We start from the raw sequence: 49,028 nt of genomic DNA on the forward strand, positions 1-49,028 counted from the left end.
GGGGACATTCGCGGAGCAAGGCACCCCGTCGGCGTGAGCGCACCCCGAAACGACACGAAGTGCGCGAAGCCTCCAGGAAGAGCTTACTTTCTATCGATGCTGAACCGACCAGCGCCGAAAGCAGCGATCGCAAGCAGGCCACCGGCAATCGCGATGTTCTTGTTGAAGTTGATCTGCTGCATCATTTTCATGGCGTCGGGCGCGGACCAGTACTTGTGGAAGAACAGCGCCGTGACCACAGAGAAGATCGCCATCACGATGGCGGTCCAGCGGGTCTTGAAGCCCAGCAGCAGCGCAATGCCGAGGCCCAGTTCGATGAGGATCGCGATGGCCGCCGCTACTTCGGGTAGCGGCAGGCTGGCCGAGGTGATGTAGCCGACCGTGCCGCCGAAGCCCATGAGCTTGCCGATGCCGGCGGGAATGAACAGGTAGGCGACCAGGATGCGGCCGATCAGAGCGAGCGTGTCTTGTGTGGAATTGGTGGTGGTTGCGGTTGCCATGGTTGAAAACTCCTCGGTTGTTGAAAAAGAAAAAAGAGAAAAGAAAAGAACCGGGCGCACCACGCGCCCGGCAAGGGGGATCAGGCGGCCAGGTCGAACACCAGCACTTCGGCGTCCTTGCCGGCGCCCAGCGTCAGTTGCGATTCGCCTTGCAGCATCGCGGCGTCGCCGCCGACGAGCTTCTGGCCGTTCACTTCGAGCTCGCCGCGCACCAGGTGCACATAGCTCTTGCGCTGCGGGTCGAGCGCCAGGCCGGCCTTTTCCTCGCCGTCGAGCAGGCCGGCGTACAGGCGGGCATCGGCATGCACCGTCACCGAGCCGTCGCTGCCGTCGGGCGAGGCCACGAGGCGCAGCTTGCCGCGCTTCTCGGCGTCGGTGAACTGCTTCTGTTCGTAGCCCGGCGCAATGCCGCGCACATTCGGCTCGATCCAGATCTGCAGGAAGTGCGTGGTCTCGTCGGCCTTGTGGTTGAACTCGCTGTGCATCACGCCGCGGCCCGCGCTCATGCGCTGCACGTCGCCCGGCGGAATGCTTTCCACGTTGCCCATGCTGTCCTTGTGCGCCAGTTCGCCCGAGAGCACGTAGCTGATGATCTCCATGTCCTTGTGGCCGTGGGTGCCGAAACCGGCGCCCGCCGCCACGCGGTCTTCGTTGATCACCCGCAGGTTGCCGAAACCCATGTAGGCAGGGTCGTAGTAACCGGCGAAGGAAAAGCTGTGGAACGAGCGCAGCCAGCCATGGTCGGCATAACCGCGTTCCTGAGATTTACGGACTTGCAACATCGTCGAACTCCTTTGGCGCTGCCCCGTTGGGGTGTGCGGGCCTTTTTCGTATGCCGCGCCGGATGCGCAGCGGATGTGAAGAACTTTAGGTCCGCACCCCATTCGGAAAGACGCCCCGGTTTGATGGCACCATTCAAATAATTTGATCAATGGAGCCCCTATGCCCAGCCCCCGAGACGTGCTGACCCCCGACGCCCTCGCCATGCTCCAGACCGTGGCCGGCACCGGCAGCTTTGCTGCCGCCGCCCGCTCGCTGAACCTCGTGCCGAGCGCGTTGAGCTACCGCGTGCGCCAGATCGAGGACGCGCTCGACGTGCTGCTGTTCGACCGCAGCGCCCGCCAGGCGCGGCTGACCGAGGCCGGCGCCGAACTGCTGCGCGAGGCCGACCGGCTGCTGGCCGAGATCGATGCGGTGGCCAACCGGGTGAAGCGCGTGGCCACGGGCTGGGAGCCGATGCTGACCATCGCGGTCGACAGCGTGATCGCGCGCGACCCGCTGCTCGACCTGGCCACCGCCTTCTTCGCCCTCGAGCCGCCGACGAGGCTCAAGCTGCGCGACGAGACGCTGCTGGGCACCATCGAGGCGCTGACCACCGGCGAGGCCGACCTGGCCATCGGCGCGGTGCTCGATGCGGCGAGCCTGACGTTCACCGCCACCGGCATCCGCAGCCGGCTGATCGGCGAGCTGCGTTTCGTCTACGCCGTGGCGCCGCAACATCCGCTGGCGCGCGTGTCCGAGCCGCTGAGCGACGCGGTGATGCGGCAGCACCGCGCGGTGGCCGCAGCCGACTCGGCGCGGCACGGCCCCAGCATGACGGTGAACCTCGTGAGCGGGCAGGACGTGCTCACCGTGCCGAGCATGCAGGCCAAGATCGCGGCGCAGCTGCACGGGCTGGGCGGTGGCTTCCTGCCGGAGCCGATGGCGCGGCCGTACATCGAGGCCGGGCACCTGGTCGAGCTGAAGACGGAGCGCAAGCCGCCACTTGGAACGATGCATTGCGCATGGCGCGTGCGCAGCGCGGGCAAGCCGGGGAAGGCGCTCGAATGGTGGCTGGCGCAGTTCGAGCACGAAGGCACGCGGCGCGCGTTGCTCGATCGGCATCGGGGCCGATAAGTATTGCCGAGGATCGCGCGGCTTCGCTAAGGGTGTGCCCTCAGGCGAAGCCCCTCTCGGACCGATGTAGAGTGCAGACACATCCAACCGCATTCCCACCCAGAAGAAAAGAGTCTGCAATGAGCACTCGCGCAACTGCCAAGCCCTCCGTCCGCCACCGAACCCCAGCCACCCCGCGCCATTACGCCGTCGTCGGCGCTGGCATTGCCGGGGTGGCCTGTGCGCGAACGCTGGTGCAAGCCGGCCACAAGGTCACGCTGTTCGAACGCGAGGCCACGGCCGGCGGACGCATGGCGAGCATCGACACCGCCTTCGGCCGCTTCGACAGCGGCGCGCAGTACTTCACCGTGCGCGACCCGCGCTTTGCGCTGGCGCTGGCAAGCACGCCCGGCCTGTGCAAGCGCTGGAGCGCCAACCTCGTGCGCGTGCTCGACGCCCACGGCCGCGTAGCCGAGGCGGCCCTGCCCTCGCTCGAGCCGCACTGGGTGGCGCAGCCCGGCATGGATGCGCTGGTGGCCCATTGGGCCAAGCCGCTCGGCGACAGCCTCGTCGCCGGCACGCAGGTCACGCAGATCGAGCCCGATGCACTTGCCCCCCAGCGCTGGCAGCTGCGCACCACGGGCACCGACGACTCCCGGCACGTGTATTCGGGCTTCGACGCCGTGCTGCTCGCCGTGCCGCCTTCGCGCGCCCGCGCGCTGCTGGGCGACGGCAAGCTCTCGGCCACGCTCAGCCGCAAGATCGAACCCGTGCGCATCGCGCCCTGCTGGACGCTGATGATTGCTTACCCGCAGGCCAACCAACCCACCATGTCGCACCTTGGCCCGCAATGGAATGCGGCGCGCAGCACCCACCACCGCGTGGCATGGCTGGCGCGCGAATCCTCCAAGCCCGGCCGCGAGCCCGTCGAACGCTGGACGCTGCAGGCCAGCGCCGCGTGGTCGCAGGAACACGTGCGCGACACGCCCACGCGCGTCGAGGCCAAGCTGCTGCGCGCCTTCGCCGAGATCACCGGCGTCCATGCCACCCCCGCGCACGCCCAGGCGCTGTGCTGGAGCGAAGCGCAGACACAGGTGCCGATGGGCACCACTCACCTCTGGGACGCCAAGGCGCGCATCGGCGTGGCTGGCGACTGGTGCACCGGCCACCGCGTGGAAGACGCGTTCCTCTCCGGCCTGTCGCTCGCACTCGAAGTCATCTGACCGGGAGATGATGAGGGAGACCGGCCGCTTCGCGCCCTCGCCCACCGGCCCGCTGCATGCGGGTTCTCTGGTGGCAGCGCTGGCAAGCTGGCTCGACGTGCGCGCCCGCGGTCCGCAGGCGCGCTGGCTGGTCCGTATCGAAGACGCCGATACCGAGCGCTGCCTGCCCGGCATGGGCGAGCACATCCTCCAGCAGTTGGCCGATTGCAGCCTTCTGCCCGACGCCCCCCCCGTGTGGCAGACCCAGCGCACCGCGCGCTACGAAGCCGCACTGGCCAGGCTGCAGGCCTGCGACCTGGCCTACCCCTGCGGCTGCTCGCGCAAGGACATCAACCAGGCGCTCGCGCGCCTCGGCCTGCGGCACGAGCGCCACGGCGAGCGGGTCTATCCCGGCACCTGCCGCAACGGACTGCACGGCAAGCCGGCGCGCGCCTGGCGCTTCGCCACCGCGAAGTTCGAAGCCGACCGGCCGCCCACACCGGGCGTGCCCTGGGAGGAAGAAGACGCCGACGCCCCGGATGCCGGCAGCGAACTCTGCTGGACCGACCGCCGCCTCGGCCGCCAGTGCCAGAACGTGAGCCGCGAAGTCGGCGACTTCGTGCTGCGCCGCGCCGATGGCCCGTGGGCCTATCAGCTCGCCGTGGTGGTCGACGATGCCGAACAGGGCGTGACCGACGTGGTCCGCGGCGAGGACCTCACCGACAACACGGCGCGCCAGATCCTGCTGCAGCGCGCGCTCGGTTTTCCCACACCCAGCTACCTGCACACACCGCTGGTGCGCGGCGCCGATGGCGACAAGTTGTCGAAGCAGAACGGCGCCACCTCGATCGACACGGGCACGCCCGAAGCTGCCTTGGCCGCACTGGACAGCGCCGCGCGCGTGCTCGGCCTGCGACCCGCCACGGCCACCGGCTGCGCGGACGCCCTGGCCGGCTGGGTGCCCGAATGGTGCGCTCTCTACAATTCGCAGCCGTAATGAATTCTCCCGACACCGTGTCCAACGACCTCCCGCGCAGCGACGATGCGCCCTCTTCCGAAGGCAGCGACGACGCGGCCAAGCCGCACCCGCTGCATCGCCGCCTCAAGAGCTTCGTGAAGCGCGCCGGCCGCACCACCGACGGCCAGGCACGCGCCTTTTCCGAACTGGGACCGCTGTTCCTGCTGCCCTACAAGCCCGAACCGCTCGACCTGACTGCCGCCTTCGGCGGCCGCGCCGGCCCTACGGTGCTGGAGATCGGCTTCGGCATGGGCGAGGCCACTGCGCACATCGCCACCGTGCTGCCCGAGACCAACTTCCTCTGCTGCGAAGTGCACGAGCCCGGCGTGGGCGCGCTGCTCAAGCGCATCGGCGAGCAGTCGCTGTCGAATATCCGCATCTGCGCCCACGACGCGGTCGACGTGCTCGACCACATGCTGCAGCCCGGCACCCTGGCCGGCGTGCACGTGTTCTTCCCCGACCCGTGGCACAAGAAGCGCCACAACAAGCGCCGCCTGATCCAGCCCGAGTTCGTGACCAAGCTCGCGCGGCACCTGCGCCCTGGCGGCTACATCCATTGCGCCACCGACTGGCAGCCCTATGCCGAGCAGATGCTCGAAGTGCTGTCGGCCGAGCCGCTGCTGCGCAACACGGCCGAAGGCTACGCACCCAAGCCCGGCTACCGCCCTCTCACCAAGTTCGAGAACCGCGGCATCAAGCTGGGGCATGGCGTGTGGGACCTGGTGTTCGAGCGGGTCGCATCGACCTGAGCACGCCCCGTCAGCGGGCTTGAGCGCCCCGGTGGGGCGTGGCACGATCCCGCGGATGACCAGCAAACCCGAAGCGGCACAGCATCTGCGCGACCTCGCACGGCTGCGCCGCGTTCGCGACCGCATCGACCGGGAATACGCACAGCCGCTGGACGTCGAGGCGCTCGCCTATGGCGTGCACATGTCGGCCGGACACCTCAGCCGCCAGTTCCGGCTCGCCTACGGCGAGTCGCCCTATTCCTATCTGATGACCCGGCGCATCGAACGCGCGATGGCACTGCTGCGCCGCGGCGACCTCAACGTCACCGAGGTCTGCTTCGAGGTCGGCTGCTCGTCGCTGGGCACCTTCAGCACGCGCTTCGCCGAACTGGTCGGCGTGCCGCCCAGCACCTACCGGCGCCAAGCCGCGCATGCGGCCGCGGGAATGCCGGCGTGCGTGGCGAAACAGGTCACCAGACCGATCAGGAATCGAGAAGCGCCACTCGAAGGTCCGAATCTAGACTGGCCGGCCTGACAACACCTGGACTGGACCGAGCACCATGAACATCACCATTCACGCGAGTTTTCTCCCCCACAACGACCCCGAAGCCTCCCTGGCCTTCTACCGCGACCTCCTCGGCTTCGAGGTCCGCAACGACGTCGGATACGGGGGCATGCGCTGGATCACGGTCGGCCCCGCCGGCCAGCCCGGCACGTCCATCGTGCTGGCGCCGCCGGCCGCCTACCCCGGCATCACCGACGACGAGCGCCGCACCATCGCCGAGATGATGGCCAAGGGCACCTATGCCGCCATCCTGCTGGCCACCCCCGATCTCGAGGGCACCTTCGCACGGCTGCAGGCCAGCGACACCGAGATCGTCCAGGAGCCGACCGACCAACCGTACGGCGTTCGCGACTGCGCCGTCCGCGATCCTGCAGGCAGCCTGATCCGCATCCAGCAGCTGTCCTGAGCCGGCTCCTCGCGACCAGGAGGCCGAGCTAACCCGCCTTCCCCCTTGGCCCCGAAATTGCTACACTTTTTTACTAATGTGAAAGAAGGTGTCCAATGAACGGATCACGCAGAGAGTGGTTGGGCAAGGCATGGGGCGCGGTGATGCTGGGCAGCGGCATCGGCATTGCCCACCCCGCCATGGCGCAGTCCGCGCGCGCGGCGGCCGGCGCACCGCGTGTCGTACTGCTCGGGCAATCGGTGCCGCTCACGGGCAGTGCCAACGAGATCGGCACCGCCTTCGCCGCCGGCAGCCGCCTCGCGGTAAGCGACTTCAACGAACGCAACGCCGCCAGCGGCCTGCAGCTGAAGCTGCTGCAGCTCGACGACGGCTACGACGCGGCCCGCGCCGCCGTCAACGCGCGCACCCTGCTCACCACCCAGAAGGCCGACATGCTCTTCGGCTTCGTCGGCACGGCCAGCAGCGAGGCCGGCGCCAACGTTGCGACGCAGCAGGGCAGCCTGCTGTTCGCGCCCTTCGCGGCCTCCGACACGCTGCGCGGCGCCGACCATCCCAACGTGTTCCACGTGCGGCCCGGCATGATCGACGAGGCCCTGAAGATCGTGAAGCAGTGCGCCACCGTGGGGCAGACCCGCGTGGCGCTGGTGGGCGACGACGACGCGATGGGCCGCGCCGGCCTCGCGGCCGTCGAGCAGGCCATCAGCGAACTCAAGCTCACGCCGCTGGTCGCAACCGCGCTGGTGCCGCCGACCGGCGACAAGCTCGACGCAGCCTTGAAGACGGTGCAGCAGCAGTCGCCCCAGGCCATTGTGCTGGTGTCGCTCTCGGGCACCACGGCCAACGCCATCCGCAAGCTGCGCAAGAGCGGCTATGCGGGCAACTTCATGGCCTTCTCCATCGTCGGCATCGACCCGCTCTACGCCACGCTCGGCAAGGACATCGGCGGCATCGTGATCTCCCAGGTGGTGCCCTCGCCGCGGCCATCGGCCATTCCCATCGTCAAGGAATACCTTGCGGCCGTCGACAACTCCGACCAGACCGCGTCGTACGAAGGCCTCGAAGGCTTCATCGCGGCCAAGGCGGCCGGCGAGGCCGTGCGCCGCGCGGGCCGCGGCTTCAACACGGCGAGCCTGCTGCGCGTGATGTCCGGCATGACCGACTACGACGTGGGCGGCTTCCGCATCAACCTGCGCCCGGGCCTGCGCGACAGCGTGCGCAGCATCGACCTCATCAGCATCTCCGCCGACGGCCGCGTATTGCGCTGACGCCGGCGCACGGGCTCAACCCGTGCTCACCAGCGCCTGCAGCGCATCGATCGACCGCAGCTCGATGCGCCCGTAGCCCAGTGCGACGACGCCCTCGCCTGCCAGCGCATTGAGCTCCTTCGACAGCGTCTGCCGCGTCACGCCCAGCATCATGGCAAGCGCCTCCTGCGGCAGCTGCAGTTGGTGCCGCAGGTGCACCGATTGCGTGGCATCGCCGCGCGCCAGCACCAGCAGCCGGTGCGCCACGCGGGCGCGCAGGCTGCGCAGCATGGCGTCTTCCGTCAGGCCGTAGAGCATGCGCACGCGTGCCGCCAGCATCGCGGCGATGGCGTTGGAGAAGACCACGTCGCGCATCAGCTGCACGAAAGCCGCGGGCGGCACCGCGAGCAGGTCGAGCGCTTCCAGCGCGGTGGCGTCGTGCGTGCGCGGCGAGCCGTCGATCAGCGTGATCTCGCCAAACCAGTTGCCGGGCTCCAGCACGGCGAGGATGGCCTCGCGCCCGTCCTGCCGCAGAGACGAGATCTTGATGGTGCCGGCCACCAGCCCATAGAAGCCGCCGCCAGCCGCGTGAATGGGATCGCCCTGGCGAAACACCATCGCGCCGCGCCGTGCATGGATGAGCTCGGCCGCGCCGAGCAGCGCCTCCCGCTGCGCGCGCGGAATGCTGGTGAACCATGGATTGCCCTCGAGGGCACCGCGATGCGCGGCAGAGAGGCGGGGTTTGGACGAAGCGGCCATGCGGGCGGGGGTTTACCAGAACCCCGCATTGTCAAATTCTTGACAGTTCCGCGTCAAGCGCAGGCATACAGTGACCGGCACCCACAAGAACGGAGACCTCACGATGAGCAACGCACGCGCAAGTTTCAGGAGCATGCAGGAAAGCACGCGCGAAGACTGGCAACTGATCGGCGGCGAGTTCATGCAGTTCGCGGGCGGCCTGCCCGCACGCGTGATCAAGCACCTGCAGATCCTCGAAGGCGACTACGGCGGCTTTCCGGTCGACCGCTACACGCACTCGCTGCAGACCGCCACCCGCGCGCTGCGCGACGGCCGCGACGAGGAGTACGTGGTGTGCGCGCTGCTGCACGACATCGGCGACACGCTCGGCAGCTTCAACCACCCCGACATCGCCGCCGCCATCCTCAAGCCCTTCGTGAGCGAAGCCAACCACTGGATGGTGCAGCACCACGGCATCTTCCAGGGCCACTACTTCTTCCATCACATCGGGCTGGACCGCGACATGCGCGACAACTTCAAGGACCATCCGCACTACGAGCGCACGGCCGAGTTCTGCGCGCTCTACGACAACCCCGCTTTCGACCCCAAGGCCGAGACCCTGCCGATCGGGGAATTCGAACCCATGCTGCGCCGCCTGATGGCACAGCCGAAGCAAAGCATCTACAAGGCGGCCTTGCAAGAGCCGGCTGCGGCCTGATGCCGAACTCCATAACCACCAAAGGACACCACGCCATGAACGCCACCACCCAACCCGAAATCCAGAAGCTCGTCTCCGCCGAGGAGTGGCAACTGCGCGTCGACCTTGCCGCCTGCTATCGCCTCGTGGCGCTGTACGGCTGGAGCGACCTGGTGTTCACGCACATCAGCGCACGCATCCCCGGCCCGGAGCACCACTTCCTGATCAACCCCTACGGCCTGATGTTCGACGAGATCACCGCGTCGAGCCTGGTGAAGGTCGACCAGCAGTGCAACAAGATCATCGACTCGCCCTACCCCGTGAACCCGGCCGGCTTCGTGATCCACAGCGCCGTGCATGCCGCGCGCGAAGACATCCAGTGCGTGCTGCACACCCACACCAAGGCCGGCATTGCCGTCAGCGCGCAGAAAAACGGCGTGCTGCCCATCAGCCAGCAGTCGACCTTCGTGCTGGCCTCGCTGGCCTACCACGACTACGAAGGCGTGGCCTTCCGCGACGACGAGAAGCCGCGCCTGCAGGCCGACATGGGGAGCGCCAACTTCCTCATGCTGCGCAACCACGGCCTGCTCACCTGCGGCAAGACCATCGCCGACGCCTTCCTCTCGATGTACACCTTCGAGAACACCTGCCAGATCCAGATTGCGGCGCAGTCGGGCGGCAGTGAACTCACGCAGGTGAACCCCAAGATCGTCGAGGGCGTGGGCCAGGCAATGAAGGTGCAGACCGGCGGCATGGGCGGCCAGTTCGTCTGGCCTTCGCTGATCCGCAAGCTCGACCGCATCGACGACAGCTACAAACAATAAGACGCGCGCCGCCCGCTGTTTTCGCGGCCGACGGCGCCTGCGCGATGATCGGGCGATGGAACTCCGGCAACTGCGCTACTTCGTCAAGGTCTGCGAGCTTCGCAGCATGGGCCGCGCGGCCGTGGAGTTGGGGGTGGTCACCTCGGCGCTGAGCCAGCAGATCAGCCGGCTCGAAAGCGAACTCTCGACGCGGCTGCTGCGCCGCCATTCGACCGGCGTCATGCCCACCGACGCGGGCCTGGCCTTCCTGCACCAGGCGCAGCTCACGTTGCGCCACGCCGACGACGCCGTGCGCGCCGCCCAGCAGGCGCGCCTGTCGGGCCATGTGAGCGTGGGCCTGGCTCCCACCACCGCCACCGTGCTGGGTGTGCCGCTGATGCAGGCCATGCAGGCGCGTTACCCCGAAGTGCGCCTGCACATGGTCGAGGCGCTGTCAGGTCACCTCACGACGATGCTGCACGCGCGCCAGCTCGACCTGGCCGTGCTGTTCCAGACCGACACGCCGCGGCGCTGGAGCGTGGCGCCGCTGCTGGCCGAAAAGCTCTTCGTGATCGCCTCGCCCACGCTGTCACCGCGCCCCACCGGTGCGAAGGTGCGGCTGTCGCAGCTGGCCGAAGTGCCGCTGATCCTGCCCAGCGGCAGCCACGGCCTGCGAGCCACGCTGATGGCCGCCTTTGCGCGGGCACGCGTGGCGCCGCGCATCGTGGCCGAGGTCGATGGCCTGGCATTGCTGATGGACGCGGTGCGCGCCGGCCACGGTGCGACCATCCAGCCCGGCGCCGCCACGGCGCGGCACGACCGCGACGATCTCGTGCTCACGCAGATTTCCGACGCGCACGTGGGCCGGCGCAACCTGCTCGTGAGCCTGTCGGACGACGAGCTCTCGCCCGCCGCGCTGGCCGCGCGCGTGGTGGTGGCCGAGACCGCGCGCACGCTGGTGCGCGAAGGCCGCTGGGCCGGCGCAAGTCTTCTCGATCACTGAACACCTGTTGCTTCTTTTGGCCTTTCGCGTGAAGGCTTCACTCCCTAAAGTCTCCTGCATTCCAAGGAAACCCACGAGTGATAGACGTACTGGTTGTCGGTGGCGGCAACGCTGCGCTGTGCGCCGCGCTGATGGCGCGCGAGGCCGGCGCTTCGGTGCTGCTGCTGGAGGCTTCGCCCAAAGAATGGCGTGGCGGCAATTCGCAGCACACCCGCAACCTGCGCTGCATGCACGACGCGCCGCAGGATGTGCTGGTCGATGCCTACCCTGAAGAGGAGTACTGGCAAGACCTGCTGAAAGTGACGGGAGGCCTCACCGACGAGCACCTCGCGCGGCTGGTGATCCGCGCCTCGTCGAACTGCCGCGACTGGATGCGCAGCCACGGCGTGCACTTCCAGCCGCCGCTGTCGGGCGCGCTGCACGTGGCGCGCACCAATGCCTTCTTCATGGGCGGCGGCAAGGCGCTCGTCAACGCCTACTACCGCAGCGCCGAAAGGCTGGGCGTGCAGATCCGCTACGACTCGCCCGTGGCCTCGGTCGAACTCGACGGCGACCGCTTCGTTGCCGTGCACACCGAAGCCGGCGGGCGCATCGCGGCAAAAAGCTGCGTGCTGGCCTCGGGCGGTTTCGAGTCGAACCGCGAGTGGCTGCGCGAAGCGTGGGGCCGAAACGAACGCGGCGAATGGCCGGCCGACAACTTCCTGATCCGCGGCACGCGCTTCAACCAGGGCGTGCTGCTCAAGCACATGATCGATGCGGGCGCCGACAGCATCGGCGATCCGTCGCAGGGCCACATGGTGGCCATCGACGCGCGCGCACCGCTGTACGACGGCGGCATCTGCACGCGCATCGACTGCGTGTCGCTCGGCGTGGTGGTCAACCGCGACGCGCAGCGCTTCTACGACGAGGGCGAAGACTTCTGGCCCAAGCGCTACGCGATCTGGGGCCGGCTCGTGGCCCAGCAGCCGGGGCAGATCGCCTGGTCGGTCATCGATCAGCAAGCGGTCGGGCGCTTCATGCCGCCGGTGTTCCCCGGCACGCAAGCCAACACGCTCGGCGAACTCGCGCAGAAGCTCGGCCTGGACGAAGCCGCCTTCGTTCGCACCGTGCAGGACTACAACGCCGCCTGCCGCGTCGGCCGCTTCGACCACACGGCGCTGGACGATTGCCACACCGAAGGCCTCGCGCCCGCCAAGACGCACTGGGCGCGGCCGATCGACACCGCGCCCTTCTACGGCTACCCCCTGCGCCCCGGCATCACCTTCACGTATCTCGGCCTGAAGGTGGACGAGGCCGCCGCCGTGCGCTTCGGCGGCCGGCCGAGCCCCAACCTCTTCGTGGCCGGCGAAATGATGGCCGGCAACGTGCTGGGCAAGGGCTACACGGCCGGCGTGGGCATGAGCATCGGCACGGCCTTCGGGCGCATCGCCGGCACGCAAGCGGCGAACGCAGCAAAGAACGTCTCAAAGCAATCTCCGGAGGCCGCCCTTGCAGCAGCTCACTGACCTCGTCGCGCGCGCCCGTGCCGATGCCGACGGCATCGGCGGCAATCCCACGTCGCGCGTGATCCCGATCCAGCCCGCCCTGCCGCTGACCGCGCCTGAAGGCGAGGTCGCACGCATCCTGCAGATCTGCAACGCCTGCCGCTACTGCGAAGGCTTCTGTGCCGTGTTCCCCGCGATGACGCGACGGCTCGAATTCGGCAAGGCCGATACGCATTACCTCGCAAACCTCTGCCACAACTGCGGTTCGTGCCTGCATGCCTGCCAGTACGCACCGCCGCACGAGTTCGCGGTGAACGTGCCACAAGCGATGGCGCAAGTGCGCCTGCAGACCTACCACGACTACGCATGGCCGCCCGTGATGGGCGCGCTCTACAAAAAGGCCGGGCTCACCGTCGCGCTCGCACTGGCGGGCGGGCTCGCGCTGTTCCTCGTGCTGGCCGTGGCGATGTCGGGCGCGCTGCTGCACGAACCGCTTGCGGGCAACTTCTACGCGATCTTTCCGCACAACTTCCTCGCCCTGGTGTTCGGCGCGGTGTTCCTGTTCGTGATGTTCGCGCTGGCGATGGGCACGCGCCGCTTCTGGCGCGAGGTGTCGCCCGCGAACGATCCAGGCAACGCCCCCGACCTGCCGGGCGTGCGCCGCGCGGCCGGCGCCGAAGCCGCGCACGACGCGCTGCGCCTGAAGTACCTCGACGGCGGCCACGGGGAGGGATGCAACAACGACGACGACCGCTTCACCCTCTGGCGTCGGCGCTTCCATCACTTCACCTTCTACGGCTTCATGCTGTGCTTCGCCTCGACCTGCGTGGCGACGCTCTATCACTACCTGTTCGACCTGCACGCGCCCTACGCGCTCACGAGCCTGCCGGTGCTGCTGGGCGCTGCAGGCGGCATCGGCCTCGCGATCGGTCCCGTCGGTCTGCTCCGGCTGAACCTGCGTCGCCACGCCGCGCACGGCGACGCGGCGCAGCGGCCGATGGACCGCGGCTTCATCGCGCTGCTGCTGCTCACCAGCCTCACCGGCCTGGCGCTGCTGGCCTGGCGCGACACCCGCTTCATGGCGCTGCTGCTCGCGGTGCACCTGGGCGTGGTGATGGCGCTCTTTCTCACGCTGCCCTACGGCAAGTTCGCGCACGGCATCTTCCGCTGCGCGGCGCTGCTGAAGTTCGCCATCGAGAAGCGCCTGCCGAGCCGGCTGCGGCTGGGCGCGGACTGAATGCGCGAGACCCTTCACCTCCACAACAACACCGAGACCTCAAGACCATGAACCGACACACCTTCCTTCGCACCACCATCGCCGCACTGATGCTCGCCAGCGGCGCGGCATCCGCCGCCGAATGGCCGACGAAACCCATCACGCTCGTCGTCCCCTTCGTGGCCGGGGGCACCACCGACATCGTCGCGCGCACCATCGGCCAGAAGCTCTCCGAATCGCTCAAGCAGCCGGTGATCGTCGACAACCGCGGCGGGGCAGGCGGCACCGTGGGCGCGACCATCGCGTCGAAGGCGCCGGCCGATGGCTACACGCTGTTCCTCGCCACCATCGCACACGCGATCGCGCCGGGCCTCTACAAGAAGCTCGCCTATGACTTCCAGCGCGACTTCGATCCCGTCGCGCTCGCGGCTTCCACGCCCAACGTGCTGATCGTCAACGAGAAGGTGCCTGCACGGACGGTGGCCGAACTCGTCGCGTACATCAAGGCCAACCCCGGCAAGGTCAACTTCGGCTCGGCCGGCAACGGCAGCACCGAGCACATCTCGGGCGAACTGTTCCGCTCGATGACGAAGACCGACATCGTGCACGTGCCCTACAAGGGCGGCGCGCCGATGATGGCCGACCTGATGGGCGGGCAGATCCAGATGGCCATCGAGACCAGCCCCTCGGCCTCGCCGCACATCAAGGCCGGCAAGGTGCACGCGCTGGCCGTGACCACGAAGGCGCGCTCGCCCGCCTATCCTGGTGTGCCGACGCTCGACGAAGCCGGCCTCAAGGGCTACGACATGACGACATGGTTCGCGCTCATGGCGCCGCACGGCACGCCGCCCGAGATCGTGCAGCGCCTGAACACCGAACTCGCCCGCGCGGTGCAACAGCCCGATGTGATCAAACGTTTCGAGGAACAGGGTGTAACGGCCGGGAACATGAAACCCACGGAACTGGCCAACTTCATCGGCACCGAGACGACCAAGTGGGTCAAAGTGGCGAAGGAAGCCGGCGCCACCGCCGAATAGGCGGGCCGGCTCGGACAAGCCCCTACGGCCAGGGCGGAAACCCGCTGGCCGGGGCCGGCGTGCATTGTCTGCAGAATAGAGGGCCATGCACGTTCGAAAAGCCGCGGTTCCCGCCCTCGTTTTCCTCCTTTCCGCACTCTCCTTCCCCGCCCTGCTTCCTCCCGCCACTGCGGCGTCCGTTTCCAAGGACCTTCAACCCTCCCGCTCGCCCGACGCCGCCGAGGCCCGCATCGAATCGCTCATCGCCCGCATGACGGTGCAGGAGAAGGCCGGCCAGCTGAGCCTCTACGGCCCGGCCGATATCGACACCCCCAACAACCCGCAGGCCGGCTCGCGCAACGTGCAGCAGGAAACCGCCGACGTGCGCGCCGGCCGCCTCACCGGCCTGTTCAACAACGCGGGCCTCGAAGGCAAGCGGCGGCTGCAGCAGATGGCGGTGAACGAGTCGCGCCTGGGCATTCCGCTGATCTTCGGTGCGGACGTGATCCACGGCTTTCGCACCATGTTCCCGATGCCGCTGGCCGAGGCGTCGAGCTGGGAGCCCGCGCTCGCCGAGCGCACCGCGCGCGCCGCGGCGATCGAAGCCACGGCCGACGGCTTCCGCTGGACCTTCGCGCCGATGGTCGACGTCGCGCGCGACGCGCGCTGGGGCCGCGGCCTCGAAGGCGCGGGCGAAGACGCGTACCTCTCCAGGCAGTTCGCCGCCGCGCGCGTGCGCGGCTTCCAGGGCCCCGACCTCTCGCGGCCCGACGCCATGCTGGCCACGCCCAAGCACTTCGCGGCCTATGGCGCGGCCGAGGGCGGACTCGACTACAGCGTGAGCGACATCTCCGAGCGCACGCTGCGCGAGGTGTACCTGCCGCCCTTCCGCGCGGCGCTGGACGCGGGCGCGCTGTCGATCATGAGCGCCTTCAACGAGATCGGCGGCGTGCCCTCCACCGCCAATCCCGCGCTGCTCACGGGCGTGCTGCGCGACGAGTGGAAGTTCAAGGGCTTCGTGGTGTCCGACTACACGGCCGACGAGGAACTGGTGGAGCACGGCTACGCCGCCAACCCGCGCGAAGCGGCCAGGCAGGCCTTCATGGCCGGCACCGACGTGAGCATGCAGAGCGGCCTGTACGCGCGCTACCTGCCCGACCTGGTAGCGTCGGGCGAAGTGCCGATGGCGCGGCTCGACGACGCGGTGCGGCGCGTGCTGCGCGTAAAGCAGAAGCTCGGCCTGTTCGACGACCCCATGCGCGGCCTCGACGGCCCGCCTGCCGCGCAACGCACAGAGAACCCCGAGTTCATCGCGCTGGCCCGCGAGAGCGCGCGCCGCTCCATCGTGATGCTGAAGAACGAGCGCGCACTGCTGCCGCTGTCCAAGGCCGGCACGAAGATCGCGCTGATCGGCCCCTTCGCCGAGGGCACTGTCGACCTGATGGGCGCCTGGAGCCTGTCCCCGGGCCAGTCGGCGCCGGTGGGCGTCGACCAGGGCCTGCGCGCGGCACTGGGGGCCGATTCGTCGGTGAACGTCGTGCGCGGCTCGGGCATCGAGTCGGCGTTGCCCGGTGGCATCGACGCCGCGGTGGCCGCCGCGCGCGATGCGGACGTGGTGCTGCTGGCCATCGGCGAGAGCCAGAAGATGTCGGGCGAGGCGCGCTCGCGCGCCGACATCGGCCTGCCGCAGGCGCAGCAGGACCTGGCCGAAGCCGTGGCCGCCACCGGCAAGCCGGTGGTCGTGCTGCTGAGCAACGGCCGCGCGATGGCGCTCAAGGGTGCGGTGCGCGACGCGCGCGCCATCCTCGTCACGTGGTTCCTGGGCGTGCAGACCGGCAACGCCATCGCCGACGTGGTGTTCGGCGACTTCAATCCGTCGGGCCGCCTGCCCGTGAGCTTTCCGCAGACGGCAGGACAGGTGCCCTACTACTACGGCCACAAGCGCACCGGCCGCCCCTCGCCCGAGAACGCACCGGGCACGGCCTTCAGGACCCGCTACCTGGACGCGACCAACGAGGCGCTCTACCCCTTCGGCTTCGGCATCGGCTATGCACCGGTGCACTACGACGGCGTGGAGCTGAGTTCGGAGCGCCTGCCGCTGTCGGGCACGCTGCGCGTGCGCGCCACCGTCAGCAACACCGGCCAGCGCGAGGCCGAGGAAGTGGTGCAGCTCTACATCGCCCAGCGCGCCGCCAGCGTGACCCGGCCCGTGCGCGAGCTCAAGGAATTCCGCAAGGTCGACATTGCGCCCGGCGCATCGACGGTCGTCGAGTTCGCGCTCACGGCCAACGACCTGGCGTTCGTCGGCCGCGACATGAAGCCGGCCGTGGAGCCCGGCGATTTCGATCTCTGGGTGGGGCCTTCGGCTGCGGGCGGCATTCGCAAGCAGTTCGCTCTCACGCGGGAATGAAGCCGTCGACGCCCGTCAGGGGTGGTGTGTCGTGCGGCAGTTTCAGTCGAGCCCGTGGAACACGCTGTCGTCCGGCCCGATGTGCGAGGGCGGCGTCCAGGCGGCGTCGCGCATCGAGCGGCTCACGAGCTTTTCCACGCCCAGCAGCGTGGCGAAGATCGCCATGCGCACGGGAATGCCGTTGTCGGTCTGGCGGAAGATGGCCAGGCGCGGGTCGTTGTTCAGGTCGACGCTGAGGTCGTGCGAACCCGGGCGGCCGTCGCGCGGCAGCGGGTGCATCACGACCACCTCGGGCCTGCAGGCCGATTCGACGAGTGCGCGGTTGATCTCGAAGGCGTTGTCGAAGCCCTCCAGCACTTCGTCGTGCGCGAAGCGCTCCTTCTGGATGCGCGTGGCGTAGATGATGTCGGCGCCGGCCAGCGCCTGCGCCGGCGCGGCCGCGGTCTCGACCACGTGGCCGTTGCGGCTCACGGCGTCCACGATTTCCGCCGGCATGGCGAGCGAGGGCGGCGAGATGAGCGTGAACTTCAGCCCCTTGTACAGCGCGAGCAGCTTGATGAGCGAGTGCACGGTGCGCCCGTATTTCAGGTCGCCGACCATGGCGATGTGCGCACCGTCCACCAGCTTCCCCAGGCGCGAGAACTCGCGCTGGATGGTGTACAGGTCGAGCAGTGCCTGGCTCGGATGCTCGCCCGGTCCGTCGCCACCGTTGATGACCGGCACGTTGGTGGCGCGCGCGAATTCGGCGACCGAGCCCTGCTCCGGATGCCGCACCACGATGGCGTCGACATAGCCGCTGATCACTCGGCTGGTGTCGTAGATCGATTCGCCCTTGGCCATCGACGAGAAGGTGAAGCCGGTGGTGTCGCACACCGAGCCGCCCAGCCGGCAAAACGCCGCGCCGAAGCTCACACGCGTGCGCGTGCTGGCCTCGAAGAAAAGATTGGCCAGCACGGCGCCTTCGAGCACGCGGCTGACCTTGCGCCGCCGCGCGATGGGCTGCATGACGTCGGCCAGCTGGAACAGTTCGTCGATGGCGTCGCGGTTGAACTGGTTGACAGAGAGCAGGTGGTGCGAGCCTTCAATGGCAAGCGACCTTCGCAAGGCGCTTTCATATGCGCTTTGCGTATATTCTGCGCGACGCCCATCCGAAGCCAGGATTTCGCTCACGAAGCGCCGGGCCACTTCGGGCATGGCCCGGAATTCATTGGACTCGTCGGGTAGCAGCCAGGCGTCGAGCGCCCGTCTGCGGCTGCCGATGCGCTCTGCGAAAGCATCGCGCGTCATGTTGAGTTGACGCATCGCGTCGCGGAGGAGCACCTGTTGCGGCATGTTCATGGGCCACAAGCATATACTCAATGCGTATATTTTCAAAGCCCAAAGAAGCGCCTGCCGTTTGGGCTACCTCCGGGTCTTCCTCGCGGGCTTCTTCGCCACCTGGCGCTGCGAGCGCTGCCGCAGCGTCGAACCCGAACCGCGCGGCGGGTTCGCCGGCGCCACGTCGTGCTGGCTCGCCCTCGAAGTGAAATCGCATGTCTTCACCGCCAGCTCGACGATGCGCGCCAGCGCGGGACTGGCGTTGTCGCGCCGGTAGACCGCGCTGTAGACCAGCGGCGGCGGCATCGGGTCGCTCCTGACGACGCGCAGCAGGCCGCTCCTGATGTCCGGGCGCACGTAATCGAGCGCCTGCTGGCTGATACCGAAGCCGCTGATCGTCAATTCGCGCAGGACAGTCGTGCTGTTCGTCAGCAGCACCTTGCCGAAGCGGAAGCCATGCTCTGCGCGCCAGGCCTCGTAGAACCTGTTCTTCGAGGCACCGGCTGGCTGCTCGATCACCGGATAGTCGGCGAATTCATGCGGCTTCAGCGCCCGCTGTGGAATGCCCAGCCTCGGGCTCGCGATCCAGGCCTGGTCGACCTGCCCCACCTTGACCGACTCGAAGGCCTGTCCCCAGAAGGTGCCGGGCATGATGGACAGGTCGAGCTTGTTGGCCTCCAGCCGGTCGAAGAGCGTCAGTCCCGCATCGACCACCGGCTCGAGCGTCACCTCGGGATGCAGCTTCTGCAGCAGCTGAATCAGCCGCGTGAGCCAGGTCATCGCGATCAGCTCCGTCACGCCCACCCGGAAGGTGCCGCGCAGTGTCTTGTCGAGGCTGATGTCGTGCTCGATGCGTTGCCACAGGCGCAGGGCCTCTTCCGCGAGCGGCAGCAGCTCGCGGCCGGAGTGGGCCAGCTCCAGGCCGTGCGAGGTGCGGTGCAGCAAGGGGCCACCCAGCGAATCCTCCAGCTCGGCCAGCCGCTTGGAGATGGCCGACTGCGTGGTGTGCAGCTTCACCGCCGCGGCGCTGAAGCTCTGGAGCTTGGCGCTGAAGAGAAAGGCCTCCAGCTGCTTGAAGGTGAAGTTCATGCCTGCGGAATGTACGCCCGCGACCCGCCAGGAAAAAAAGGAATACCGCGACGGTCCGATTTCTCGTTTGCCCCCCGGCGGGAGCACTTTGATACTGCGTGCATGCTTCACATCGCACCACGCCTGAATCGAATCAAGCCCTCTCCCAGCTCCATGGCCGGCCAGAGGGCGCGCGAGCTGCGCGCGATGGGCCGGGACATCCTCGGCCTCACCGCGGGCGAGCCCGACTTCGAGACGCCCGGCCACGTCAAGGACGCCGCCATCCGCGCCATGTCGGACGGCCAGACGCGCTACACCGACGTGGGCGGCACGCCAGCGCTGAAGGAAGCCATCGCGGGCAAGTTCCTGACCGAGAACGGGCTGGCCTACACGCCGGGCGAGATCATCGTCGGCACCGGCGCCAAGCAGGTGATCTTCAACGCGCTCATGTGCACGGTCGCGGCGGGCGACGAAGTCATCGTGCCGGCGCCCTACTGGGTGTCCTACCCCGACATCGCCCTGCTGGCCGGCGGAGTTCCGGTCTTCGTCGATTGCCCGGCGGCCGCGGGCTTCAAGCTCCAGCCCGCCGACCTCGAGCGCGCCATCACCCCCAGGACGCGCTGGCTGATGCTCAACTCGCCGAACAACCCGAGCGGGGCAACCTACACGCGCGTCGAGCTCCAGGCGCTGGCGGAGGTGCTGCGGCGCCACCCCCATGTCTGGATACTGACGGACGACATCTACGAGCACCTGATCTACGGCGGCGTCGAATTCGCCACCATGGCCGAGGCGGCGCCCGACCTCAAGGACCGCACGCTGACCGTGAACGGCGTGTCCAAGGCCTACGCGATGACGGGCTGGCGCATCGGCTACGGCGCAGGCCCCTCGGCGCTCGTCAAGGCGATGGTCAAGCTCCAGTCGCAAAGCACTTCCGGCCCGAACTCGATCGCGCAGGCGGCAGCCGTCGCGGCGCTCACGGGGCCGCAGGACACCATCGCCAGCAACCGGCACGAATACGAAACGCGGCGCGACATGGTGGTCGCCGCGCTCAATGCCATCGACGGCATCCGCTGCGAGGTGCCCGACGGTGCGTTCTACGTCTTCGCCTCGTGCAGCGCTCTCTTCGGCCTTCGCACCGGCAAGGGCACGGTGATCGACAGCAGCGACGACTGGGTGATGCACCTGCTCGATTCGCAGGACCTTGCCGCCCTGCAAGGCAGCGCCTACGGGGTGCCCACGCATTTCCGCATCTCCTTCGCCGCCAGCACCGAACAACTGCTGGAAGGCTGCCGACGCATCGCGCGGGCACGCGACGAACTCTCGGGCCAAGCCATCAACCAGGAACCGCAATGAAACTCCGCACCCTTCTGAAGCTGCTGCCGGCCCTTGCCATCGGCACCGCCTGGCTCGGCACCACCCAGGCATGGGCCGCCGATGCCTTTCCGTCGAAGCCGATCAAGGTCCTCGTGGGCTTCTCGCCCGGCGGGTCCAACGACATGGTGGCGCGCCTGATCGGACCGAAGCTGGCCGAAGGCCTCGGGCAGCAGGTGCTGATCGACAACCGGCCGGGCGCCGGCGGCAACATCGCCGCGTCGGCGATGCTTGCGGCGCCTGCCGACGGGCACACGCTGCTGATGTGCACCACAGGTACGCTGTCGATCCAGCCGCATGTGCTCAAGAGCATGCCCTTCGACTCCGAGAAGGACATCGTTCCGGTCACGCAGGTGGTCAATGCGCCCTACATGCTGCTGGTCAACTCGAATCTGCCGGTGAAGAGCGTGAAGGAACTCATCGCCTACGCCAGGCAGAAGCCCGGCGAGATCAACTTCGCCTCCTCGGGCACGGCAACGGGCGGACACCTTGCGGGCGAGATGCTGAAGAGCCGCGCGGGCATCGACATCGTCCACGTGGCCTACAAGGGCACCGGCCAGGCGATGACGGACCTCATCGCGGGCCAGGTCTCGATGATCTTCGACCAGCCCGTGAGCTCGATGCAGTACGCCCGCTCGGGCAAGCTGCGCGCGCTGGCGGTGGCCAGCCCGCGCCGGCTACCGGCCTTTCCGGACATCCCGACCGTGGCGGAAGCCGGCGTTCCCGACTTCGACCCCGTGACCTGGGCCGGCATCTGCGCTGCGAAGAACACGCCGCCGGCCGTGGTCGAACGCATCCAGCGCGAAGTCGCCAAGGTGCTCGCGATGCCCGAGATCGCCAAGCGGCTTATCGCCGACGGGCTGGAGCCCGTGGGAAGCACGCCAGAGCAGTTCCGTGCCTTCCTGGCTGCGGACAAGCGCAAGTGGGGCCGCGTGGTGAAGGACGCCGACATCAAGGCCGAATGAACGGAATCGAGAACATGAGCCAGCTTCCAGACATCGTCCGCGACTTCGAGCGCGTCTCCTCCGACCTGATTCGCCAGGCCTCGGCCTTCCAGCCCGCCATCCTCGCCGACGTGGCCGGCCGCCGGGGCGCCCTGCACGGCCGCATCCAGGCCTTGCGCCATCGGATGAAACTGGTGGGCAGCGCGCTCACGGTGGAAGTGCGGCCCGGCGACAACCTGATGATCCATGCCGCCATCGCGCTCGCGAAGCCCGGTGACGTGCTGGTGATCGACGGCAAGGGCGACCAGAGCGCCGCCCTCATGGGCACGATCATGATGAACGCCTGCCGCCAGGTCGGCATCGCCGGCGTGGTGATCGACGGCGCGGTGCGCGACAGCGTGGAAATCGACGAAATGGGCTTTCCGGTGTTCTCGGTCGGCACCAATCCCAACGGGCCGACCAAGCTGGCCTCGGGGCGCATCGGGCATCCGGTGTCGGTGGGCGGCGTGGCGGTACGCCCCGGTGACCTCGTCATCGGCGATGCGGATGGCGTGGTCGTCGTCGAGCGGGAGAAGGTGGAGACGCTTCTTCAGGCGGCGGCGAAGAAGGTCGAGGACGAGGCTGCGCGCATCGAGGCCATCAAGAATGGCAACACGGCTGCCAAATGGCTGAACTCCGCGCTGCGCAACGCGGGCGTTCTCAAGGAAAACGAGACCCTCTAGGGTCGGGCGTCATCAGCTGGTGACGCGGACACGAAGCGAATACGAAGAAAAGGCCCGAAGGCCCGTTCTTCATGCTTGCCGGTTCGGCTTACAGGCCTGCCTGGCGCGTGAACGACACGCTGGGCTTCTTGTAGGCTTGCGGCACTTCGTCGCGGTAGAACGCGCGGCGATCGAGGCTGGCGAGCGGGTCGTGAGCCTTGGCAACGGCTTCGGCTTGCACGGTCGCACGGTCGGCGGTCGACGTGAAGGCCTGTGCGCCAGCGCTGGAGGCATCGGCGTACTCGTTGCCGGCGCGTGCGGCGGCAGCGGCCTGCGGTGCGACTTCGGCGCGGGTGACAGAAGAGTTCACGACGTGCACGCCGTCGTAGGTTTCTGCATGGGCTCCGGCAGCGGCCAGGAGCGAGAGAGCAGCAGCAGCGAGGATCTTCGAGGCATTCATTTCAATCTCCTTCAGGTGGTTGGTTGGTGAGGAGAAGTTTGATCCTGAAAAGCCTCGAAAAACACCGGCAAAAGGAACCACGGCGTTCACAGGATTGAAACAATCGAACCCTTGAAAACAGCCGGTCGTCAATGGCTGATCATCCACGGTCGCCGCGACGGCGCAGACTTGGCCCCGCTCGGCGCCGTCACCGTCGCACTTCGTTTGCCCGAGCCGCAGCAGCCGCACCCCGCCGGATGCTTGAAGCGCGCGTAGTCGCGCGAGTTGCCCGGCTCGTGCCGCGCGCGCTCGTTGGTTTCCATGGCGCGGCGCGTGCCCGAGGCCATCAGTGCGAGCCGCGGCGCGGCCGACAGCACGCGCGGCGAAGCGCATCCGCAATCGGGGCACGCAGCCGCCTCGTCGCGCAGGCCTGAGGGCCGCAACGCCTCGAAGCCGCCGCACTGCCCGCAGGCGTAGTCGTAGGTCGGCATGGCTTGCTTCAGCGCAGGTCGCGCGACAGCGGCATGTCGATGCTGCCGTCGATGAACTTCACCGGGCCCGAGGCGTTCGGGTTGATGTCGAAGTCGAAGATGCCCGTGGGCAGCCACAGCGTGGCGCACGAGTTGGGCACGTCGACCACCCCGCTGATGTGGCCCTGAACCGGCGCCGTGCCCAGGATCGAATAGGCCTGCGCGCCCGAGTAGCCGAACTTCTTCAGGTACTCGATGGCGTTCAGGCAGGCCTGGCGGTAGGCCACGTTCACGTCGAGGTAGTGCTGCTTGCCGCTCTCGTCGACCGAGATGCCTTCGAAGATCAGGTAGTCGTTGTACTGCGGCGTGATCGGGCTGGGCTTGAAGATCGGGTTCTTGATGCCGTACTTGGCCATGCCGCCCTTGATGAGCGTGACCTTCATGTGGACCCAGCCAGCCATCTCGATGGCGCCGCAGAAGGTGATCTCGCCGTCGCCCTGGCTGAAGTGCAGGTCGCCCACGCTCAGGCCCGCGCCATCGACGTACACGGGGAAGAACACCTTCGAACCGCGCGACAAATCCTTGATGTCGCAGTTGCCGCCGTGCTCGCGCGGCGGCACGGTGCGCGCGCCTTCGGCGGCTGCCTTGGCGCGGGCTTCACCGGTCATCTTTCCCATGTGGGCAGTGCCCGCAAACGGCGGGTTCGCGAGGCCGGGCACACGTTCCGGATCGGTGGCGATAAGGGCCTTCTCGCGCTCGTTCCACATGTCGAGCATGGGCTTGTCGGGCAGGCAGCCGATCAGGCCGGGGTGGATCAGCCCCGCGAAGTTCACGCCCGGAACGTGGCGTGAACTGGTGAACATGCCCTTGAAGTCCCAGATCGATTTCTGCGCCTCGGGGAAGTGGTCGGTCAGGAAGCCGCCGCCGTTCTTCTTCGAGAAGAAACCGTTGAAGCCCCAGAGGCTGTCCTGCTTGGCGCCGATGTCGAGCAGATCAACCACCAGCAGGTCGCCGGGCTCCGCGCCCTTCACGCCCACGGGGCCCGAGAGGTAGTGGACGGTGCTCAGGTCGATGTCGCGCACGTCGTCGGCGCTGTCGTTGTTCTTGATGAAGCCGCCGGTCCAGTCGAAAGTCTCGAGGATGAAGTCGTCGCCCGGGTTGACCCAGCAGGCCATCGGAATGTCCGGATGCCAGCGATTGTGGATGTTCTCGTTCTCGACGGGCGACTTGGTCAGGTCGACCTTGATCAGCGTGTCAGTCATGTGCAGTGGCTCCTGGTTGGGTTGGTTGTGGTCAGATCAAACGGAGAGATAGGCCTTGATGTGGTCGACATCTGTCTTGTCGCGCGCGGTCTCGTGCACGAACCGGCCGCCTTCAATGACGAAGAGCCTGTCGGCCACGTCCATCGCGAAACTGAGCACCTGCTCGGACACGACGATGGTGATGCCGCGCAGCTTGCGGATCTCGTTGAGCGCCTTGGCGATGTCCTTGATGATCGAAGGCTGGATACCTTCGGTGGGCTCGTCGAGCAGCAGCACCTTGGGGTCGGTGACGAGGGCGCGCGCAATCGCAAGTTGCTGCTGCTGGCCGCCGGAGAGGTTGCCGCCCTTGCGGGTCTTCATGTCCCACAGCACGGGGAACAGCGCGTAGATTTCCTCGGGGATTCGGCGGGTCTTCGAGTTTTCCAAGCCGGTCTGGATGTTCTCTTCCACTGTCAGCGTCGGGAAGATCATGCGGCCTTGCGGCACGTAGGCGATGCCCTTGGCGACGCGGCGAAAGCTCTCGTCGCGCGACACGTCCTGGCCTGCCACCTCGATGCGCCCGCTCTTCAACGGCAACACGCCCATCAGGCCCTTGAACAGCGTGGTCTTGCCCATGCCGTTGCGGCCCATGATGGCGATGGTTTCGTTGGCATGGCCCTCGAACGAGATGCCGTGCAGCGCCTCGCTCTGGCCGTAGGCGACGTGCAGGTCTTCGACCTTCAGGTTGATGTTGCTCATGTCAGTGGCCCAGGTAGACGTCGATGACCTTCGGATCGGCCTGCACCTTCTCCATCGGCCCCTCGGCAAGGATCTTTCCCTGGTGCATCACGGTAACCTTGTGCGCGATCTGCTTCACGAAGGCCATGTCATGCTCGATGACGATCACTGCGCGGTTCTGGCAGATGCGCTTGAGCAGCTCGGCCGTGAGTTCGCGTTCGCGCGCGCTCATGCCGGCGATGGGCTCGTCGAGCATCAACAGCTCCGGCTCCTGCATCAGCAGCATGCCGATCTCGAGCCACTGCTTTTGGCCGTGGCTCAGCAAGCCGGCCTCGGTGTCGAGCTTGTCGGCAAGGCCGATGTCCTCGGCAATGGCCTGCACCTTGTTCTTGACCTCGTCGTCGCACCTGAAAGCCAGCGCACCGAACACCGAGCGGCCCTTCGGGAATGAGACCTCCAGGTTCTGGAACACCGAGAGGTTCTCGTAGATCGACGGCGTCTGGAACTTGCGCCCGATACCCAGCCGCACGCGCTTGTGTTCGGCCATCTTCGTGAGCTCGGTGTTGTTGAACTTGATGCTGCCGGCGCTCGCGCGCGTCTTGCCGCAGATCAGGTCGAGCAGCGTGGTCTTGCCGGCTCCGTTGGGGCCGATGATCACGCGCAGCTCGTTGCGGTCGATGTACAGCGTGAGGTCGTCAATGGCCTTGAAGCCATCGAAGGACACGGTGAGGTCTTCCACGGCGAGCGCGAAGTCGGTGTTGCTCATGAGGGTGTGGCTCCGGGTTCAGGCGTGCTGGCTGCCGACGCCGTCGGGCAGCGTGGGTTCGGATGGTGTGGCTGTGGGCACCACGGGTGCTGCGGCCGCCGGTCGCTTGACTGCCGCATCGCGCAAGGCTTGGCGGCGCGATTTCCACCATGGCCGGATCTTTTCTTCCCACAAACCCGCGAGCCCCATCGGGAAGGCCATGGTCACGCCGATGAAGAGGCCCGCCATCAGGAACAGCCACAGGTCCGGAAAGCTCTCCGAGAACAGCGTCTTGCCCGCATTCACCAGCAGCGCGCCATACACCGCGCCCACCAGGCTCATGCGCCCGCCCACCGCACAGAAGATCACCATCTCGATCGAAGGCACGATGCCCACGAAACTCGGCGACATGAAACCCACCTGCAGCGCGAACATCGCGCCACCGATGCCCGAAAGCGCGGCCGCCAGGCAGAAGATGAAGACCTTGAAGTTCGACACGTCGTAGCCCGAGAAGCGCACCCGGTCTTCCTTGTCGCGCATGGCCAGCAGCAGCGTGCCGAGCTTGCTTGTCTGCACCCAGCGGCACAGCACGATGCTCGCCACCAGCAGGCCGACGCAGACGTAATACAGCACGTACTTGGCGCCGTCTGTGCGCGTGTCCCAGCCCAGCATCGTCTTCAGGTCGGTCATGCCGTTCACGCCGCCCGTATAGCCCTGCTGGCCGATGATGAGCACGGTGCAGATGAGCGCCACCGCCTGCGTGATGATCGCGAAGTACACGCCGCCCACGCGCCGCTTGAACATCGCGAAGCTCACGAGCCAGGCCAGCGCCATCGGCGCCAGCACCACCAGCGCGAGGCTCAGCGGCAGGCTCTTGAACGGCAGCCACAGCGCGGGCAGTTCGGTGATCTGGTTCCAGTCCATGAAGTCCGGAATGCCGGGCGTGGTCTGGATCTTGGTGGAAACGGGGTCGGAGGCTTCAAGCTTGAGGAACATCGCCATCGCATAGCCGCCGATGCCGAAGAACACGCCCTGCCCCAGGCTCAGCACGCCGCCGTAGCCCCACACCATCACGAGGCCCACGGCCACGAAGGCGTAGGTGAGGTATTTGCCCACGAGGTTGAGGCGGAAGATGTCGAGCGACAGCGGCAGCACCACCGCGAGCAGCAGCACCAGCAGCAACAGGCTGCCGAGCTGGTAGCGCTGGATCGAGGCCTTGATGAAATTCATCGGAACGTTCTCCAAAACAGGAATCGGGTTCAGCGGCGGACCTTGACTGCGAATAGGCCCTGCGGTCGCATCATCAGGATCAGCACGATCAGCGACAGCGTCAGCACCTTGGCCATCGAGCCGGTCATGAAGAACTCGGAGATCGACTGCGTCTGTGCAATACCGAAGGCCGATACCACCGTGCCGAAGAGGCTGGCCGCGCCGCCGAAGGTGACGACCAGGAAGGCGTCGACGATGTAGAGCGAGCCCGAGGTCGGCCCGGTGGAGCCGATGGTGGTGAAGGCCGCGCCCGCCACGCCGGCAATGCCGCAGCCGATGGCGAAGGTGAGGCGGTCGGTCTTCTTCGTGTCGATGCCGGTGGCGTTGGCCATCACGCGATTGGCCACCGTGGCACGCACCCGCAGGCCCCAGCGGCTCTTGTGCAGCGCGATGAGCACGCCGCCCGTGACCAGCGCGGTGAGCGCCAGCACGAACAGGCCGTTGATCGGAATGTCGAGGCCTTCATGCGGCGTCCACGAGCCCATGAGCCACTCGGGCAGCGTGGGGCTCACTTCCTTCGGGCCGATGAAGGTGCGGAAAATCTGCTGCAGGCCCAGGCTTACGCCCCAGGTGGCGAGCAGCGTGTCGAGCGGTCGCTTGTACAGGTGGCGGATCAGCGCCCACTCCACGAGCCAGCCCGCGATGAAGGCGAACACGAAGGCCAGCCCGATCGCGATCGGAAAGTAGTACGGCATGAGCGAAGGCGCCATGCGCTCGGTCACCTGCGCGGCCAGGAAGATCGAGTAGGCGCCGATGGTCATGAACTCGCCATGCGCCATGTTGATCACGCCCATCTGGCCGAAGATGATCGCCAGGCCCAGCCCCATCAGCAGCAGCACCGCGAAAAGGCTCAGCCCCGCGAAGCCCTGCATGAGGCCGATGTTCATCATGTCCGACAGAGTCATGGCGGGAAGTCCGGAATGTTGGAGTTGTCCCCTCTCCCGCCAGCGGGAGAGGGTTGGGGTGAGGGCCGACGGCCTGCTTACTGGCTTACTGATAGCCCTTCGGGAACGGATCCGGCTTGATGAGCTCAGCCGACTCCGCCACCACCTTGAACGTGCCATCGAGCTGCCCCTGCCCGATACGCGCCTTGCTCCACAGGTGATGGTTCGCGTCCAGCTTCACGTAGCCTTCTGGCGCCGTCTTCAGCTCGATGCCCGGCGAGCCCGCCACCACCTTGTCCACGTCGAAGCTGCCGGCTTTCTCCACCGCCGCCTTCCACAGCCACGGCCCCAGATACCCCGCCTGCGTCACGTCGCCGATCACCGCATCCTTGCCGTACTTCGCCTTGAAGGCTTCCACGAACTTCTTGTTGTTCGCGTTGTCCAGCGACTGGAAGTACTTCATCGACGAGTAGAAGCCCGCGAAGTTCTCGCCACCCACGCCGGTCATTTCGTCTTCCGTCACGGCCAGCGTCAGCAGGAACTGCTTGTCGCCGGTGATGCCCGCGGCCTTCAACTGCTTGTAGAAAGCCACATTCGAGCCGCCCACCACCGCCGCGAAGATGCAATCGGGCTTGGCCACCTTGATCTTGTTGATCAGCGAGTTGAAGTTGGTGTGGCCCAGCGGGTAGTACTCCTCGCCCTTGACCGAACCCTTCTGGAAGTTCTCGATGTGCTTGCGCGCGATCTTCATCGAGGTGCGCGGCCAGATGTAGTCGGAGCCCACCAGGAAGAAGGTCTTGGCCTTTTTCTCCTTCGCGCCCCAGTCCAGGCCCCAGATGATCTGCTGCGTGGCTTCCTGGCCGGTGTAGATCACGTTCTTGCTCTGTTCCAGGCCTTCGTAGAAGGTCGGGTAGTACAAGAGGCCGTTCTCTTTCTCGAACACAGGCAGCACTGCCTTGCGCGAGGCGCTGGTCCAGCAGCCGAACACGGCCGCGCAGTGGTCGTTGACCAGCAGCTTCTTCGACTTCTCGGCGAAGGTCGGCCAGTCGGAGGCGCCGTCTTCCTTGATGACCTTGATCTTGCGGCCCAGCACGCCGCCCATGGCGTTGATCTGGTCGATGGCGAGCTGCTCGGCCTGGATGGAGCCGGTCTCCGAAATCGCCATGGTGCCGGTGGACGAATGCAGCTGGCCCACCGTTACCTCGGTGTCGGTCACGGCGAGCTTGGTGGTGTTGACCTTGGCCGTGGGGAACTGCCCCTGGCCGAAGCTCAGGCCGCTCAGGCCCATCACGGGCAGCGCGGCGGCGCCCTGCAGCAGACGGCGGCGGCGCAATGCCATGGCATCGAGAGAAAGATCTGAATCACGCGACATCAGGAAACTCCAGGCAGGTTGTTGGAAAGTAGAGCCGCGCACCATCGCAGTGCATCGGACGGTGCCTCGAGCACCATGGCTGGTACTTTAGAAATCACCCGGGTTTGCGCGAATACGTCATTCAACGTAGCGGCGGGAGCCGGCCCTGCCCGCAGACTCGCGAGCCAGACATCGGTGGAAAACATCGAGGGGAAAGAAGCACAGGGAGCGCTTCTTGCTGTACCTGCCCCATGCCACCGCCGCCGCGAGAACCAGCCATGCAATCCGTCTCCGGACAGAAGATCTTTCGCATCCGCCGCGACTACAACGCATGGGTCGCGAACGAAACGCTGGAGGACTACGCGCTGCGCTACACGCCGCGCAGCTTTCGCAAGTGGTCGGAGTTCCGCGTGGCCAACGCGGCCTTCGGCGCCACCTCGTTCCTGGCGCTGGAGGCCATCGGCGGTGCCATCGGGCTGAGCTACGGCTTCTCGAACGCGCTGTGGGCCATCCTGGTGGTGGGGCTCATCACTTTCCTCACCGGCCTGCCGATCTCCTACTACGCGGCGCGCCACGGCGTGGACATGGACCTGCTCACACGCGGCGCGGGCTTCGGCTACCTGGGCTCCACCCTCACCTCGCTGATCTACGCGAGCTTCACCTTCATCTTCTTCGCGCTGGAGGCGGCCATCCTCGCGCTGGCACTGCAGATGTACCTGGACTGGCCGCTGTGGCTGCTGTACCTGGTGTCGTCCATCGTCATCATTCCGCTGGTGGCGCGCGGCATCACGCTCATCTCGGGGCTGCAGCTGTGGACGCAGCCGATCTGGATCGTGCTGTTCGTTTGCCCCTTCATCGCGGTGATGGTGAAGAAGCCCGAGCTCTACGCCGACTTCACCGGCCTCGTGGGCCGCACCTCCGACAGCAGCGGCTTCGACCCACTGATGTTCGGAGCGGCCGCCACGGTGGCCTTCTCGCTGGTGGTGCAGATCGGCGAACAGGTCGACTACCTGCGCTTCCTGCCCGAGAAGACAGCCGCCAACCGGGGCCGCTGGTGGGCCGCGGTGCTGATCGCGGGGCCGGGCTGGATCGTGCCGGGCATGCTGAAGATGATGGGCGGGGCCTTCCTTGCCTTCCTCGCGCTGCAGCACGAGATACCCGGCATCCATGCGATCGAGCCGACGCAGATGTACCTCACCGGTTTCTCGTACGTGCTGCGCGACCCGGCCTGGGTACTGGGCATCACGGTGCTCTTCGTGGTGGTCTCGCAGATGAAGATCAACCTCACCAACGCCTACGCGGGTTCGCTGGCATGGTCGAACTTCTTCGCGCGGCTCACGCACAGCCATCCGGGGCGCGTGGTGTGGCTGGTGTTCAACGTGGTCATCGCGATCCTGCTGATGGCGCTCGGCGTGTTCGCGGCGCTGGAGCACGTGCTGGGTTTCTACAGCAACATCGCCATCGCCTGGGTCGGCGCGCTGGTGGCCGACCTGGTCATCAACAAGCCGCTGGGGTGGAGCCCGAAGACCATCGAGTTCAAGCGCGCGCACCTGTACGACATCAACCCGGTCGGGCTGGTGGCGATGCTGGGTGCCGCCGCGCTGGCGATGCTGGCCTACTCGGGCGTGCTCGGCCATTGGGCAAAAGCCTTCTCGCCCTTCATCGCGCTGGTGACAGCCATGGCCGTGTCGCCGCTGCTGGCCTGGCGCACGCGCGGGCGCTACTACCTCGCGCGCCACGACATCGACCGCTGGACGCCCGGCCAGAACGTGAAGTGCTCGGTATGCGACAACAGCTTCGAGTCGGAAGACATGGCGCACTGCCCGGCCTACAGCGCACCGATCTGCTCGCTGTGCTGCACGCTCGAATCGCGCTGCCACGACCGCTGCAAGACCGACTCGCGCGCGGCCGAGCAGATGAGCGGCTGGCTGCAGGCGCTGCTGCCGCCGGCGCTGTCGGCGCGGCTCAACTTCCGCGTGGCGCATTACCTGCTGATCGCCACCTCGCTCATTGCATTGCTGGCCACCGTGGTCGGCGTGGTCTATGCGCAGGAGGCGCTGGCGGGCACGAGCGATTCGGTCATGGCCACGGCCTTCCTGAAAGTGTTCGCGCTGCTCTCGGTGGTGGCCGCGGTCGCCGCATGGTGGGTGGTGCTGGGCAGCGAGAGCCGGCAGATGGCGCAGGAAGAATCGATGCGCCACAACAACCTGCTCGCGCTCGAGATCGAGGCGCACCGCCGCACCGACGCCGCACTGCAGACCGCCAAGGAAGCCGCCGAGGCCGCGAACCAGGCCAAGACGCGCTATGTGGCCGGCATGACGCATGAGTTGCGCACGCCGCTCAACAGCATCCTGGGCTACTCGCAGATCCTGCTCAAGGGCGACACGGTCGCGCCCCCGCGCGAGGCGGTGCAGACCATTCACCGCAGCGGCGAGCACATGCTGGGCCTGATCGACGGGCTGCTCGACCTGGCGCGCATCGAGGCCGGCCGGCTGCAGCTCGAACCCGCGCCGCTCGCGCTGCCCGCGTTTCTCGACCAGCTCGTGCACATGGTGCGCCCGCAGGCCGAGAACAAGGGCCTGGCCTTCGTTTGCACGCATGCAGGGCGGTTGCCGCCGTGGGTGCACGCCGATGCGAAATGGCTGCGGCAGATCCTCATCAACCTGCTGACCAATGCCGTGCGATTCACCGACAGCGGTACGGTCACGCTGCATGTGGATGCGCGGCGCGAGGTACTGCGCTTCGACGTGGTCGACACCGGCATCGGCGTCGCGCCGCAGGACCACCAGCGCATCTTCCTGCCCTTCGAGCGCGGCGCAGCGGGTCGCCGCCGTGGCGAGCCGGGCACGGGGCTGGGCCTCACCATCACCGGGCTGCTCACCTCGCTGATGGGCGGCGAGCTCAAGCTGGCATCGACCTCGTCGCAGGGCAGCACCTTCAGCGTGCGCGTGTACCTGCGCGAGGTGGCCGACCCGGGCCCGCAGGCCAAGGCCGGCGCACTGCGGCAGCCCGTGTCGGGCTACATCGGCGCGCGCCGCACGCTGCTGGTGGTCGACGACCAGCCCGTGCAGCGCCAGATGCTGGCCGGCATGCTCGTACCGCTGGGCTTCGAGATACGCGAGGCCGCAAGCGGCACCGAGTGCCTCGACAGCCTGCGCGAAGAATTGCCCTCGGCCATCCTGCTCGACCTGACGATGGACGACATGGACGGCTGGCAGACCGCCACCTCGGTGCGCGCCTCGGGCTTCGGGGACATCCCGATCATCATCGTCTCGGCCAACATGTTCGAGAACAAGAACGAGCGCCTGCAAGCGGCAGGCTGCCAGGCCTTTGTGGGCAAGCCAGTGATCGAGTCGGAGCTGATCGCCACGCTGGAGCGCCACCTCGGGCTCGAATGGCTGTCGACCGCTGACGCACTTGCGCCCCTCGCGGGTGACGCAGAAGCAGCGCTGCAGCGCCCCCGGCAACTCGCTCTTTCGGAAGACGACCGCGCCGAACTCATGCGCCTCGTGCAGATGGGCCACGTGCGCGGCCTGCACACGGCGCTCGACCGGCTGGCAGCCGCCTCGCCCGCCGCCGCATCGACCTGCACCTGGCTGCGCGGCATGGTCGTGCGCTTCGAACTCGACAACCTCCGCAACGCACTGGCCGAAGATGCAGACACCCTCGCCCCCTGAATCGTCATCCGAACGGCCCGTGGTGCTGGTGGTGGACGACGCGCCCAGCAGCCTCGGCATGCTGTGCGACACGCTGGAGGCCAGCGGCTACACCGTGCTGGTGGCGGTCGACGGCGAGGCCGCGCTGCAGCGGCTCGAACTCGTGGTGCCCGATGCGATCCTGCTCGACGGCCTGATGCCCGGTCTCTCGGGCTTCGAGACCTGCAGGCGCATCAAGGCCAACCCGGCGCTCGCGCACATCCCGGTGCTGTTCATGACGGGCCTGTCGGAAACCTCGCACGTGGTCGAGGGCTTCGAGTGCGGCGGAGTCGACTACGTGGTGAAGCCGATCCGCGCACAGGAGGTGCTGGCGCGGCTGCACACGCACGCGCGCAACGCCCGCATCACGCGCATGGCGCGCGACGCGGTCGATGTGGCCGGCATGGGCGTGGTGTTCGTCGACACGCGCGGGCGCATCGCGTGGCGCTCGCCGCAGGCCGCGCTGTGGCTGCACGCGCTCGAAGACCCGGTGGCGCCGGGCCTGCTGCCCGCGTCGCTGGAACCGGCGCTGGCGCCGGGCGCGGCCATTGCCATCGGCACCGCCACGGGCATGCGGCTGTCGGTGCGCAACCTCGGCGCCGCGGCGCTCGGCGAGACGATGCTGCTGTTCGCCATCCAGCGTGAAGGCCCGGCGGCCCGGCTGGCCGATGCCGCCCTCACGCCGCGCGAGACCGAGGTGCTCTCCTGGCTCGCCAAGGGCAAGACCAACCGCGACATCGGCGACATTCTCGGCACCAGCCCGCGCACGGTGAACAAGCACCTGGAGCACATCTTCGAGAAGCTGGGGGTGGAGACGCGGGCGGCTGCGGCGGCGCTGGCGAGCGGTATGTAACCCCCATGGGGTAACCGCCCCAACGGCACGGGGCTATAGGTCGCGAATACTTTGGTTGCATTCAAAATGAGAACGCCACCGGAGTCAACAATGCTCTCAAGCCTTCTGCAGTTTCCTCCCCGCGAAAGTGCGTACAGGCGCAAGTTCCTGAACAACACGGACGAGAACCTCTTCATGGGCTCGTTCGAGAGCTTCGCGGCGGCCGAGGCCGGTGCGCCGCCCTCCAAAGCCGTGGGCTATGCCAATGCCGATGCGAGCGACCTCTACAGCCCGCAGATCTATTTCTACGACTATCCCGGCCTCTTCTGGCTGGGGCGCTCCATCGATGCGGGGCTGACGCGCGTGTTCGACCTCGGCGGGCACGTCGGCATCAAGTACTACGCATTCCGGCGCGTGCTGAGCTACCCCGCCACCCTGCAATGGACCGTGTGCGACGTGCCCGGCGTGGTCGAGAGCGGCCGCGCGATGGCCGTGAAGCGGGAAGCCACCGCGCAGCTCGGCTTCACCACCGACTACCGCGATGCGAGCGGCTGCGACGTGCTGTATGTCTCGGGCAGCCTGCAGTACCTGCCGACGCGCATGGACGCGATTCTTTCCGCGCTGGCCGTGAAGCCGAGGCGCATCATCATGAACACCACGGCCGTGCACCCCGAGCGCACGATCTACACGCTCAACAGCATCGGCGTGGCCGTGTGCGCCTACCGCATCCAGCACCACGACGAACTCCTGGCCGATCTCGCACGCTCGGGCTACAGGAAGCGCGACGTGTGGCGCAACGAGGGCAAGCCGATCGAGGTGCCCTTCGTCGCTGGCGGCGACAAGCCGTACTACGCGGGCTGCTGCTTCGACCTCGTCGATTGATGCGCCAACCCGGCCGGCGGGAAAGGAGCGTCCCTGCCGGTCGATCAAGAGATGCGGCGTCCAGGCAGCCGCGATCCGCCGATGCACCCAACAAGCCGTGTCGCCTCGGTGATAACCCCGAATCCGCTGAAGGCGGAATGACAGCTCCGGCCTCTACGATAGGCAAACGACAGGCGGCCTCCAGGCCACTGGCCTTTTCTTCCTCCCGGAGACATCGTGACAAAGCCCCTTCCTTCCCCCTTCCTCGCCCTCACCCGCCGCGCTGCCTTGCCGCTGATCGCAGCCCTCGCGCTCGCCGGCTGCGGCACCCTCGGCGGCGGCAACAAGCCTGCGGGCGAAGACATCCACGTCATGACCTCGGGCGGCTTCACCGCCGCCTACAACGACCTGCGCCCGGAGTTCGAGCGCAGCAGCGGCCGCACCGTCAAAACCGCCTATGGCGCCTCGATGGGCAACGCCACCGACTCGATCCCCAGCCGCTTGGCGCGCAACGAGCCGGCCGACGTCGTGATCCTCGCGCGCCCGGCGCTCGATGCGCTGGTGGCGCAGGGCAAGGTGGTGGCGGGCAGCCAGGTCGACCTGGTGCGCTCGTCCATCGGCTTCGCGGTGCGCAAGGGCGCGCCCAAGCCGGACATCGGCACGGTCGACGCGCTCAAGCGCACGCTGCTCGCGGCACCGTCGATCGCCTACTCGGCGAGCGCGAGCGGCACCTACTACGAGACCGAGCTGCTCAAGAAGCTGGGCATCGAAGACCAGGTGAAACCCAAGAGCAAGCGCATCCTGAGCGAGCGCGTGGGCACGGTGGTGGCGCGCGGTGACGCGGCGCTCGGCCTGCAGCAGGTGAGCGAGCTGCTGCCCATCGAGGGCATCGACTACATCGGTCCGCTGCCCGCCGAGGTGCAGCGCGTGACGGTGTTCTCGGCCGGCATCGCCACCGCATCGAAGCAGCCCGATGCGGCGGGGCAGCTTATCCGCTATCTCAACTCCCCGGCCGCGGCGCCGACCATCGCGAAGACGGGGCTGGAGCCGCTGTCGGCACGTTGAGCGCGCACCGTCAGAGCGTGCGGCCATCACACCGGAAGAACTCGGCGCGCACGTGCGGCGCCGGGGTCTCGCGCGAGCACTGGCGTGCACGGGATACCGGGCCAATCAGCAGACGTTGATCATCGACAGCTGCGAACCGGAGGCCAAGCCCGCAGATTTGTTCTAACTTCGCCAGCCCGATACAGGCCGAAAACGTCGGCCTTCGTGACAAACGACCAGCCGGTTGACGATGGGCAACAGTGTCAGTGCGCACAGCCACGTACAACGCCCCGTCATCTACTGGGAGCGTGCCAAATGGAGCGAAAAATTCTTGTCGTCGGCGATCCGCCGGCACTTGGCGGGCGGGTTCTGCCTTACGACGGTCCGATGTTCGGTCTGTATGGCCACCGCATCGCGTTGATAGGCGGCAGGGCCTACTGTGAGGGCTGCAACAGCGTGGGCATCATCGCCAAGGCAGGAGGGCCACGGCGTCTTCAATTCATTTCAGAGGCCGCGCTGGAAGGCGACGTGGTGATCTGCCACTGCCCGATGCCACAGCCCCTGCTTGCCACGCTGCAGCACACATCAACATACGATGACGGTGCGTGGTACGCCGCTGGAGCCGAACCGAGCGTGGCAGCAATGGCCATGTTGGTTGCCGCCGCGCCTTCGGAGATGGCGGCGTTGAAGAAAGTGGTGGATGCAGGTGTTGCGCACCCAGCCGAGGCCGAACAGACCGAAAACATCTGTCCCAACATGACGAACAAGGAGTTTGTGACCACGGTGCTGGAACTGCGCGACAAGGCGGTATCGCTCATTTCCGGGAAGCGGCTCCCCGAGTTGGAGCGATGGAATGAGGCTGATAGATCCCGAGTGAAAGATTGGTTTGGCGTGGCCGACCAGAGCACCCGCGAATACCTGCAACAGGGCTTGAAGGCATGCGTGCAAGTGCTTCGAGGGCTCGATGCCAGAAACTTCGTGCGCTACTCGGAAACAGCACTCAAGCATGTCGGTTGCATCTTGCCGAGCAACGCGGATGATGCGGCTGCGGGTGTTTGCAAGCCAGATACCGCTACCCATACCATCGCGATCAATATCAAGTTCTGCGCGCTTCGCCCCATTTCTGCCGATCAGGATTCAAAGCTCTCAACGCTTATTCACGAGGTCACGCATTTCAACGACTGCTTTGGAAGCTTTGATGCTCTGTACTACCTTAGGTCTTCTCGCGAGGCCGCGAAAACAGACCCGCAAAGAATGCGAAGCAACGCTGATAGCATCGCTGGCTACGTGGTCTGGGACGAGGTTTTCCATGCTCGCTAGAGCACTTTCAATACTGCTGACATTCACGATCTGTACCAACGCCTCGGCTTGCCAGTACATCGTCCAGACATCGCTCGCGTTCGGAGCGGGTACATCTGATCTGGATAAAGCTCAAATAGTCAAGTTGGCTGCATGGATCGACGGCGCGACTTCACAGTACCCAAAATTCGATTACGCCTCAGTTGAAGCAGGCGCCTCGCTAAGAACTCCGGATGAGCCACTGCGAAGGGCCGAGAAACGGGCGAAGCAACGAGCGGAGAGCGCCGCACGCGCGCTCAAAGCACTGTTCCCCACTGATATCCAGGTAAGGACTATTTCGCACCCTTACCGGGAGCAAATGGCCTACGGATCAAGCAATGACTTTGCCGTAGTACAGCTCTATCCCGATCAAAAGGCTTCTCCTTTGCCGGACTGCAACCCAGTCCCTACCCCCGGTTTTCAGCCCGGCCGTTAGTCTTGGCCTGTTGATGCAGACCGGTGGGGAGCCGGCCCTCCTCATCACTGCCCGGTTGCCTGTCGGGCCGTAAACTGGTACGCATTCCCAGCCTTCATCGACGCCCAACGCCATGACCCAGCCTCGACCGACAACGGCCTCCCCCGCCCTCGTTTCCGCCTTTGTGCCCAGCGGCACGCTGCGCGCCTCGATCAACCTCGGCAATCCGATCCTCGCCAACAAGGACGTCGCCACGGGTGAGCCTGTCGGCGTATCGATCGACCTTGCCCGCGAGTTCGCGCGGCGCCTTGGCGTGGGCGTCGAGCTGGTGGTGTTCGAGAAGGCCGCGGCCTCGGTGGACGCGGTGAAGAACGAGAAAGCCGACATCGGCTTCTTCGCGGTCGATCCCGCGCGCAGCGAAGGGCTGCGCTTCACGGCACCCTACGTGCTGATCGAAGGCAGCTACCTCGTGCCCGAATCGTCGGCGCTGACCGACAACGCGCAGGTCGATGCCGAAGGCCATCGCATCTCGGTCGGCTCGGGCAGCGCCTACGACCTGTTCCTCACACGCGAGATCAAGGCCGCCGAGATCGTGCGCCTCCAGGGTGCCGGCCCTGCGCTCGCCGCATTGCGCGCGGGCCAGGTCGAGGTGGCAGCGGGCATCCGCCAGCTGCTCGAAGGCGAGGCTGCCCGCGCGCCGGGTGTGCGTGTGCTGCCTGGGCGCTTCATGGTGATCCAGCAGGCGATGGGTACGCCGGCCAGCCGGGGCGCCGAGGCGCAGGCGCTGCTTGCTGCCTTTGTCGAGGAGATGAAGGCTTCGGGCTTTGTTGCCGATGCGTTGAAACGCCATCGCATCGAGGGTGCAATCGTTGCGCCGTAGTTGAGCGCTCCTGTTCAGGGCGCGTGCACAGGCCACCGGGTACTTCCCTCCGCGAATGTCCCCGTCGGCGTGAGCGACGCCCCGAACACGCAGCGCGAATCAAAGCTTGTACGCCTCCACAGGCCCTTGTGAGTAGAACAGGAAGTACCCTGTCTGCGTCTTGAAGCCGTTCTTCTGCCACCCAGGCGGCACCTTGAAGATGCCGAGTTGGTCGCTCGAGATGCCGACGAAGGACGTGTTCTCCGTGTCGGTCGTGATGCGGCTCCAGCGCTCGCGCGTCACGGGCTGCATCTGCATCTTCGGCTCGCTCCATTCGGGCGTGCGCACCTTGTCGCGCATCACGTAGCGGTCGCCCTGCCGCTCGATCTTGACCAGTTCCTTGAGCGCACCGTTCTGCTTCACGGCGTAGACCCCGACCAGTTCGGCCTCTGGCCCGCCATTGCTTGCGCCGCAAGCGCCCAGCAACATGGCGCAAGCGCTCATGGCCAACCATTTAAATGCTGTATTCATGATGATCCCGGTGTGATGAGGCGCGCGCCGCCCTGCAGGCATGCCGGACGGTGCGCGCCGGGGTTTCAAACAACGTTCAGCGCTTGAGGTTCTCGCGCAGCTTCAGGCCGCCCTGGAAGCGCAGCGCATGCGGGTACTCCTCCTTCTCCGCACCGGTGGCCACCGCCGCCATCTTCTGCTCGCTGACCTGCGTCTTGGCCAGCAGCGTCGCCGGCAGGTTCAGCACGCCCTTGATCTGGTCGTACTGCGCCTGCGTGATGCGCCCCACGCTCAGCAGCCGGAACGCATCGCGCTCGATGTTCAGCAGCAGCGGCTTGTTGCCGGCAAAGCTCTGCGCCTTGGCCAGCAGCGCACTCCACGACTGCGCGCTGTAGTTGCTCACGTAGTAGTCCTGCCCGGTCGGCCCGGCCAGCACCGCCGTGCAGCCAGGCAGTTCCACCTGCGTGCTGTTGTTCGACATCACGAAGGTCTTGCGCTGGTCCATCGCGTCGCCGTACGCCAGCGTGACGGGGATGGTCCACGTCGAGGCCGGGTACACGTTCTGGTTGGGGAACGACTCCTGCGTGATGTTCACGTAGGTGCTGTTGCCCGCGCACTGCGCGTCCACCGTGAGCAGCGGAATGCCGGTCTGGCGGATCAGGCTGTCGCCGATCTCGCTGACCTTCTTGTCGGTCGCCTTCTCCAGCGAACTCCACAGGCGCGAAGGCGTGACGTTGCCGAACGCGTAGTCCTTCAGGTAGATCTGCAGGCCCTTCTGCATCGCCTCTTCGCCGATGTAGTTCTGGATGGTCTCCAGCACGTGGCTGCCCTTGTTGTAGACGAAGATCGACGGGCTGATGAAGCCGAACGAACCCGCATCGTTGAGGTTGCGCTGCACCGGCACGGCCGTGCTTTTCAGGTCGGCCACGATCACGTTGTGCTTGTCCAGCACGTAGTCGGAGAAGCTGTAGTACTCGGGGTGGAACTTGATCGTGGTGCGGCGTTCGAACCAGCGCGCAAACGATTCGTTGAGCCACACGTTGTCCCACCAGTCGAGCGTGACCAGGTCGCCGAACCACTGGTGCGCCACCTCGTGCGTCACCACCGTCACCGAGTACAGCGTCGGCGTGTCGCCCGGCTTGGTCAGCACGCGGTCGGCGAACTCGAAGATCGAGCCCCAGTTCTCCATGCCGCCGAAGCCGGTGTTGGGCTTGTTGTCGTAGCTGTCGTTGGCCGCGACGGTGTCGAACTTCTTGAAGGGCAGCGGGATGCCGGTGTACTTGTAGTAGTAGTCCATCGACACCTTGGTCCACTCCATCGCGAACTTCGCCCAGTCGGAGCGGCCCGGCGGCGTGAACCAGCGCAGCGGCATGTCGCTGCCGTCGAGCGGGTTCTTGAAGGTGTCGGCCAGGATGTCGAACTTGCCGCCGCCGAAGAAGGCCAGGTACATCGGCATCGAGGGCGTCTTCTCGAAGGCCACGCGCTGGTAGCCGTCGGGCAGCTTCGTCGCCTCGGTCTGCGCGCCGTTCGACACGGTCTTCCAGTCACCCGGCACCTCGGCCGAGATCTCGAAGGTGTGGCGGAAGGCCGGCTCGTCCCAGCCCGGGAACCACTGGCGCGCATAGTTGGTTTCGCCCTGCGTCACGATGGCGTCGCTGCTCACGCCTTCGGGTGTGGAAAGGCCCACCTTGAAGACGCCGGTGGCGGCCGAGCAGAACGGGTTGCGCGCCACTTCGGCGGGTGGGCAGTACTCGGCATCGGAGAACTGGATCTTGCCGTCCCACTCCATGTGCAGCAGGTACTTCCCCTTGGCGATCTGGCCGTCGTTCAGGCGCAGCTGCACGAAGTCGCCGAGCGTCTGCGGCGTGGGGATCAGCGGGATCGCCTCGCCGGGTTTCGACACCTTGCGCAGCGTGGTGCGGCCCTTGGCAAAGTTCAGGTTATGCGCGGCGACGACGATGGCATCGACCGGCTTGAGCACCTCGATCTCCACGTCGCCGCGGCCCACGAAGGTCTTGAGCGCCGCATCGGGGCGGAACCACAGCTTGTAGTTGCTCGGCCAGACGGTGTCGGGCAGTTCGATGGGTTTGGCCGTGCGGTCGACCGCCGCCACGGTGGGCGCGCCATCGTCGGGTGCCTTCGCCGTGGGATCGGACGCCGGAGCGGAAGCGACCGGCTCCGATGGCGCACCGAGACCGACGCCTGCGCCACCGAGCGAACCGCCACCACTGTCTCCACCGCCACCGCATGCCGTCAGCACGGCAAGGGTCACCGCCGTGATGGCAAGATGATTGACGACGGGTGTACTGAATTTTTTCATGATCGCCTCTGGGTACTCTTGGTAAGAAGAAACATGCGCCGCCCCGCATGCACCGGCGGATAGCCGGCGATGCGCGTGACGCGCGCGGTGATGAGATGAACAACGGGGTTATCTGAAAGAAAAGGGCAACACGATGCCCTCCCGGCGAACGCTTGCGTTCGTCAGGACCACACGGTCATGCAAAGGCACACCGCGCAAGAAGCGGTGGTCCCAGGATGCGGGGCGTAAGAGGTTCCATTCCCGTCGAAACGCGGGGTGGTGGGATGCGAACGCGGGCTTGTAGCGCGAAGGCTTGCGTTCAGTGCCCGGATATCGAAGCGGTGCGTTTGCGCGAAGTGCAAGCGGCACGGGCCATCTCGGCGATGGCAAGACTCTCTGCGGCTCTTGTCGTTGATTTCACGCGCATTCCCTCGTCCATTGGTGTGCGCTCAGTTTTATCTGATCGCACACATTCGCTCAACGGATCGCGGAACTTTTCCCTCTCAAAATGTTCGCGCGCGATAGGCCGAATGGAGTCACCGCACATCGCGTGTGCCATGCGGTACGAAGATGGTTCATCGCATGCGTCGCCTGCCGCGTATGCCGCGCGCATTCGCTGTGACCTTGCAGCCACAGCATCGGATTTCTGCGGCGGAACAGCTATGAAGCCTGCGACTGAGACACGCCCACTGCCGGCGGCGTACGGTCCCGCAGCCACAGCATGAAGCCGCAGCCGAACACCACCACCTGCGTGCCGATCAGCAGCGCAAAGCCCGCGAAGAAGCCCGAGGCGGAGGCGGCCGAAGCCGCGGCCGCGCCCGATGCGCCCGAACCATGCGACACAGCGCTGATCACGCCGCCCATCAACGCCGGCATGAAGCCCGCCACCAGGCTGCCGGCGCCATTGGTCACGCCGAACGCACTGGCCGTGTGCTCGGGCCGCGAGCAGTACTGCACCGTGCTCGGAATGGCTGGGCTCTGCAGGCCCCAGAAGAAATTGGCCGCCACGAGGCAGCACGCCGCCGCATACGGGTCGCTCGCGTTGATGGCCATCAACACCGACAGCGCCACGCCCGCGCTCGCGCCCATGAAGATGAAGGGCACGCGCTCGCGCCCGACCTTGTCGATCAGCACGCCGCCCACGAACACCGCGAGCACGGTGGCGTACTGCGGCAGCGAGGCCAGCCAGCCCATCTCGCGCATCGAGAAGCCGCGCGCCTCGCGCAGGTAGGTCGGCAGCCAGTTGCTGCTGCCCCACAGGTAGGCGAGCGCGGCCGAGGTCAGCAGCGTGATGAGGAACAGATGCCGCGTGTGCAGCGCACCCTTCACGATGCCGCCCACGCGCGCCATCGCCTCGCCGAACGACGAAGGCTTGACACCGTCGGCATGCGCGGGCGGCATGCGCACGAAGGCCAGCACCAGCGGAATGCCGAGCACGATGTTCAGCACACCGAGCACGTGGAACGAGGTGTCCCACGCGAACCGGGTGAGCAGCCAGCCCACCAGCGGATAACCGATGGCCAGCCCCAGCCCCGTGCCCATGTTGACGAAGGCGTTGGGCTTGCCGTTCTCGTCGCTGCGGAAATGCGCCTTGATGTACGACGAGGCCAGCGAGAACAGCGGCCCTTCCGAAACGCCCAGCAGCACGCGCGAGGCCAGCAGCAGGCCGTAGCTGTGGAGCATCGGCGAGGCCCACGTCACCACGCCCCAGAGGATCAGCCCATAGACCAGGCTGCGCCGCACCCCGAACAAGGCCGAGCAGAACGGCGTGAGCACGAAAGCCGACACGCCATAGCCCAGCATGAAGGCCGTCGCCAGGAAGCCCTGGCTCACGCGGTCGGTGGCGGCGATGCCCACGTGGTTCAGGAACGCGGCATCGGTGATCAGTACCGCGATGTTGATGCGGTCCACGTAGGAGATCGCAACGATCACGAACAGCGTGAGGACGCCGTACCAACGAAAGTTCTTGCTCTGCATGATCTGTCCTGCCGGTGTGAGGGTGATGACGCGCCTGCGCGCCTAGAACATGTGGCGCATGCCGAACTCGGTGCCGCTGGAGGCGCGGTTCGGCATGGTGATCGCGCCCGCCAGGGCCTGCGATGCACCGTTCTTGTTGCTGATGCGCGCGATGGTGGCGTACAGCGCCGTGCGCTTCGACAGGTTGTGCACATAGCCGATGGCCAGCTTCGACGACGTGGGCTTGAGCGCCGCGTTGGCGGGCTCGAGCTTGTAGCGTGCATACGAGGCCTTGATCTCTCCCGGCCCGATGGGCAGATGGAAGCCGATGAGCGCGCCCTTGGCGTCGGTGCTCCCCTTCGATTCCTTGTACAGCTCGCTCGTGAGCTTGAGGTTCATGAGCGAGGCATCGAAGGTATAGGCCGCGCCGAGGTTGGTCACGCGCAGGTCGCCGCTCGCGTAGCGCGTGCGGCCGGTGGCCAGGGCCACGTTGAGTCCGCCGCTCTGGTAGCCGAAGCGCGCGCCGGTATGCTCGCCGTCGTGCTTGTTCGACGCCAGCGTGTTCGGCAGCACCGAGTTGGAAGCGTTCTCGCCCATGGCATACATCACCTGCCCGTAGAAGCCGCCAAGATTGGCCGGCAGGAAGTAGCCGACGCTGTTCGACGCGCGCGTGCCGGTGGGTGCCACCAGGCCGCCGAGGCCCGAGAAATAGATCTGGTTGGCGCCGATGCCGCCACCCGTGCCGAAGGGATCGAAGATGGCCGTGTTCCAGAACGCCGGCACGTAGTCGCGCCCCAGCCGCACTTCGCCGAAGGGGCCCGCAAGGCTCACCGTCGAGCGGCGATTGAAGCTCAGGATGCCCGCGGTGCCGTTGCCGCTGGCCTGGTTGTTCGAGTTCGACGGAAAGCCCTGCCCGCTGTCGTTCTGCAGGCCCATCTCCATCCAGAAGTTGGCAGAGTAGCCGCCGCCCAGGTCTTCGGTGCCGCGAAAGCCCAGGCGGCTGAACATGTTGCCGCTGTTGGTCAGCTGCGTCTTGTGGGCCGAACCGTCGCCGCTGCCCGTGGTATAGGTGACGGCGGCATCGACCACGCCGAAGAGCGTGACGGAAGATTGGGCCAGCGCTGCGCCAGCCGCGGTGGCCGCAGCCATCGCGATCAAGTACTTTTTCATTGAATGTCTCGGTTGGTTTTTCTCGGCCGTCTTTGGGTTGTGGCCTTGTTCAGATGTCCAGCACCAGCCGCTCGCCCTTGCAGCGAGAGACGCAGATCATCATGGTCTTGTTGGACGCACGTTCGATCTTCGTGAGGATGCCGTCGTGGTGATCGATTTCGCCCTCGATCACAGCGGTCTCGCAAGCGCCGCAGACGCCCTCCTTGCAGCTGTGGTCGGGGTTGAGGCCGGCGTCGATCAGGCTGTCGAGAATCGATTTGCCCGGAGGCACCTCGACACTCTTGCCGCTCTTTGCACACATCACCACACAGCTCTGCGTGGCGCTGGGCGCCTCCACGTGCACGGCGGCAAAGCGTTCGATGTGCGCGTTGGCGTAGCCGAGTTGCTCGCAGCTTTTCTCGAAAGCGTCGAGCATCGGCGTCGGGCCGCAGCAGTAGTAGTGGCTGGTGGTGCCCTTGCCGGCCAGCAGCTTCGCGAGGTCGGGCGGAACGCCCTTCTCGTCGTCGAAATGCCAGGTGAGTTGTACCGATTTTTCCTTCGCCAGCGCTTCGATGGCATCGCAGAAGGCCGCCTCCTTGCGGGTGCGTGCGCAATACAGGATCTCGACCGGTTTGCCGATGGCCACCAGCCGCTGCAGCATGCACCAGATGGGCGTCACGCCGATGCCGCCGGCCACCAGCACCGAGCGCTCGGCGCCCTCTTCCAGCTTGAAGTTGTTGCGCGGCGCCGAGATGGGCAGCGTCATGCCCACGCGCAGCTGCTGGTGCACGTAGCGCGAGCCGCCTCGGCTCTTGCGGTCGTTGAGCACGCCGACCACGTAGCGCTGGCGGTCGCTCGAAGGGTTGCACAGCGAGTAGCTGCGTACCAGCCCGTTGGGCAGGTGCAGGTCGATGTGGGAGCCGGCCTCGAAGGCGGGAAAGTCCACCGCCGGTGTGGCCGGCCGGAACTCGACGCTGACGATGCCGTCGGCCTCGTAGCGCATGGTGTGCACGAGGGCGTTCAGCGTGGGAGAAGACATGGCGATGCTCGCTTGCGGTTCATGCCGTGGTGGCTTCGGCCTCGGCCAATTGGGCAACCGCGAGGTTGCGCATGTGGCGGCGCAGGCGGACGATGCCCAGGTCGTGCTGGTACAGGTTCTCGTGCTGGTTAGCGTCGGGCTCCATCTCTTCGAGCATCACGCGGTCCTGCTCCAGCACGTGCCAGTGGCGCGCCTCCAGGCGGTTCTTGTAGAGGAAGCGCCAGGTGTCGCGCTCCCAGCCCGCCGGCAGCTTGCGCACGCGCCAGAAGAAGGTGGCCGTCATGCCCTTCGCGATCGGCGAGAAGGCCCCGATGATGATGAAGTTGCCGCCGGGGCCGCCGGTCTTCGGGTACGGGATTTCGAGGCGCATCCAGTGGATGCCGGTGTCGGCCCATTCGGTCCAGTCGAAGTTGACGTTGCGCTGGCCTTCCTTCTCGAACACGAAGCCGATGTCGGTCGCGCGAATACCGAACTTGGCGCTCGAGTCGCCCTCGGCCATCGAGTGCGACTGCTTGTGCAGGTACGTGCCGTGCATCGGGTCCATCACGTTGTCGAGCACGTAGCGGTAGTCGCCCTTCCATTCGGTGTAGCAGAGGAAGTTCGCGTATTCGGCGTCATCGGTCAGCTGCTCGGGCAGCACCAGCGGTGGCGGCACGTCGACCGATTCCTTCGAGTTGTAGAGGAACACGGCGCCTGCACGCTCCTGCACATGAAAGTGCCGCGTGGCCTGCGAGCCTTCCAGCTTGCAGCCCGGGCTGCCGGGCACGCGCGTGACGACGCCGTCGTGGCGCACCTCGACGCCGTGGTACGGGCACGAAAGCCGGTCGCCGAGCACCACGCCCTGCGACAGCGGCGCGCCGCGGTGCGGGCAGCGGTCTTCCAGCGCATGCAGCACGCCTTCGTTGTCGCGCCACAGCGCGAGCTTGCGGCCGAGGCGGCGCAGAGAGATGGGGTTCTCCTTGATGAAATGCGAGGGGCAGATCGGGTACCAGAGATCCTTCAGGCCGATCTCGAGCAGGTGGTCCACCGGGTCGGCGGAGACGGGGGTGATGGCGATGGTCATGGTGATGTCTCTCTCTGTCTCTCTGCTCAGGCGCCGAGCGCGGCCATTTCCTTGCGGTACAGCGCTTCGGTCCACGGCTGGCCGCCGGGCGTGGCAAGGCCGCTGTCGTTCAGGCGCTGCACCAGCCCGCCAAGGTCGTGGATGCCGTCGGCAAAGGCGCGTTCGATCACGTCGCCCAGCAGGTCTTCGTAGGTGGTCGCGGGGCGCTGGCGCGCCTGGTGCGGTTGGAGATAGCGGTCTTGTTGCATCGTGTGCCTCCGTGGAGTGAGGTGGAATGAATCAGGCGGTGGCGGCCATCGCAGGCGTGCCGAGAGGTGCAGTCCAGGCGTCGTAGCCGTAGACCCAGTCGGCGTTGCCGCCTTCGCGCAGCCAGTTGTTGCCACGCGAACCGAGCTGCACCTGGCTGGCTCGCTCGATGCGGGCGGTCTCGAAGCTCTTCAACGCGGCCGGAACGTCGGCCATGGCCACGCCTTCGAGATGACGCGACAGCACCACCGCGTCTTCGATGGCCATGCCAGCGCCCTGCGCCATGAAGGGCAGCATCGGGTGCGCGGCATCGCCCAGCAGCGCCATGCGGCCTTGCGCCCAGGCGGGCATCGGGTCGCGTTCGTACAGCGCAGTCTTCAGCACCGTGTCGCAGGCGTCGAGCAAGGCGCGCGCCTCGGGGTGGTAGGCCACGTATTGCTCCCGCAGCTCGTCCACGCTGCCGGGCGCGGTCCACGATTCGAGATGCCAGGTGTCTTGCGGCGTGGTCGCAAAGATGAAGATGTCCCTGCCCCGGTTCAGCGGGAACGTGACGATCTGGCTCTGCGGGGTCGGGCCCCACCACTTGGTGAAGGCGCCGAGGTTCGGCACGCCGGCCACGCGCTCGGCCGGCACCACGGCGCGGTAGGCGACGATGCCGGTGAAGCGCGGGCTCTCGGCACCGAACATGGCGGTGCGCACGCACGAGTGGATGCCGTCGGCGCCGAGCAGCACGCCGACACGGGCGCTGGTCCCGTCGGCGAACGAGAGGCTCACGCCCTTGTCATCCGCGGCGATCTTCTCCGCGCGCTTGCCGAGGGCCACGCACTCGGCCGGAAACATGTCGGCCAATGCGGCCAGCAGGTCGGCGCGGTGGATGGTGAGCTGCGGCGCGCCGTAGCGTTGCTCCGCCGAATCGGCCATCTTCAGGCGCGAAGTTTCCTCGCCGGTGTCGAAGGTGCGGCTGATGCGGTGCGACGGGCGCGCCGCCGTCACGCGGGCCGCCTCGCCCACGCCGAGGCCATCGAGCGCGCGCACGGCGTTGGGTGTGAGGTTGATGTCGGCGCCGACGCGGGCGAACTGCTTCGCCTGCTCGAACACCACCACGTCATGCCCGGCGCGCCGCAGCGCGATGGCAGCCACCAGGCCACCGATGCCGGCACCGACGATGCCGATGGTGGATTCGCTTGTTGTCTTCATGGGTGTCTCCGCTTTGGTTCTGCGTGCGGCTCACTCGGCCACGATGTTGCGGGCCTTGATGATCTTGGCCCATACGGCTGTCTCGTCGCGGATGAGCGCAGAGAACTCGGAAGGCTTCATCGCCGCGTCGGTCATGCCCTGCACCTTCAGGCGCTCGCGCACATCGGGCTGGGCCAGCATCTGCGCCACGTCCTTCGCAAGCTGCTCGACCACGGCCGGCGGCGTGCCCTTGGGCGCCAGCAGGCCGTACCACGAGGTCACGGTCACGCCCTGGATGCCCTGCTCCGCGAGCGTCGGGATGTCGGGTGCGGCGGCGCTGCGCTTGGCCTCGGTCACGCCCAATGCGACGAGCTTGCCGTTCTTGATGAAGGGCATGGTCGCGGGCAGGTTGCTGAACATCAGCGGCACCGAGCCGCCGAGCACGTCGTTCAGCGCGGGCGCCGTGCCCTTGTAAGGCACGTGCAGCAGATCGATGCCGGCCTGCTGCTTGAACAGCTCGCCCGCCAGGTGCAGACCGCTGCCCACGCCCGGCGAGGCGTACGACAGCGTGTTCGGCTTTGCCTTGGCCAGCGCCACCAGTTCCTTCGCGCTCTTGATGCCCGACGAGGGCGACGCCACCAGCACGTTGGGCGCCTTGGCGAGCATGGTGATGGGCACGAAGTCCTTCTCGATGTCGAACGGAAAGTTCGGCATCAGCGTCGGATTGATCGTGAGATTGCCTGCGGGCACCACGAGCAGCGTGTGGCCGTCGCTCTTCGCACGCTTGACCTTGTCGATGCCGATGTTGCCGGCCGCGCCGACGACGTTCTCGACCACCGCCGCCTGGCCGTAGCGCTTGGCGAGACCGTCGGAAAGAACGCGCGCCAGCGTGTCGACCGGACCGCCGGGCGGGAACGGCGAGACGATGGTGAAGCGCTCGCTCGACAGCTGCTTCTGCGCATCGCTCTGGGCAAAAGCAGCAACACAGAAAGCCATCGTTGCGAGCGCAGCGAAGCATGTTCGTGAAACACCGTGGAACCGGCTTTGCCGGGCCGCTGGTGTTGCCCCCTGGAAGGGGGTTGGCGAAGCGACACGAAGTGCGC

At 66.8% G+C, this 49,028-nt stretch carries 45 protein-coding genes; 23 read left to right on the forward strand and 22 right to left on the reverse strand.

Annotation, left to right across the window (positions count from 1 at the left end; translation table 11 throughout):
* Positions 1 to 83: 83 nt before the first annotated feature.
* Both PMI12_RS17085 and PMI12_RS17090 read right to left on the reverse strand, forming a co-directional pair.
* Positions 84 to 560, reverse strand: coding sequence for a DoxX family protein (locus tag PMI12_RS17085; RefSeq protein WP_272943565.1), 477 nt, complete (start codon positions 558 to 560; stop codon positions 84 to 86).
* Between the two features lie 20 nt (positions 561 to 580).
* On the reverse strand, positions 581 to 1,282 hold the full coding sequence (locus PMI12_RS17090; protein ID WP_007834897.1) for a pirin family protein: 702 nt from the start codon (positions 1,280 to 1,282) through the stop codon (positions 581 to 583).
* Positions 1,283 to 1,442: 160 nt separating this feature from the next.
* Here PMI12_RS17090 and PMI12_RS17095 point away from each other — a divergent pair, with 160 nt between their 5' ends.
* From PMI12_RS17095 to PMI12_RS17125, 7 genes are all read left to right on the forward strand, one after another.
* Positions 1,443 to 2,396: a LysR family transcriptional regulator gene (locus PMI12_RS17095; RefSeq protein WP_007834898.1), complete on the forward strand. Its 954-nt coding sequence runs from the start codon at positions 1,443 to 1,445 to the stop codon at positions 2,394 to 2,396.
* A gap of 119 nt (positions 2,397 to 2,515) precedes the next feature.
* Entirely contained in the window at positions 2,516 to 3,598 is a 1,083-nt protein-coding gene (locus PMI12_RS17100) for an NAD(P)/FAD-dependent oxidoreductase (RefSeq protein WP_007834900.1), read from the forward strand.
* A 10-nt stretch (positions 3,599 to 3,608) separates the two neighbouring features.
* Positions 3,609 to 4,574 carry a tRNA glutamyl-Q(34) synthetase GluQRS gene (gluQRS, locus tag PMI12_RS17105; protein WP_042673623.1) on the forward strand — a complete coding sequence of 322 codons (966 nt, stop codon included), beginning with the start codon at positions 3,609 to 3,611 and terminating at the stop codon, positions 4,572 to 4,574.
* Positions 4,574 to 5,344, forward strand: a complete 771-nt coding sequence (gene trmB, locus PMI12_RS17110; protein WP_007834904.1) for a tRNA (guanosine(46)-N7)-methyltransferase TrmB — start codon at positions 4,574 to 4,576, stop codon at positions 5,342 to 5,344. Before gluQRS ends, trmB begins: the two co-directional genes overlap by 1 nt.
* Positions 5,345 to 5,399: 55 nt before the next feature.
* Positions 5,400 to 5,858, forward strand: a complete 459-nt coding sequence (locus PMI12_RS17115) for a helix-turn-helix transcriptional regulator (protein ID WP_007834906.1) — start codon at positions 5,400 to 5,402, stop codon at positions 5,856 to 5,858.
* 25 nt (positions 5,859 to 5,883) lie between these two features.
* A complete protein-coding gene (locus PMI12_RS17120) occupies positions 5,884 to 6,294 on the forward strand; it encodes a VOC family protein (RefSeq protein WP_007834908.1) in 411 nt (136 codons plus the stop codon).
* 95 nt (positions 6,295 to 6,389) lie between these two features.
* Positions 6,390 to 7,559, forward strand: coding sequence for an ABC transporter substrate-binding protein (locus PMI12_RS17125; RefSeq protein ID WP_007834910.1), 1,170 nt, complete (start codon positions 6,390 to 6,392; stop codon positions 7,557 to 7,559).
* 15 nt (positions 7,560 to 7,574) lie between these two features.
* On the opposite strand, the gene PMI12_RS17130 is transcribed toward PMI12_RS17125, so the two are convergent.
* Positions 7,575 to 8,297: a Crp/Fnr family transcriptional regulator gene (locus PMI12_RS17130; RefSeq protein WP_007834912.1), complete on the reverse strand. Its 723-nt coding sequence runs from the start codon at positions 8,295 to 8,297 to the stop codon at positions 7,575 to 7,577.
* 103 nt (positions 8,298 to 8,400) lie between these two features.
* Here PMI12_RS17130 and PMI12_RS17135 point away from each other — a divergent pair, with 103 nt between their 5' ends.
* The 7 genes from PMI12_RS17135 (at position 8,401) to bglX (ending at position 16,905) form a co-directional block, all read left to right on the forward strand.
* On the forward strand, positions 8,401 to 8,994 hold the full coding sequence (locus PMI12_RS17135; protein WP_007834914.1) for an HD domain-containing protein: 594 nt from the start codon (positions 8,401 to 8,403) through the stop codon (positions 8,992 to 8,994).
* A 35-nt stretch (positions 8,995 to 9,029) separates the two neighbouring features.
* Positions 9,030 to 9,797: a class II aldolase/adducin family protein gene (locus PMI12_RS17140; RefSeq protein WP_007834916.1), complete on the forward strand. Its 768-nt coding sequence runs from the start codon at positions 9,030 to 9,032 to the stop codon at positions 9,795 to 9,797.
* A gap of 55 nt (positions 9,798 to 9,852) precedes the next feature.
* On the forward strand, positions 9,853 to 10,779 hold the full coding sequence (locus PMI12_RS17145; protein WP_007834918.1) for a LysR family transcriptional regulator: 927 nt from the start codon (positions 9,853 to 9,855) through the stop codon (positions 10,777 to 10,779).
* A gap of 77 nt (positions 10,780 to 10,856) precedes the next feature.
* Positions 10,857 to 12,284: an FAD-dependent tricarballylate dehydrogenase TcuA gene (tcuA, locus tag PMI12_RS17150; RefSeq protein ID WP_007834920.1), complete on the forward strand. Its 1,428-nt coding sequence runs from the start codon at positions 10,857 to 10,859 to the stop codon at positions 12,282 to 12,284.
* Positions 12,268 to 13,500 (forward strand): tricarballylate utilization 4Fe-4S protein TcuB, encoded by a 1,233-nt coding sequence (tcuB, locus tag PMI12_RS17155; protein WP_007834923.1) that lies wholly within the window; start codon positions 12,268 to 12,270, stop codon positions 13,498 to 13,500. Before tcuA ends, tcuB begins: the two co-directional genes overlap by 17 nt.
* 47 nt (positions 13,501 to 13,547) lie before the next feature.
* The gene (locus tag PMI12_RS17160; RefSeq protein ID WP_007834925.1) at positions 13,548 to 14,516 is read left to right on the forward strand and encodes a Bug family tripartite tricarboxylate transporter substrate binding protein; all 969 of its coding nucleotides are present in this window, start codon (positions 13,548 to 13,550) and stop codon (positions 14,514 to 14,516) included.
* An 85-nt stretch (positions 14,517 to 14,601) separates the two neighbouring features.
* Complete coding sequence (bglX, locus tag PMI12_RS17165) at positions 14,602 to 16,905, forward strand: beta-glucosidase BglX (RefSeq protein ID WP_007834927.1); 2,304 nt, start codon at positions 14,602 to 14,604, stop codon at positions 16,903 to 16,905.
* A 42-nt stretch (positions 16,906 to 16,947) separates the two neighbouring features.
* Here bglX and PMI12_RS17170 read toward each other — a convergent pair whose 3' ends face one another.
* The gene (locus PMI12_RS17170; protein ID WP_007834929.1) at positions 16,948 to 18,243 is read right to left on the reverse strand and encodes an aspartate carbamoyltransferase; all 1,296 of its coding nucleotides are present in this window, start codon (positions 18,241 to 18,243) and stop codon (positions 16,948 to 16,950) included.
* 63 nt (positions 18,244 to 18,306) lie between these two features.
* On the reverse strand, positions 18,307 to 19,311 hold the full coding sequence (locus PMI12_RS17175; protein ID WP_007834931.1) for a LysR family transcriptional regulator: 1,005 nt from the start codon (positions 19,309 to 19,311) through the stop codon (positions 18,307 to 18,309).
* Positions 19,312 to 19,413: 102 nt separating this feature from the next.
* Here PMI12_RS17175 and PMI12_RS17180 point away from each other — a divergent pair, with 102 nt between their 5' ends.
* Genes PMI12_RS17180 through PMI12_RS17190 form a run of 3 tightly spaced genes read left to right on the forward strand, consistent with a single transcriptional unit; the run spans position 19,414 to position 22,327 of the window.
* On the forward strand, positions 19,414 to 20,643 hold the full coding sequence (locus tag PMI12_RS17180) for a pyridoxal phosphate-dependent aminotransferase (protein WP_042673618.1): 1,230 nt from the start codon (positions 19,414 to 19,416) through the stop codon (positions 20,641 to 20,643).
* Positions 20,640 to 21,626: a Bug family tripartite tricarboxylate transporter substrate binding protein gene (locus PMI12_RS17185; RefSeq protein WP_007834943.1), complete on the forward strand. Its 987-nt coding sequence runs from the start codon at positions 20,640 to 20,642 to the stop codon at positions 21,624 to 21,626. The genes PMI12_RS17180 and PMI12_RS17185 overlap by 4 nt, the downstream gene beginning before the upstream one ends.
* A gap of 14 nt (positions 21,627 to 21,640) precedes the next feature.
* Complete coding sequence (locus PMI12_RS17190; protein ID WP_042673625.1) at positions 21,641 to 22,327, forward strand: diguanylate cyclase; 687 nt, start codon at positions 21,641 to 21,643, stop codon at positions 22,325 to 22,327.
* Between the two features lie 88 nt (positions 22,328 to 22,415).
* Here PMI12_RS17190 and PMI12_RS17195 read toward each other — a convergent pair whose 3' ends face one another.
* From PMI12_RS17195 to urtA, 8 genes are all read right to left on the reverse strand, one after another.
* Positions 22,416 to 22,766 carry a hypothetical protein gene (locus PMI12_RS17195; protein WP_007834947.1) on the reverse strand — a complete coding sequence of 117 codons (351 nt, stop codon included), beginning with the start codon at positions 22,764 to 22,766 and terminating at the stop codon, positions 22,416 to 22,418.
* Between the two features lie 128 nt (positions 22,767 to 22,894).
* The gene (locus PMI12_RS17200; RefSeq protein ID WP_007834949.1) at positions 22,895 to 23,236 is read right to left on the reverse strand and encodes a zinc ribbon domain-containing protein; all 342 of its coding nucleotides are present in this window, start codon (positions 23,234 to 23,236) and stop codon (positions 22,895 to 22,897) included.
* 8 nt (positions 23,237 to 23,244) lie between these two features.
* The gene (fmdA, locus tag PMI12_RS17205; RefSeq protein WP_007834951.1) at positions 23,245 to 24,477 is read right to left on the reverse strand and encodes a formamidase; all 1,233 of its coding nucleotides are present in this window, start codon (positions 24,475 to 24,477) and stop codon (positions 23,245 to 23,247) included.
* A 36-nt stretch (positions 24,478 to 24,513) separates the two neighbouring features.
* The gene (gene urtE / locus PMI12_RS17210; protein ID WP_007834953.1) at positions 24,514 to 25,215 is read right to left on the reverse strand and encodes an urea ABC transporter ATP-binding subunit UrtE; all 702 of its coding nucleotides are present in this window, start codon (positions 25,213 to 25,215) and stop codon (positions 24,514 to 24,516) included.
* 1 nt (position 25,216) lies between these two features.
* On the reverse strand, positions 25,217 to 25,960 hold the full coding sequence (gene urtD, locus PMI12_RS17215) for an urea ABC transporter ATP-binding protein UrtD (RefSeq protein WP_007834954.1): 744 nt from the start codon (positions 25,958 to 25,960) through the stop codon (positions 25,217 to 25,219).
* 18 nt (positions 25,961 to 25,978) lie between these two features.
* Complete coding sequence (gene urtC / locus PMI12_RS17220; RefSeq protein WP_007834956.1) at positions 25,979 to 27,169, reverse strand: urea ABC transporter permease subunit UrtC; 1,191 nt, start codon at positions 27,167 to 27,169, stop codon at positions 25,979 to 25,981.
* 29 nt (positions 27,170 to 27,198) lie between these two features.
* On the reverse strand, positions 27,199 to 28,113 hold the full coding sequence (gene urtB / locus PMI12_RS17225) for an urea ABC transporter permease subunit UrtB (RefSeq protein ID WP_007834958.1): 915 nt from the start codon (positions 28,111 to 28,113) through the stop codon (positions 27,199 to 27,201).
* A gap of 85 nt (positions 28,114 to 28,198) precedes the next feature.
* Positions 28,199 to 29,464, reverse strand: coding sequence for an urea ABC transporter substrate-binding protein (gene urtA, locus PMI12_RS17230; RefSeq protein ID WP_007834960.1), 1,266 nt, complete (start codon positions 29,462 to 29,464; stop codon positions 28,199 to 28,201).
* A 257-nt stretch (positions 29,465 to 29,721) separates the two neighbouring features.
* Here urtA and PMI12_RS17235 point away from each other — a divergent pair, with 257 nt between their 5' ends.
* The 6 genes from PMI12_RS17235 to PMI12_RS17260 all read left to right on the forward strand — a co-directional run bounded on the left by PMI12_RS17235 (position 29,722) and on the right by PMI12_RS17260 (position 38,508).
* The gene (locus PMI12_RS17235; protein WP_007834968.1) at positions 29,722 to 33,120 is read left to right on the forward strand and encodes a hybrid sensor histidine kinase/response regulator; all 3,399 of its coding nucleotides are present in this window, start codon (positions 29,722 to 29,724) and stop codon (positions 33,118 to 33,120) included.
* Positions 33,098 to 33,991 (forward strand): response regulator transcription factor, encoded by an 894-nt coding sequence (locus tag PMI12_RS17240; protein ID WP_007834970.1) that lies wholly within the window; start codon positions 33,098 to 33,100, stop codon positions 33,989 to 33,991. Before PMI12_RS17235 ends, PMI12_RS17240 begins: the two co-directional genes overlap by 23 nt.
* A 90-nt stretch (positions 33,992 to 34,081) precedes the next feature.
* Entirely contained in the window at positions 34,082 to 34,852 is a 771-nt protein-coding gene (locus tag PMI12_RS17245) for a TIGR04325 family methyltransferase (protein ID WP_007834971.1), read from the forward strand.
* Positions 34,853 to 35,068: 216 nt separating this feature from the next.
* The gene (locus PMI12_RS17250) at positions 35,069 to 35,896 is read left to right on the forward strand and encodes a substrate-binding domain-containing protein (RefSeq protein ID WP_007834973.1); all 828 of its coding nucleotides are present in this window, start codon (positions 35,069 to 35,071) and stop codon (positions 35,894 to 35,896) included.
* Between the two features lie 294 nt (positions 35,897 to 36,190).
* A complete protein-coding gene (locus PMI12_RS17255; RefSeq protein WP_007834975.1) occupies positions 36,191 to 37,195 on the forward strand; it encodes a M35 family metallo-endopeptidase in 1,005 nt (334 codons plus the stop codon).
* Between the two features lie 566 nt (positions 37,196 to 37,761).
* Positions 37,762 to 38,508: a transporter substrate-binding domain-containing protein gene (locus PMI12_RS17260; protein ID WP_007834977.1), complete on the forward strand. Its 747-nt coding sequence runs from the start codon at positions 37,762 to 37,764 to the stop codon at positions 38,506 to 38,508.
* A gap of 99 nt (positions 38,509 to 38,607) precedes the next feature.
* Here PMI12_RS17260 and PMI12_RS17265 read toward each other — a convergent pair whose 3' ends face one another.
* The 9 genes from PMI12_RS17265 to PMI12_RS17305 all read right to left on the reverse strand — a co-directional run bounded on the left by PMI12_RS17265 (position 38,608) and on the right by PMI12_RS17305 (position 48,921).
* Entirely contained in the window at positions 38,608 to 39,018 is a 411-nt protein-coding gene (locus PMI12_RS17265; protein ID WP_042673620.1) for a hypothetical protein, read from the reverse strand.
* A gap of 76 nt (positions 39,019 to 39,094) precedes the next feature.
* A complete protein-coding gene (locus PMI12_RS17270; protein ID WP_007834980.1) occupies positions 39,095 to 41,317 on the reverse strand; it encodes a M1 family metallopeptidase in 2,223 nt (740 codons plus the stop codon).
* 639 nt (positions 41,318 to 41,956) lie between these two features.
* Complete coding sequence (locus PMI12_RS17275; protein WP_007834981.1) at positions 41,957 to 43,273, reverse strand: MFS transporter; 1,317 nt, start codon at positions 43,271 to 43,273, stop codon at positions 41,957 to 41,959.
* 42 nt (positions 43,274 to 43,315) lie between these two features.
* Positions 43,316 to 44,422 carry a porin gene (locus tag PMI12_RS17280; protein ID WP_007834982.1) on the reverse strand — a complete coding sequence of 369 codons (1,107 nt, stop codon included), beginning with the start codon at positions 44,420 to 44,422 and terminating at the stop codon, positions 43,316 to 43,318.
* Between the two features lie 49 nt (positions 44,423 to 44,471).
* A complete protein-coding gene (locus tag PMI12_RS17285) occupies positions 44,472 to 45,440 on the reverse strand; it encodes a PDR/VanB family oxidoreductase (protein WP_007834983.1) in 969 nt (322 codons plus the stop codon).
* A 19-nt stretch (positions 45,441 to 45,459) separates the two neighbouring features.
* On the reverse strand, positions 45,460 to 46,503 hold the full coding sequence (locus PMI12_RS17290; protein WP_007834984.1) for an aromatic ring-hydroxylating oxygenase subunit alpha: 1,044 nt from the start codon (positions 46,501 to 46,503) through the stop codon (positions 45,460 to 45,462).
* Between the two features lie 26 nt (positions 46,504 to 46,529).
* Positions 46,530 to 46,751 carry a recombinase-like helix-turn-helix domain-containing protein gene (locus tag PMI12_RS17295; protein ID WP_007834985.1) on the reverse strand — a complete coding sequence of 74 codons (222 nt, stop codon included), beginning with the start codon at positions 46,749 to 46,751 and terminating at the stop codon, positions 46,530 to 46,532.
* A gap of 31 nt (positions 46,752 to 46,782) precedes the next feature.
* Positions 46,783 to 47,946 carry an FAD-dependent monooxygenase gene (locus PMI12_RS17300; RefSeq protein WP_007834986.1) on the reverse strand — a complete coding sequence of 388 codons (1,164 nt, stop codon included), beginning with the start codon at positions 47,944 to 47,946 and terminating at the stop codon, positions 46,783 to 46,785.
* 30 nt (positions 47,947 to 47,976) lie between these two features.
* A complete protein-coding gene (locus PMI12_RS17305; protein ID WP_007834987.1) occupies positions 47,977 to 48,921 on the reverse strand; it encodes a Bug family tripartite tricarboxylate transporter substrate binding protein in 945 nt (314 codons plus the stop codon).
* Positions 48,922 to 49,028: the final 107 nt, after the last annotated feature.

The organism is Variovorax sp. CF313, assembly GCF_000282635.1.
Classification (GTDB): Bacteria; Pseudomonadota; Gammaproteobacteria; order Burkholderiales; family Burkholderiaceae_C; genus Variovorax.

Excerpts from the sequence above, each read along its gene's own strand:
- PMI12_RS17090 (WP_007834897.1), bottom strand. The coding sequence starts at position 1,282 with ATGTTGCAAGTCCGTAAATCTCAGGAACGCGGTTATGCCGACCATGGC.
- PMI12_RS17095 (WP_007834898.1), top strand. The coding sequence starts at position 1,443 with ATGCCCAGCCCCCGAGACGTGCTGACCCCCGACGCCCTCGCCATGCTC.
- PMI12_RS17100 (WP_007834900.1), top strand. The coding sequence starts at position 2,516 with ATGAGCACTCGCGCAACTGCCAAGCCCTCCGTCCGCCACCGAACCCCA.
- gluQRS (WP_042673623.1), top strand. The coding sequence starts at position 3,609 with ATGAGGGAGACCGGCCGCTTCGCGCCCTCGCCCACCGGCCCGCTGCAT.
- trmB (WP_007834904.1), top strand. The coding sequence starts at position 4,574 with ATGAATTCTCCCGACACCGTGTCCAACGACCTCCCGCGCAGCGACGAT.
- PMI12_RS17115 (WP_007834906.1), top strand. The coding sequence starts at position 5,400 with ATGACCAGCAAACCCGAAGCGGCACAGCATCTGCGCGACCTCGCACGG.
- PMI12_RS17120 (WP_007834908.1), top strand. The coding sequence starts at position 5,884 with ATGAACATCACCATTCACGCGAGTTTTCTCCCCCACAACGACCCCGAA.
- PMI12_RS17125 (WP_007834910.1), top strand. The coding sequence starts at position 6,390 with ATGAACGGATCACGCAGAGAGTGGTTGGGCAAGGCATGGGGCGCGGTG.
- PMI12_RS17130 (WP_007834912.1), bottom strand. The coding sequence starts at position 8,297 with ATGGCCGCTTCGTCCAAACCCCGCCTCTCTGCCGCGCATCGCGGTGCC.
- PMI12_RS17135 (WP_007834914.1), top strand. The coding sequence starts at position 8,401 with ATGAGCAACGCACGCGCAAGTTTCAGGAGCATGCAGGAAAGCACGCGC.
- PMI12_RS17140 (WP_007834916.1), top strand. The coding sequence starts at position 9,030 with ATGAACGCCACCACCCAACCCGAAATCCAGAAGCTCGTCTCCGCCGAG.
- PMI12_RS17145 (WP_007834918.1), top strand. The coding sequence starts at position 9,853 with ATGGAACTCCGGCAACTGCGCTACTTCGTCAAGGTCTGCGAGCTTCGC.
- PMI12_RS17160 (WP_007834925.1), top strand. The coding sequence starts at position 13,548 with ATGAACCGACACACCTTCCTTCGCACCACCATCGCCGCACTGATGCTC.
- bglX (WP_007834927.1), top strand. The coding sequence starts at position 14,602 with ATGCACGTTCGAAAAGCCGCGGTTCCCGCCCTCGTTTTCCTCCTTTCC.
- PMI12_RS17170 (WP_007834929.1), bottom strand. The coding sequence starts at position 18,243 with ATGAACATGCCGCAACAGGTGCTCCTCCGCGACGCGATGCGTCAACTC.
- PMI12_RS17175 (WP_007834931.1), bottom strand. The coding sequence starts at position 19,311 with ATGAACTTCACCTTCAAGCAGCTGGAGGCCTTTCTCTTCAGCGCCAAG.
- PMI12_RS17180 (WP_042673618.1), top strand. The coding sequence starts at position 19,414 with ATGCTTCACATCGCACCACGCCTGAATCGAATCAAGCCCTCTCCCAGC.
- PMI12_RS17185 (WP_007834943.1), top strand. The coding sequence starts at position 20,640 with ATGAAACTCCGCACCCTTCTGAAGCTGCTGCCGGCCCTTGCCATCGGC.
- PMI12_RS17190 (WP_042673625.1), top strand. The coding sequence starts at position 21,641 with ATGAGCCAGCTTCCAGACATCGTCCGCGACTTCGAGCGCGTCTCCTCC.
- PMI12_RS17195 (WP_007834947.1), bottom strand. The coding sequence starts at position 22,766 with ATGAATGCCTCGAAGATCCTCGCTGCTGCTGCTCTCTCGCTCCTGGCC.
- PMI12_RS17200 (WP_007834949.1), bottom strand. The coding sequence starts at position 23,236 with ATGCCGACCTACGACTACGCCTGCGGGCAGTGCGGCGGCTTCGAGGCG.
- fmdA (WP_007834951.1), bottom strand. The coding sequence starts at position 24,477 with ATGACTGACACGCTGATCAAGGTCGACCTGACCAAGTCGCCCGTCGAG.
- urtE (WP_007834953.1), bottom strand. The coding sequence starts at position 25,215 with ATGAGCAACATCAACCTGAAGGTCGAAGACCTGCACGTCGCCTACGGC.
- urtD (WP_007834954.1), bottom strand. The coding sequence starts at position 25,960 with ATGAGCAACACCGACTTCGCGCTCGCCGTGGAAGACCTCACCGTGTCC.
- urtC (WP_007834956.1), bottom strand. The coding sequence starts at position 27,169 with ATGAATTTCATCAAGGCCTCGATCCAGCGCTACCAGCTCGGCAGCCTG.
- urtB (WP_007834958.1), bottom strand. The coding sequence starts at position 28,113 with ATGACTCTGTCGGACATGATGAACATCGGCCTCATGCAGGGCTTCGCG.
- urtA (WP_007834960.1), bottom strand. The coding sequence starts at position 29,464 with ATGTCGCGTGATTCAGATCTTTCTCTCGATGCCATGGCATTGCGCCGC.
- PMI12_RS17235 (WP_007834968.1), top strand. The coding sequence starts at position 29,722 with ATGCAATCCGTCTCCGGACAGAAGATCTTTCGCATCCGCCGCGACTAC.
- PMI12_RS17240 (WP_007834970.1), top strand. The coding sequence starts at position 33,098 with ATGCAGACACCCTCGCCCCCTGAATCGTCATCCGAACGGCCCGTGGTG.
- PMI12_RS17245 (WP_007834971.1), top strand. The coding sequence starts at position 34,082 with ATGCTCTCAAGCCTTCTGCAGTTTCCTCCCCGCGAAAGTGCGTACAGG.
- PMI12_RS17255 (WP_007834975.1), top strand. The coding sequence starts at position 36,191 with ATGGAGCGAAAAATTCTTGTCGTCGGCGATCCGCCGGCACTTGGCGGG.
- PMI12_RS17260 (WP_007834977.1), top strand. The coding sequence starts at position 37,762 with ATGACCCAGCCTCGACCGACAACGGCCTCCCCCGCCCTCGTTTCCGCC.
- PMI12_RS17265 (WP_042673620.1), bottom strand. The coding sequence starts at position 39,018 with ATGAATACAGCATTTAAATGGTTGGCCATGAGCGCTTGCGCCATGTTG.
- PMI12_RS17270 (WP_007834980.1), bottom strand. The coding sequence starts at position 41,317 with ATGAAAAAATTCAGTACACCCGTCGTCAATCATCTTGCCATCACGGCG.
- PMI12_RS17275 (WP_007834981.1), bottom strand. The coding sequence starts at position 43,273 with ATGCAGAGCAAGAACTTTCGTTGGTACGGCGTCCTCACGCTGTTCGTG.
- PMI12_RS17280 (WP_007834982.1), bottom strand. The coding sequence starts at position 44,422 with ATGAAAAAGTACTTGATCGCGATGGCTGCGGCCACCGCGGCTGGCGCA.
- PMI12_RS17285 (WP_007834983.1), bottom strand. The coding sequence starts at position 45,440 with ATGTCTTCTCCCACGCTGAACGCCCTCGTGCACACCATGCGCTACGAG.
- PMI12_RS17290 (WP_007834984.1), bottom strand. The coding sequence starts at position 46,503 with ATGACCATCGCCATCACCCCCGTCTCCGCCGACCCGGTGGACCACCTG.
- PMI12_RS17295 (WP_007834985.1), bottom strand. The coding sequence starts at position 46,751 with ATGCAACAAGACCGCTATCTCCAACCGCACCAGGCGCGCCAGCGCCCC.
- PMI12_RS17300 (WP_007834986.1), bottom strand. The coding sequence starts at position 47,946 with ATGAAGACAACAAGCGAATCCACCATCGGCATCGTCGGTGCCGGCATC.
- PMI12_RS17305 (WP_007834987.1), bottom strand. The coding sequence starts at position 48,921 with ATGGCTTTCTGTGTTGCTGCTTTTGCCCAGAGCGATGCGCAGAAGCAG.